The organism is Paraburkholderia lacunae (genome assembly GCF_003353175.1).
Lineage (GTDB): Bacteria > Pseudomonadota > Gammaproteobacteria > Burkholderiales > Burkholderiaceae > Paraburkholderia > Paraburkholderia lacunae.
Genome location: NZ_QHKS01000004.1, coordinates 114,929 through 172,599 on the forward strand (window position 1 = coordinate 114,929; position 57,671 = coordinate 172,599).

Here is a 57,671-nt window from a genome sequence, read left to right on the forward strand (position 1 = left end):
ATGGCTCAAGCGCGATCTGGACAGCAGCGAGTCCGCATTGCACGCGAGAGTGGTCGCGATGGGCCAATGGGTGGGCCGCGAACTGGCGCACGATCCGGCGCTGCGCCAATCGCTGAACGACCATCTGGAAGAAGCGGCGCGTGCAATGGCGCCGGACTTCGCCCAGTTCCTCACGCGCCACATCAGCGACACGGTGAAGAACTGGGATGCACACGAGATGTCGCGGCAAATCGAGCTGAATATCGGCAAGGACTTGCAGTACATCCGCATCAACGGGACGATCGTCGGCGGCTTTATCGGCTTGCTGCTCTATGAGAGCTCGCAACTGCTCGAACTGTTGCGGATGCACATGGGGTAAGAATGGGGTAAAACCCGCGCCCATCAAAACGCCTACAATCCAGCCATACGAATTGCCGATGCGCTCCATCGGCCGCCGCCGGCTTATCCTCGCGCGCCGTCGATCAAGCGCCGGCGCAACTACATCGGAACGTTTTGCTCATGAAATTATCCTTACCGCCGCAGGAGCGGCCGAACCGCGTATACCCGCCAGGGACACCGGGTCTGCATGGTTTGGTCTCGGTGGTCACCGGCGTGGTGGTGGTTTGCGCGCTCTACTTCGGGCGCGAGGTGCTGATCCCGATCACGCTGTCGGTGCTGCTCAGCTTTCTGCTTGCGCCGCTGGTGCAGGCGTTGCGGCGGCTGCGCATGGGCCAGTTGCCGTCGATCTTCATCGCGGTGCTGTTCGCCCTCGCCACCTTGCTGGCCGTCGGCGGGCTGATCGGCGCGCAGCTGGTGCAGTTGGCCGGCGATCTGCCGCAGTATCAGGTGGCGATCGAACAGAAGATCGAGACGGTGCAGGAGAAGACCGTTGGGCGCGCCGATTCGCTGATGACCCGCGCCGCCGCCACGCTGCAACGCGTCGCGCCGACGCGGCCGCCCCCGCCGCGCCCAACCGGCCGCGCCGCCCGCAACGCGCCCGCCGTGCCGACACCGGTCGAAGTCCACGAGCCGTCGCCGACGCCGCTGCAACTCGCCCAACGCGCGTTGTCGCCGGCCATCGCGCCGATCGAGACCACTTTCATCGTGCTGGTGGTGACGATCTTCATCCTGCTGCAACGCGAAGATCTGCGCGACCGTTTGATCAGTCTATTCGGCTCGCGCGATCTGCATCGTACCACCACCGCGATCAACGATGCCGCCGGGCGTCTGAGCCGCTACTTCGTCGCGCAACTCGGCGTGAACCTGGGCGCCGGCGGGACCATCGCCATCGGTCTCGCGATTATCGGCGTGCCTGGCGCGCTGCTGTTCGGCGTGATCGCCGCGTTGCTGCGCTTCGTGCCGTACATCGGCATCTGGATCGCCGCGCTGCTGGCCGTGTTTCTTGCCGCCGCCATCCAGCCGCAATGGACGATGGCCGTCTACACGCTGATCCTGTTCATCGTTGTCGACGTGGTGGCCGGGCAGATCGCCGAGCCGTATCTGTACGGTCATCGCTCGGGCCTGTCGCCTCTGGCCGTGGTGGTAGCGGCCATTTTCTGGAGCTGGCTGTGGGGGCCGATCGGGCTCGTGCTGTCGACCCCGCTCACCTTGTGCGTCGTCACGCTGGGCCGTTACGCAGACCGGCTGAACTTCCTGACCGTACTGCTGGGCGATCAGCCGGCGCTCTCGCCCGCGCAGAATTTCTATCAGCGTCTGCTCGCGGACGATCCGCATGAAGCCATCGTGCAGGCCGAGCGGCTGCTGCGCGAGATGTCGCTGATCGATTACTACGACGAAGTCGCGCTGGAAGGGCTCAAGCTCGCCCGCAACGACGCGATGCGCGGCGTGCTGATGCCTGAGCAGTTGTCGCGGATCAACGACGCGCTGGTCGATATCGTCGAGAACCTGGAGGTTGTGGACGGCGTGCCGGATCGTCTGTCGCGCACGGAGCCGGCCGAATCCGCCGGGTCCGCATCGGCGTCGGCATCGGCTGATCTTTCCGAGCGGCATGACGGCCACACTTCGGCCCGCTTGCAGGCGCATCAGGAAACCGACAAAACGTCGGTGCTATGTGTGCCCGGACGCGGCGCGTTCGACGAAGTGACCACGGCGATCGCCGTGCAATTGCTGGCACGCCACGGCCTCGCGTCGATGATGGCCACCCATTCGGGGTATCGCAGCGCGCGTGCGGACGAACCGAACTTCAGGGACGCGCCGATCATCTGCATCGTCTCACTCGACGCGCCGGATTCGCCGCCATACCTGCGAAACATGCTGCGGCGCACGCGCGAATGGCGGCCTCGGGCGACGGTGATCGTGGCCGTCGGCGACGGCCCATCGGAACGCGGCGCCGAAACGGGAGCGACCGGCGCTTCACACTCGGTGCCGACGTTCCGCGCGATGATCGAAGAGTGCCGGACAGCGGCCTCGTTGCAGTACACGCGTCAGTCGGCGCATACGGCCGGGGCCGTAATCGGGGCCACTGGAACTGGAGCCGGAGCCGGAGCCGGAGCCGACTAAGCCTATTCGCCGGTCGGCGCTATTGGAGAAGGCCGTGACACACGCTCGTGTCTCACGGCCTTCTCCGTTTAGAAACGTCGTGACGATCTGGTCCGTCCCGCTTAGTGCGCGCGGGACGGCTCACCCTGCCGGTACGCTTTAACGCCCCGGATACAACCCCAGCGTGCTCGCATGCAAACGCGCGAGGCCGAGCAATGCGTCCGTATACGGCGTCGGTACGCCGGTCAGTTGTCCCAACTCACGCACCGCTGCCACCAGCGCGTCGAGTTCGACCGCCTTGCCTGCCTGCACGTCTTGCAGCATGGACGTCTTCATTGCGCCGAGTTTCAGCGTGACCTCGTGCCGATCCGCCGGCGCCTGCCCGATCGGAATACCGAAACGCGCGCCGATCTCCTTCGCCTCCAGCATGACGCTCGTGACGAAGCCGCGCACCAGTTCGTCGCTGAGAATCCGGTCCGTCGTCGCGCCGGTGATCGCGCTGATCGGATTCATCGTCATGTTGCCCCACAGCTTGTACCAGACGTCGCGCTGAATCTGCTCCGACATCGAGGCATCGAAACCCGCCGCGGCCAGCGTCGCCGTGAGCGCCTTCGCGCGCTCGCCCGGTTGTCCGGACGCCTCGCCGACGATCAGCCCGTTGCCCTGATGATGCCGGATGACGCCGGGCGCATCGACCAGACAGCTGGCATGCACGACGCAGCCCACCGTCTGCGTGGTCGGAATGGCGGCGGCAATCGCGCCGTCGGGGTCGATCGACTTGAGCCGCTTGCCGGCGAAGTCGCGGCCAAGCCCGTCGCAGAACCACCACGGTACGCCGTTCATCGCGGTGAGCACGGTCGTCTGCGCGCTCAGCAACGGCGCAATATGTGCGGCCACCGACGCCATCGCCGGCCCCTTGACCGCCACCACGACGAGATCCTGTGCGCCCAGTTCCGCCGGGTGCTCGCTCGCGTTCACCTGCACGGTATGCGTCTGGCCGCCTTCGATCAGGCGCAACCCATGTTGCCGCAACGCGGCAAGCGTCGCGCCGCGCGCCACCACGCTCACGCCGTGACCGGCCTGCGCGAGCTTCACGCCCATCCAGCCGCCGATCGCGCCCGCACCGTAGATAGCTACTTTCATTGTTTCAATCCTCGCTTTGATCCTGCGCCGATGCGCGGCTCAGACCTTCTGTTTCAATCCTTCCGTCCCGATCGTTATGCCTCAATCCTTATGCCTCAATCCTTATGCCTCAATCCTTATAGCTGGCGTCGATGCGGTCCACCCTGCGCACCAGGGCGTCGAACACGTCCTGCCCCTCACCGTGACGCGGATCGAACTGCAACGCGTCGCGCGAGCAGCGGATTGCAACCTCCTCGGGAACCGGCCGCGCGCGGCCCATCGAGAACGTCGCCATTTGAATCTCGCACGCGCGGTTGAGCGTCCACAGCACCGCGAAGGTTTGCGGCAGCGTGTGGCCCCATGCGAGCAGACCGTGGTTGCGCAGAATCACTGCCTGCTTGTTGCCGATGTGTTCGAGCAGCCGCGGCCCTTCTTCCGCATGCACGGTGATGCCTTCGAAGTCGTGATACGCCACGCGGTCGTGCAATTGCGCGCTATAGAAATTGGTTTGCTGCAAGCCGTCTTCGAGGCAGGCCACCGCGACACCGGCCGTGGTGTGCGTGTGCATCACGCAGTGTGCGTCAGGCAAGCCTTCGTGAATCGCCGCGTGCACCACGAACCCCGCCGGATTCACCGGATAGGGCGAGTTATCGAGCACACGGCCTTGCGCGTCGATCTTCACGAGATTGCTCGCTGTCACCTCGCTGTAGTGCAGGCCGAACGGGTTGATCAGAAAATGCCGTTCGCCGCCGCTGACGCTCGCCGGCACACGCAACGTGATGTGGTTGTAGATCATCTCGGTCCAGCCGAGCATATCGAAGACGCGGTAGCACGCAGCCAGTTGCACGCGTGCCTGCCATTCGTCGGGATGCATTGCGGCGTACTTCGGTGCGGTTGCCGGCGGCAATTCCAGGGTAGTCATCAGGGTCTCCATTTATGGCGTTTCATTCTGCTATGCGCCCGCCACGACCGCCGCTATCGACGACGCCACATAGTCCGCGTTGCGCGCATTCAAACCGGCAACGCACATGCGCCCGGAGCGCAGCACATACACCGCGTATTCGCTACGCAAGCGCTCGACTTGTGTTTCGCTCAGACCCGTATAGGTGAACATGCCGCGCTGCGCGACATACCGTGCGCGCATCACTTCATCGACGCGGCCCGCGAGGCCCGCGTGAATCGTCTCGCGCATCGCGAGAATCCGTTCGCGCATATCGCCGAGTTCCGCCTCCCAAGAGGCGCGCAACGACGTGTCCGACAACACATTGGCAACGAGGCGCGCGCCGTGCGTCGGCGGATTGCTGTAGTTCGCGCGCACCGTCGACATCAATTGACCGAGCACGCGACCGGCCTCTTCCGCGCTCCTGCAGACCACGCTCAACGCGCCGCAGCGTTCGCCGTACAGCGAAAAATTCTTCGAGAACGAATTGGCCGCGATCAACGGCACGCCGGCCGCGGCCAGCAAACGGACGCAGGCCGCGTCTTCTTCCAGACCTGCGCCGAAGCCCTGGTACGCCATGTCGACGAACGCAATCAGATTGCGCCGCAGCAATACCGGCACCAGTTCGTCCCACTGAGCCGGGTTCAGATCGACGCCGGTCGGGTTGTGACAACACGCGTGCAGCAACACGATGCTCTTTTCCGGCAAGCGGCCGATCGTGTCGAGCATGTCGGCGAAACGCAAGCCGCCGGTGCGTTCGTCGTAGTACGGATAGGTGTTGACCGTGAGCCCCGCGCCTTCGAACACCACGCGATGATTTTCCCAGCTCGGATCGCTGATCCAGATCTGCGAGGCCGGAAAATAGCGTTTCAGGAAATCGGCGCCGACTTTCAGCGCGCCCGAGCCGCCGATCGTCTGCAAGGTCGCGATCCGGCCGGCCGCGCGCGCTTCGTTGGCGGCGCCGAACACCAGCGCCTGAGCCGCGTCGCGATACTGTGGCAGGCCGGCCATCGGCAGATAGGAGCGCGGCCCGATCGCCTCGAGCAGCGCGCTTTCGGCGCGGCGCACGGCGTCCATCACCGGCAGCTTGCCGGCATCGTCGAAGTAGATGCCGATGCTCAGGTTGACCTTGTTCGGGCGCGGGTCGAGTTGGAAATCCTCGTTCAGGCTCAGGATCGGGTCGCCGGGGTAAGCGGGAATATGGTCGAACATGGTCATTCCTTGAGTATGGGCCGTTGCAGAAAGACGAAGTCTAATGCGGCGCTGGATTCGGATGTCGGGAAGAACGAGTGTCGGTTAGGCGGCTGCCGCGCACAATCAATGGTTTTTTCACGATTCGTAAGTTTTTCTTTAGAATCGCCTCATGCCTCTCACTCGCGTCACTATCCGGCAGTTCGAAGCGTTTCTCGCCATCGTCGATTTGCATAGTATCGGCGCGGCGGCGGAGCGGCTGGGGCTGACTTCGTCGGCCGTCAGCCAGTTGCTCGCGGAGCTGGAAACGGAACTGGGCTTTCGTCTCTTCGACCGTACTACGCGGCGAGTGAATCTGTCGAGCGCGGGACAGGATTTTCTGTCATCGGCCGAATCGGTGCTGCGCCATGTGCGCGCGGCCGCCCAATCCGCCGACGATATCCGCAACCGCGCCGCCGGCATCGTGCGGGTCGGCGCGCCGCTGGTGATCGCGGCGACCGCGCTGCCGGCGGCCATCGCCGAGTATGCGCGCGATAAACCCAAGGTGGTGGTGCGCATTTTCGACACCGTGGTCGAGCAACTGGTCGAGCGTGTGGAGAGCGGCGACGTGGATCTGGCGATCGGCCCCGACCGCCAGAGCGGCACGCGGGTCCGCCGCGATGCGGCGTTTGCGAGCCCGTGGGTGATGTGGTGCGCGCCGTCGCATCCGTTGAACGCGCGGCGCCGGATGGTGTGGCAGCATCTGCGCGATGTGCCGATCGTCGCCACCGGGCGCGATCACGAGCGCGCAGTCGAGCAGATGCTGGCCAATCTGCCGGCCGAGGCGCGCATCATTCCGGTGGACGTGGTGGACAACGTCACCACCGCGTTCGGCCTTGCCGCGCAAGGGCTCGCTGTGACGCTCGCGCCAGCCTACGTCGCGCCGCTCGCCAGGACATTCGGGTTGGTGATGAAGCGGATCGTCGATCCCGAAACGATCCGCGAGGTGTGCGTTTATCGCTCGACCGAACGTGCGCTGTCGCCGCCGGCGGATGGTTTCGCCGACTTCGTCACGCCGTGGCTCAAGCGCTGGGACCGCGCCACGCAGACCGAGGCGAAACCCAGGCGAGGGCGGCTTCCGGCTGACTTTTGACTCGAGGTCCGGTTCACGCCGGATCAGGACCGCTCTACTGCTGCGCCGTTTCGACCAGCACCGGCTTGTCACGATACAGAGCCGGGAACAGGCGCTTCAGGTTCGCGACCTTCGGCATGTCGTTGATCGCGATATACGCTGAATTGGGATGCAGCGTCAGGTAGTTCTGGTGATAAGACTCGGCCGGATAGAAGCCCTTGAACGGCTCCGTCTTCGTGACGATCGACGCGGAGAAAACATGCGCTTTGTCGAGTTGCGCGATATAGCTTTGCGCGACGCGCCGTTGCATGTCATTGAGCGGGAACACCGCCGAGCGGTATTGCGTGCCGCTGTCGGGCCCCTGGCGATTCAGCTCGGTCGGGTCGTGAATCACCGAGAAGTACACCTGCAGCAACTGGCCATAGCTCACCTTGGTCGGATCGAAAGTGACCTGAACGGACTCGGCATGACCGGTGCTGCCACCGCTGACGGTTTCGTACTGCGCGGTATCGCGCTGGCCGCCGGAATAGCCCGACACGGCCTTCGTCACGCCGCGCACGTGCTGGAAGACGCCCTGCACGCCCCAGAAGCAACCGCCCGCGAACACCGCAGTCTCCTCGTGCGACGTGGCCGCCGACACCGGTTCGTCGAGCGCGGGCGGTGCGATCACGACCGCGGCCTCGGACGAGAATGCCGCGCGCTGCGTCCCCAGCAACGCCACAGCGCACAGTCCAAGCGAAAGCATGATGGCCGCTACGCGCGAGCGGGCCGGTTTGCCAATGACGCGTTTTCCGATACTCATGATGTTCGTCCTGATTGGATAAGCTCGTTCCGTGCGACGCCTGCTCATGCCGCCGCCGGCGTAAAGACCAGCGCCAGGCCGTTCATGCAATAGCGCAGACCGGTCGGCTTGGGTCCATCGTCGAATACGTGGCCCAGGTGGCCGCCGCAACGCCGGCACAATACCTCCTCGCGCGTCATGCCGAAGGACTTGTCGGAGCGGGTAATGACCGCATGATCCAGAGGCTGCCAGAAACTTGGCCAGCCCGTGCCGCTGTCGAACTTGGTCTTCGAAGAAAACAGCGCCAGTTTGCAGCCGGCGCATGCAAACGTGCCCGCGCGGTGCTCGTCGTTTAGCGGGCTGGTGAAAGGCCGCTCCGTGCCCGCTTCGCGCAGAACTTTGTACTGCGCGTCGGTGAGCAGCTTGCGCCACTCGGCTTCGCTATGTGTGACCTCGTACGCCACCGCTGCGTTCGCACCCGCCGCGAAGGCCGCGCGCCAGGCCGATGTACCGCCGGCGAGCGAAGCCGCGCCGATTAATCTGAAGAATATCCGTCTGCCGCAAGTCATGATGATCGCCCCGGAAAATCCGTTCCATTCACCCCGTTCCAGCGCCTCTGGCGCCTCCCGCGGGTGGTCCCGATGCTTAGTCGGCCCCGTGCGGTTTTTATGACAGCATGCGCGCCTTTTCGCGTGAAAGCAGCATGTCAAAGCGGAAATCGGGTCGTGGACAGGATCTCCTTGAGGACCATGAACGAGCGGATCTGGCGCACGCCCGGCAGATACAGCAACTGCTCCGCGTGCAGGCGATTGAAGCTGTCGCTGTCACGCGTGCGGATCGTCATGAAGTAGTCGAACTCGCCGGTGACGACATGACACTCCATGCAACCCGGCACCTTCTGCGCGGCTTTCTCAAAGTCCGCGAACGACTCCGGCGTGGAGCGATCCAGCACCACGCCGATGATCACCAGCATGCCCGCGCCCGCCGCTTTCGGATCGATCAACGCGACGACTCCGCGAATCAAGCCGGACTCCTTTAACCGCTCCACGCGCCGCAAACACGCCGGCGCGCTCAGCTTCACTTTGGCCGCGAGCGCGACGTTCGAAATCGACGCATCGATTTGCAGCTGACGCAGGATCGCGCGGTCGATGCGATCGAGCGCCTCGCGCGGAGCGGCTTCAGCCGTCGATAGGCTACGAATTTTTGTTGCGTTCATGGGTTTCCCTACGACGTTTTATTAAGTCGTTTTAGATTATCCAGTCTTTAAAGTAGGTTCACTGGAATTTTTTTGCAAGCTCATTTCCAGCACTTTTGCCTACCATCTGTTTAACGCGAAAGCTTGCTGTTCGCGTCAAACCTACAACCGGAGCTGTTATGAACCTGCAACGATTCCCTCGCTATCCGCTGACTTTTGGGCCGACGCCGATCCAGCCGCTGAAGCGTCTGAGCGACCACCTTGGCGGCAAGGTGCATCTGTATGCGAAACGCGAGGACTGCAACAGCGGGTTTGCGTTTGGCGGCAACAAGACACGTAAGCTCGAGTACCTGATTCCCGAGGCCCTGGCGCAGGGCTGCGACACGCTGGTATCGATCGGCGGGATCCAGTCGAACCAGACCCGCCAGGTGGCGGCGGTTGCGGCGCATCTGGGGATGAAGTGCGTGCTGGTGCAGGAGAACTGGGTCAACTATTCGGACGCCGTGTACGACCGCGTCGGCAACATCCAGATGTCGCGCATTCTGGGCGCCGACGTGCGGCTGGTGGCGGATGGTTTCGACATTGGTTTTCGCAAGAGCTGGGAAGACGCATTGGAGAGCGTGCGGGCCGCCGGCGGCAAACCGTACGCAATTCCGGCGGGCTGCTCCGACCATCCGCTGGGCGGCCTCGGTTTTGTGGGCTTTGCGGAAGAGGTACGGCAGCAGGAAGCCGAACTCGGCTTCAAGTTCGACTACATCGTGGTGTGTTCGGTGACGGGGAGCACGCAAGCCGGCATGGTGGTCGGTTTTGCTGCGGATGGCCGGGCTGACCGCGTGATCGGCATCGACGCCTCCGCGAAACCTGCGCAGACGCGCGAGCAGATCACGCGAATCGCCAGACAGACGGCGGAAAAAGTCGGCCTCGGGCGCGACATCACCGGCAAGGACGTGGTGTTGGACGAACGCTATGGCGGTCCGGAGTATGGTTTGCCGAACGAAGGCACGCTCGAGGCAATCCGCTTGTGCGCGCGCCTCGAGGGTGTGCTGACCGATCCCGTGTACGAAGGCAAATCGATGCACGGCATGATCGACATGGTCCGCAAGGGCGAATTTCCGGAAGGTTCACGCGTGCTGTACGCCCACCTGGGCGGCGTGCCGGCGCTGAACGGCTACAGCTTCATTTTCCGGAACGGGTAAATCAGCGGGAAGCAGGAAGCTGCCAACGGCGGCGCAAAGCGAACGGCTTGCGCCGCCATGGGTGGGCAGACGGGAGCAGCCGAGCCGACCTGACCTGTGCGAAGTACCCTTCGGAGCGCGCAGCGCCGCCGGAATCAGGCAACCAGAACCTTCCCCAACTGCTCCCGCAAAAAAGCGACGAAAACCCGAATCGTCACCGAACTCTGCCGATGCTGCGGATACACAGCGTAAGCGGTCAACCCTCGAGGCTGGAACTCGTCCAGCACGGTCACCAACTGAGCGCGCCTGATAGCATCGGCCACGATAAAATCGGGAAGCCGAACGATCCCCAATCCGGCTACAGCCGCATCGCGAATCAGATCGCCGTTATTCGCCCGCAGCGGCCCCCGCACTTCAAAACTCCTGAGCGCCCCATCGACAACGAACTCCCAGCTCACCGCCCCACCTTGCCCATACAGCAAGCAGGAATGCCGCTCCAGATCGGCAGGCACTTTGGGCGCTCCGCGCCGACGCACATAAGCAGGACTGCAACAGGCGACCATCCGCACATCGGCGAGCTTCTGCGCGATCAGCGTCGAGTCCGGCAACGTGCCGATCCGGATCGCCATATCGAAGCCCTCGCCCACCACATCGACAGTGCGATCACTCAGTTCCATATCGAACCGCACATCCCCATGCTTGCGCAGAAACATTGCCACGAGCGGCGACAGATGCATCATGCCGAACGACATCGGCGCGCTGACCCGTAACAAACCGCGCGGCCCGGCGCGCCGCAGCGACATCGCCTGCTCGGCATCCTCCACTTCACCCAGGATGCGCCTCGCGCGCTCGTAAAACTCCTGACCCAGTTCGGTCACGGCGAGCTTGCGTGTATTGCGGATCAGCAGCCGCACGCCGAGCGCCTCTTCCAGCGCCATCACGCGCCGGCTGACGAACTGCTTCGATAGCGACAGCCGGTTGGCCGCCGCGGTGAAGTTATGGGCGTCGACCGTGGCGACGAAGATCCGCATGTCATCGAGTTGCATTGTATTGTCCACTCATACGTGACAGTGTTTCCTATATAGACATGATTATATACATCCTGATTGACCTACACTGTCGCTCATGGATCGCGGACAAACATCTGGCCGGATCGCACAAACCAAGGAGAAATACGATGCTCGAAATCAGACACGCCAATCAACGCGGCCGCGCGGAGCACGGCTGGCTCAGCTCACGTCATACGTTTTCCTTCGCGAACTACCACGACCCGAAGCAGAACGGCTTCTCCGACCTGCTCGTGATCAACGACGACCGCGTCGCGCCGGCGCAAGGCTTCGGCAAGCACCCGCATCGCGACATGGAAATTTTTTCGTACGTGCTGGAAGGCGCGCTGGAACACAAGGACACGATGGGCACCGGTTCGGTGATCGTGCCCGGCGACATCCAGTTGATGAGCGCGGGTACCGGCGTCGCGCATAGCGAATACAACCATTCGAAAAGCGACCCCGTGCATTTCCTGCAAATCTGGATTGCGCCGGCACAAAAAGGCACGCCGCCGCGTTACCAGCAACGCCGCTTCGGTGCGGATCAGAAGCGCGGCGTGCTGCGTCTGGTGTTGTCGCCGGACGGTGCGAACGAATCGCTGGCGCTGCAACAGGATGCGCGCGTCTATGCGGGCCTTTTCGACGGCGACGAAACCGCCCGCCTCGAACTCGCCAGCAACCGCTATGCCTATGTGCACGTGGCGCGCGGCAGCGTGACGGTGAACGGCGTCGAACTTGGCGAGGGCGATGGTGCGCGGGTCCGCGGCGAAGAAGCGCTGACCTTCACGCAAGGCAAAGATGCGGAAGTGCTGGTGTTCGATCTGCGTAACATCGAAATGTCGGAGCTTTGGTCTTAATCGGCTTCGCCGGGAAAAAGACTCATTCGACCGGCGGTGAGATCACGCTTCAATCTCCGCTGAAAAGACGCCGCCCGGCATCAACCGGGCGGCGTCTTTTTTTTTATTACCTGCGACTTCGCGCTACCCGGCAAGCTGCGCCAGCACACGCTCGCGAATCGCCGGCCGGATATTCGACTGCGCCATGTTGCCCTGGTAGTGTGCGACCACGCGCGGGTTCATCACGCGGAACCAGAGCGGCGGCACATACGCGACCATGATCATGGTCGCGTAACCGGAGGGCAATTGCGGCGCGCCGTCGAAATGGCGCAGCGCCTGATACGAGCGCGTCGGATTCGCATGATGATCGGCGTGACGCTGCAACTGGTACAGAAACAGGTTCGTCACGATGCGATTGCTGTTCCAGGAGTGCTGCGGCTGACAGCGCTCATAACGGCCGCTCGCACGCTGCTTGCGACCGAGCCCATAGTGCTCCAGATAGTTGACCACCTCGAGCAGCGACGCACCGTACGCCGCCTGAATCAGCAGGAACGGGATGACTGTCTTGCCGAACAACGCGATCATCGCGCCCCACAGCACGACTGTCATTGCCCACGAGTGCAGTACTTCATTACGCCACGTCCACGGCGATTGACCGAGGCGTTCGAGCCGGTGTCTTTCCAGGCGCCATGCCGATACGATGCTGCCGAACACCGTCCGTGGCAGAAAGGCCCAGAACGACTCGCCATAACGTGCACTGGCCGGATCGGGCGGCGTCGCCACGCGCACATGATGACCGCGATTGTGTTCGACGAAGAAATGCCCGTATGCGACCGGGGCGAGCGTGATCTTCGCGAGCCATCGTTCGAACCGGTCGGTCTTGTGACCGAGTTCATGCGCGGTATTGATCGACACGCCGGTCGCCGCGCCCAGCGAGAGTGCAAAGCCGAGATAGTCGTACCACCTCAGCGCATGCGTGCCGACGATCCACACCGCGCCGAAGAACGACACGTATTCGACGAAAGTGGCGAGATAGACGATGCGGCGGTAGTAGCGTTCCTTTTCGAGCGTCGCGACCACCTCCTCGGGCGGATTGCCCGGGTCGTCGCCGATCAGAAAGTCGAGTACCGGGATAATGCCGAACACGAAAATCGGCCCGAACCACCAGAAGATAGGCCAGCCGGTCTGCAACGCCAGATGGGCGGCGTGCAACGGCAAGGTGATGGTGAGCGCGCCGAGCAGCCATAAATAGCGCTTGCCGTCGACCCACCGCGCGGGGGCCGCTTGCGATGTTGCCATTGTCTCCCTCCTGGTTTTATGTCGCCGCGTGTCCGCGGGCTTCGGCTTTCCATTTCCAATAGCGTGCAGACTGGCAGGACTTTGTCCGACTCCAGATTTATATGGCGCGGCGGCCGGATTAGCCAGTGAATTGACCCAGGTGGGAGACTCCAAACGAAGGAGGCGCGGGCGGGGCGCGTGGAGTGTGCTTCGAGCGGGTGAATGAAACCGGTGTTTGACGGTTTGTTGCGGTGCACTTATAGCGACAAAAACGGCAACAAAAACGGCGGCCCGCAAAAGGCCGCCGTTCACTGTCTAAAACAAATCCATCAAGCCGTCAGCTCTGCGTCGGCCTCGCTGACCACTTCGGCTTCGTCACTGCTGCGGATCAGATGATCGAACGCGCTCAGCGATGCCTTCGCGCCCTCGCCCACGGCAATCACGATCTGCTTGAACGGCACGGTCGTGACGTCGCCGGCGGCGAACACACCCGGCACCGACGTCGCGCCGCGTGCGTCGACGACGATCTCGCCGTGCTTCGACAACTCCACCGTGCCCTTGAGCCACTCGGTGTTCGGCACGAGGCCGATCTGCACGAACACGCCTTCCAGTTCGACCTTTTTCGTTTCGCCGGAACGCAGATCCTTGTAGACCAGACCGTCGACCTTCTTGCCGTCGCCGGTGATTTCAGTGGTCTGCGCCTGGGTCACGATCGTCACGTTGGCGAGGCTGCGCAGCTTGCGTTGCAGCACTTCGTCGGCACGCAGTTGTGCGCCGAATTCGAGCAGCGTCACTTCACGGACGATACCCGCGAGATCGATCGCCGCCTCGACGCCCGAATTGCCGCCGCCGATCACCGCGACGCGCTTGCCCTTGAACAGCGGACCATCGCAATGCGGGCAGTACGCCACGCCATGATTGCGATACTCGCGCTCGCCCGGCACGTTGATTTCGCGCCAGCGCGCCCCGGTCGCCAGAATGACGGTCTTCGCCTTGAGCACCGCGCCGTTTGCCAGCCGCACTTCGTTGATGCGGCCCGGGATCAGCGCTTGCGCACGCTGCACGTCCATGATGTCGACTTCGTAGCTCTTCACGTGCTGTTCGAGTGCCGTCGCGAACTTCGGCCCTTCGGTTTCCGTCACGGAGACGAAGTTTTCGATCGCCAGCGTATCGAGCACCTGGCCGCCGAAGCGTTCCGCAACCACACCCGTCGCAATGCCCTTACGCGCCGAGTAAATCGCGGCCGCCGCACCCGCGGGGCCGCCGCCGACGATCAGCGTATCGAACACCGGCTTCTTTTCCAGTTCCTTCGCCGCACGCGCACCGGCGTTGGTATCGAGCTTCGCGAGGATTTCCTTCACGCCGCTGCGGCCTTGGCCGAACACTTCGCCGTTCATGAACATGGTCGGTACCGCCATGATCTGGCGCGCTTCGACTTCGTTCTGGAACAGCGCGCCGTCGATCGCCACGTGGCGGATGCGCGGGTTGATCAGCGCCATCACGTTCAGCGCCTGCACGACTTCCGGGCAGTTCTGGCACGACAGCGAAAAATACGTTTCGAATCGATAGTCGCCGTCGAGGTTGCGGATCTGTTCGATCACCGCATCGTCGAGTTTGACCGGATGGCCGCCGACCTGCAAAAGCGCGAGGACGAGCGAGGTGAATTCATGCCCCATCGGAATGCCGGCGAAACGGATGCCCGCATCCTTGCCCGGCTCGCCGATCGAAAACGACGGCTTGCGCTCGTCGTCGCCGCGCCGCTCGACCACCGAAACACGCTCCGACAGCGAAGCGATATCGTTCAGCAACGCCAGCAGCTCCTGCGATTTCGCGCTGTCGTCAAGCGAGGCGACGATCTCGATAGGCCTGCTAACCTTTTCGAGGTACGTTTTCAACTGAGTCTTGAGATTGGCGTCAAGCATGGTTATTCGATTCCGTGACGAGGGGTGTTAGGTCCCGAGCGCCGCACGCATCCGGATAGGAAGCGTGCGGCCCGGGAACGCGCGGACCGCTCCATCAAGCGATCCGCACGGAGATGCGCCGCAACGCGGCGCTTGCTGCGGCGGGACCTGGACCTTAGATCTTGCCGATCAGGTCGAGCGACGGGGTCAGCGTTTCAGCGCCCGGCGTCCACTTGGCGGGGCAAACTTCACCCGGGTGAGCCGCGATGTATTGCGCAGCTTGCACCTTGCGCAGCAGTTCGCCGGCGTCACGGCCGATACCGTTGTCGTGAATTTCGGCCAGCTTGATCTCGCCTTCCGGGTTGATCACGAACGTGCCGCGCAGTGCCAGGCCTTCTTCTTCGATCAGCACGTCGAAGTTGCGCGAGATCGCCAGCGTCGGGTCAGCGAGCATCGGGTACTTGATCTTCTGGATCGTGTCCGACGTGTCGTGCCATGCCTTGTGCGTGAAGTGCGTATCGGTCGACACGCTGTAGATTTCGACGCCGAGCTTCTTGAATTCGGCGTAACGATCGGCCAGGTCGCCCAGTTCGGTCGGGCAAACAAACGTGAAGTCAGCCGGATAGAAAACGAAAACCGACCACTTGCCCTTCAGGCTTTCTTCAGTGACGGTCTGGAAATCGCCGTTGTGATAAGCCTGGGCCTTGAACGGTTTGACTTGGCTGTTGATGATCGGCATTTACTGAGTCCTCTTTGCTGGTTGGTTGGAAAGTGGAGTCAGTATGTCAGACGTTACTTAATAGGTAAAGCGGATTGTTTTAATCATTGCGATAGTTTTACACTATTTATCGACCTACTGATGGCTATCGCGCCGGATCAGTCTTTCATAAGCCGCCACAGGGTCGTGCGGCCGATTCCCAGCGCCCGGCTCGCCGCGGCGCGGTTGCCGCCAGCCTCTTCGAGAGCGCGGATGGCGTCCTCGCGGGTTGGGGTGCTGCGGGCCGGAGCCTCATCGGCGAGGCGGTACGCTGGGGCTGGCGCCGCAGCCTGCTTCATCCGCCCGAATTCCGGAAACACCGCTTGCCGGTCCTGCCAGGCCTCGCCGGCCGGATCGCCCAGGTAGATCGCGGCGCGCGCCAGCAGGTTCTCGAGCTCCCGGACGTTGCCGGGCCACGCATAGTGTTCGAACAACGGCGAGAGGAACGCCAGCACACGCTCGAGCGCCGCATCCGGCAGCCCATATTGGAGCGCGCTGCGGCTTAGCAGGTGCCGCGCCAGTTGAGCGACGTCGCCGCGTCGTTCGCGCAGCGGCGGCAATTCTATCTGAAGCAGGTTCAGACGAAAATACAAATCCGCGCGGAACACACCCTGCTCGACCAGTGCATGCAGATCGCGATGCGTGGCGGCGATCACCCGCACGTCAATGGGCGTCGCGCGCCCCGAGCCGAGCTTCATCACTTCACGTTCCTGCAACACGCGCAGCAGGCGGCTTTGCAGCGCCGCCGGCATCTCGCCGATTTCGTCGAGGAAAATCGTGCCGGTGTGGGCGATCTCGAAGAGGCCCGGCTTGCCGCCGCGCCGTGCGCCGGTGAACGCGCCCTCCTCGTGGCCGAACAGTTCGCTCTCGATCAGCCCTTCGGGCAGCGCCGCGCAATTGAACGCGACAAACGGATTGCCGCGCCGCCGGCCGGCGTTGTGGATGCCCTGCGCGACCAGCTCCTTGCCGGTGCCGCTTTCGCCGCTCAACAATACGGTCGCGTCGTGCGCGGCGCCCGCGCGTGCGAGCCGCCGCACCCGTTCGAGCGCCGCCGAGCCGCCGACCAGATCGTCCAGACTGTGCCGCGCGACCAGTTGCTTCGGCCGCTGGCTGGTGCGCAGCGAGCGGTCGATCCGTTGCGCGACCCGCGCATCCTGCACCGTCACCACCGAACCGGAACGCAAACCCTGTTCGACGATCGGCACGCAGTTGACGATCAGCGCACGGCCGCCGATCTGCTCGATCCGTTCTTCGACCGGCGCGTCGTGCTCGAGCGTCTCGCGCAGCAGCGGTCCGACGGCCCGTGCCAGTTGCGCGGCGACGTCCTGTTCGCGGCCTCCCAAGGGGAGGTCCTTCGGGGCGTTGAGGCCGAGCAGATCGAGCATCGCCGGATTGACGGCTTCGAGCTGACCGGCGTCGTCGAAGGCGGCGACGCCGTCGCGCAGGTGAGCGACGATCGTGTTCAGACGCACGCGCTTCGATTCCTTCTGACGGCTCACGCGCGCCAGTTCGACCGAGCGCTCGAACGCTTCTTCGACCGCCCCGAGCGAGTAGAGAAAGACGCTCTCCAGACCGGCTTGCTGGGCGAAATCGCATGCCATACCCGGACCGATGATGACGCTGCAACCTTCAGCGGCCAGGTTGTCCACGGCGAGCCGCACTTCGTCGACCGAGCGGTACGCGCGCTGCCGCAGACCCACATTCAGCCACGCGCCGAGGTCGGCGAGTTCGTGCGAAATCGTTTCATGCAGCACGAGGCCGATCTGCGCGCCGGGCCATGTGGTGGTGGCGCGGGTGATCGCGCTCAGCACGTCGAAGCCGTTCACCTTGACCATCACGACCGGCACGCTCAGGTGGTCGCGCAAATAGGCGCCGTTCGATCCCGCCGCGAGGACGACGTCCACCGCCCCGGCATCGACATAAGCCTGCAACGCGGCGACGGCGGCGCCGTAACCCTCGCGGACCGTGAAAAACCTGGCGCGCCCGGTGTAGCGCGGCGCAACCGTTTCGCACAGCGTCTGCAGACGGCTGATACTGACGAGAGCAACGCCGGGGCGGCCCGGATTCGGGTTGGCAAGGGGCGGCGTGAAAGTGGACACTGCGGCACTCCGTTCTTGGCTGAAACGTTCCATGAAACGTTTCGTGGAACACGCCGGCTATTCTGCCATGAACCACCGTGCCGCGCCCTACCGCCTAACCTACTGATTGTTCGACGCAAATCTACGCACCGGCGATTGGCATGCTTCCTGCGGTTCTTCCTGCACTTCACGCTGGCCTTTCTATCCCACTTCAGATTTTCCGGAGACAAACTGTCATGAGCACTTCTTCCGCCACCCGCCGCGCCGCCTTCCGCGCCAAAGTCAACGAACGCCAGGGCCTGCTCGTACCCGGCGCGTTCAACGCAATGAGCGCGCGCGTGATCGAAGACGCCGGCTTCGAAGCGCTCTACATCACGGGCGCCGGCGTCACCAACATGTCGCTCGGGTTGCCCGACCTCGGCTTCATCGGACTCGCCGAAGTCGCCGAACACACGGCGCGGATTCGCGATGCGGTCGCGCTGCCGCTGATCGTCGATGCGGACACCGGTTTCGGCAACGCGCTGAACGTGCGCCAGACCGTGCGCGTGCTCGAGCGCAGCGGCGCCGATATGATCCAGTTCGAAGACCAGATCATGCCGAAGAAATGCGGCCACTTCGCCGGCAAGGAAGTGGTCGGCACGAGCGAAATGGTCGGCAAGATTCGCGCGGCCGTCGACGCCCGCGAAGACGGCAATCTGCAGATCATGGCGCGCACCGACGCGGCCGCGGTGCACGGCATCGAAGATGCCATCGAGCGCGGCCATCGTTTCATCGAGGCCGGCGCGGACATTCTGTTTATCGAAGCGACTGAATCGCTCGCCGACATCGAACGTCTGCCGGCGCTGTTCGACGCGCCGCAACTGATCAACATCGTGATCGGCGGCAAGACGCCGGTGCAATCGCGCGAAGCGCTCGCGAAACTCGGCTACGGCATCGTGCTGTACGCGAACGCGGCGCTGCAAGGCGCGGTGCTAGGCATGCAACGCGCGCTCGGCACGCTCAGGAGCAACGGCCGCCTCGACGAAGACGCCACGCTGGTCGCACCGTTCAGCGAACGCCAGCGGCTCGTCAACAAGCCGCTGTACGACAGGCTCGATCGCGAATACGCGGCGAAGGACTGATCGGCGCGACGACCTCGCAGTGTTTCCGGAGCGCCTGCGCGCGTCGGCCTCCGGCTTGCCTCACGCCACTGTTACGTCCCTCCCGGGCGGTGTCGTGCGAGTTATTGCGTTAGGATTCGAGGCTGGCGGCACGGTGCGATCTTTCAGCGGTACTTCGCCGACACGTCACCGACACGTCGGCGCGGGCCGCGATCCCGCCGCTCGTCCACCTGCCGGGGATGCCGGAAACACGTTTTCGAAAGGTAGTCGCAAGAACATGAGGTCAACACAATCCCGCGGTACGCGCCGCCAGGGTGGCGACGGCGTCGAATTCACGCGCGGTGCGATGGGGCTGGCGCAATGACCCGCGCAAGCGCTCGCGATTCGCACGTCGGCTGGCTGCCCTATATCGTGGCGGCCACCTTCTTCATGGAGTACCTCGACACCACCGTGATCGCCACCGCGTTGCCGCAGATGGCGCACTCGTTCGGCGTCGGCCCGAACAGCCTGAGCCTCGGCATGACGACTTACATGCTGGCGCTGGCGATTTTCATACCGGCGAGCGGCTGGGTCGCCGACCGCTGCGGCTCGCGCACGGTGTTTTTCAGCGCAATCGGCGTTTTCACGGTGGCTTCGGTGTTGTGCGGCTTGTCGCAGAACGTGACCGAGTTCACCGCCGCACGGCTCCTGCAAGGCATCGGCGGAGCGATGATGGTGCCGGTGGGCCGGCTGATCGTGGTCCGCAGCACCGAGAAGAGCCGCATGATGCATGCGATCTCCACCATCACCTGGCCGGCGATTGCCGCGCCGGTGGTCGGACCGCCGATTGGCGGCTTCATCACGACCTATGCGTCGTGGCGCTGGATCTTTCTGCTCAACGTGCCGTTCGGACTCGCAGTGATGGCCATCGCGATCGTGCTCGTGCCTAACCTGCGCGGCAGCGAACGCAAGCCGCTCGACGCGGCCGGCCTGCTGCTGAGCGCCGTAACGCTGACCGCGATCCTGTACGGCGCCGAACTGGCGAGCCAGCCCGGCGAGAATCCGTGGATTGCCGCGGCATGCATCGTCGGCGGATTGCTGGTTGGCATGGTGGCGTTCCAGCATGCCAAGCGGCATCCGCATCCGCTGATCGACGTATCGACGCTGAAGATCCCCACCTTTTCGGTGACGGTGGTAACGGGTTCGCTGACGCGCATCGGCATAGGCGCGGCGCCGTACCTGATGCCGCTGCTGTTCCAGGTCGGCTTCGGCTTGTCCGCATTCAAGTCGGGCTTGCTGCTGCTCGCGAGCGCGCTCGGCAACCTCAGCATGAAGGCACTGACCACGCGCATCTTGCAGCGTTACGGCTTCCGGATGGTGTCGATCGTCGACGTGACGGTAGCCGGCATGTTCATCATCGCGTGCGGCCTGTTGACGCCGGATGTGCCGCTCGTGCTGGTGTTGTTCGTCGTGTTCGTTTACGGCGTGGCGCGCTCCATGCAATTTTCGACGCTGGCCACCCTTGCCTACGCCGACGTCGCCCAGCCGCAGATGAGCGCGGCCAGCACGCTATGGAGCGCGGCGGCGCAGATGACGATCGGCTTGGGCATCGCCTTTGGCGCCGTGTCGCTGCGCGCGGCTGCGTTCTTCAATGGCGAGACGACCGGCCGCGTATTCACGCTCGACGACTTCCGTCTCGCGTTTCTGTTTGCCGGCGTGCTGACGCTGATATCGGTGGTCGGCTACAAGGGCTTGGCGCACGACGCCGGCCAGAGCATCGGCGGCGGATCGCGCGGCGCCGAAGATCCGGCGAAAGGCTGAAAGGCTGAGCGCGAAGCGGGCAGGAAGCTGACAGGAAGCGAGTAAAAAGCGGGTAATAAGCGGCAGCGGCGCGAACGCTGCCGCCTCCTTTTGATTGGCTTTAGCGGAACAAGCGGAGACTTGCGATGCAAGCAAACGACCTGACGATATCGAGCAACAAGGACGACCTCGACATCGAGATGATCTACACGTTTTTGTCGCAGGAGACAGCGTGGGCGAAGGACATGCCACGCGTGACGCTCCAGCGGGCGATAGAGGGATCGCTGTGCTTCGGTGGATATATCGGGGGCAGGCAGGTCATGTTCGCGCGCTTGATAACGGATTGTGCGACTTTCGCCTATCTATGCGACGTCTTCGTCCTCCCGGCGTACCGTGGCAAGGGTTATGCGTCGAAGCTGATGAAACATATCTTCGCGTCGCCGTCGCTCACGGGACTACGCAGAATCGTCCTTGTGACGACGGACGCGCACCATGTCTATCAGCCCCACGGCTTCCACGAATTGGCGAATCCGGAGCGTTACATGGAACTCCATGATCCGGACGTCTACAAGACGGCGCCTCAGCCGTAAACCCTCTCCCGCATCCACTTGGTCATAATCCACTTGTCACCACGGAGCACCGGCGCGCCCCCATGCAAGGTCAACGGATCGAGTTGCCGCTGCCCATTCATGTACCGGAAATACACCGCTCCGCCTTGCCTCGCCGCGACTGACATACCCGCCTCGGGAAAAATCGTCTCCCCGCCGTCAGCGACATCGTTCAAATAGACAATCAGCGTAGCCACACGCTGGCCCCCTTGAGCGGTATGCACGGCACTACCCGCCTGATCCGGCGGAAAATAATCGAAATGCGGCCGATATTCACCGCTAGTGCCGTAATGCAGAATCTGCAGCCCCTCGCCGTTTTCGACCGGCCAGTTCATCAAACTCGAGATGCGCCGGTCCATCTGCTCGATGAACGCATCTTCGCCGCGCTGAAACCAGATGCCTTCGCTGCTGCGATGGCGAATCACATCTTCCTTGCCGGTTTCGGGATTGACAATGGTCGAGCGTTTGAGCCGGTGCCGCGAGCGTTCGATCAGCTCGCCGCACTCGTCGGCCGAGAGCACGTCGGCAAACACGATCAGTTGGGGCCGTTCGCAGCGCATCAGCACCCTGACGTCGCGATCGTACGCGTGGATCAGATTGCCGCTCGCGACGGGCGCTTCGTCGTACTGGTACGCGTGCGGCACGGCTTGCGTCCGCGCCGCCTCAGTCGCACCCCCAGTCGCCCTGTGAGCCAGGCTGGCCACTTCAGCAGGAGTCGTGCCAAACGCCCTGTGCACCGCCGCGCGGGCGGCATCGGTTGCGAAACCGGCCTGCACCATCGAATCGATCATCGACTCCATGCTGCAACCGCGATCCACATTGGTACTCAGCCACTGTTCCCAGGCTGCATCCACTACAGGCATGGCATTCCCCATTCGTCGGTGTGACGAAATACTGCATCATCCGGCCGGATCAAGGCAAGCGCGAGACCCGGCGTGCGCCGCCGCGCTCGCCGCTCACGCCCGACGTTGCCTGCGTCGATAGAGTTCGAGGCCTTTTTTCGCCTGTGCCCTGATCGCGCGTTGCACGAACGGCGTCCAGCCGAGCACCGCACCTTTGACGCCCAGCGCCTGACGCGCCCAGCGCCACAGGTCGAAACTGTCGCGATGTTCGACAATACGGCCGTCGCGAAACACGAAACGAGCATCGATCCGGTTGACCACCATGCGGCCCGTCTGGCTGAACGTGTAGCGGGCCACCCAGTGAGCGCGGCCTTCACGCTCGTCCGCTTGAACGCCGTCGAAGGTCAGAGAAAAATCCTGCGCGCGCGAAACCAGCATGCGCCACATATCGCGCGCTTCTTCACCGCGCAGCTCGCCAAACGCGGGATCGCTGAAAACCACGTCGTCGGCATAACAGGCGGCCATTGCCTCGGCGTCGCGCTGTTGGAACGCGGTGTAAAAACGCTCGATCAATTCGGTGTTGGGATGGCTCATTTTTCTCTGTTATAGGTTGCCCGCTCCCGAAACAGCCAGGCGGGAAAGCGCGCGCGCAGCTTCACGCGCACGCAGCACACAATATCGGAAAATGAACCAGCCGGGGCGCTGCCTGACGGATCGCCACTTATCCGTTCGAGTTCGAACGGGTGTCGGCGAGTTTGCCCGCAATGTGTGACGGCGCACGGTGTCCGTGTAACATTCGCACCGCCATTCGTTATATTCTATCGTATATCACGGTAGGCTTCGTGGCGGGCGGCGGCTAACCCGTCGTCACGGCATGACGAAGCGGAACAAGCAAGCGGGAGCCAGCAGCAGTGCGTAGTCGATCCACATTGTCCGAACTGGCGGGGCGCCTCGAGCGTGTCCCGCATGAGCTTTCGTCGACCATCGTCGCGGTGAAGCCGGCGGCCGACCGTGGCCGTGCCGACCTGATCCGCGACGTCGTCGATGCATTCCGGCGCCTATACGGCAGTGTGTCGCGCTTCGTGCTGATGCTGACCGACGACCAGGCACGTTTCGCCTCGGTCGGCACCTCGGGTTCGCATTCGTTGAACCAGTTGCTATCCATCCTCGCCGAACAGGCCAATGAAGTGGCGTTCGTGCGTCTGCGCGAATTGAAGGCGGCGATCGAGGAAGCGCGTTCAGCCGAGCAGCTTCGCGATGCGATCTTTTCCGATGCATTCAGCAACGATCACGCTGCGTTACGCAAGGTCGCCGCGGAACTGGAGCGGCTCGATACCGCCTTTATCGGCCTCTGCGTCGGGCATGTCCTGGAGCAGCACGAGCGTTTGGCCGGCGCAACAAGCGCAGCGGTCACGAGGCGCGGCACCCCGGCACGCCAACCGTGTACGGAACCCATCTTCGTCAGTTCAAACGACTGACCTGCCAAGGCCGCCTATGAACGCTTGTTTCTTCCTATCGCTATATTCTCCCGGATACATCGATAGGAGCCATTGCGTCTCAAACATGCCAACAACACCCGGCCAGCCAGCCTGACACCGGAACCGGACTCGAGGTCGACATGCACATGCCTCCGTTTCGTCTCGCCCAGACTCCTCGCCTCGAACTCTCCAGCGACGCGCCTGACGGCAATCGCTTGCGCGCGGAGGATTCATGCTGCTCGCCGGCCAAGGCCTTGCTCCCGAACACCAGACGGCGCGCGCGACTCGCCGAACTCGACAGCCATCTGCATTGCTCGATCATCGGCACGTGTCTCAGCACGCTTGAGCTGCGCAAGCTGGTGCCCAGATTCACCGCACTCGATCGTCAGCACGCGAGCGATCTCGAGATTCATCACGCGGCAGTCGAGCTCGCAATCGATGGCGGCGCGGGCGCCAAGGCGCTGCACAAGTTGCTGGACGAGCACTATGCGGCGGCGCTTCGCCGTTTCGACAAAGCCGCCGACGACGAGGCCTTGCTGAACCTGTGGGACGAAGCACGGAAAAGCGGCGACATTCCACCGGCTTATTGGGCCTTGATGACGCATCCCTACGCAACCGTGCAGGTGCGCCAGAAAGCGTTCGGTGAATTGCACATGCTGTCGCATCTCGTTGGAGCGGCCAATCGCGCGGACATTCGCCGGCTAGTCGCCCTCGAAGCAGAAAACGCCGCGCTGAAAGAGAAAATCGAGCAGCAGCAGAGCCGCTTGCAGGAACTCGGCACGCAGCATTACGTGTCGATCAATACACTGAACGAGCAGATCGTCCAGCTGACGGCGTTGGCCACCCGCCAGAGGCCGACCGACGCCGCCGATTTCGCAGCCGACTTGCAAAGGCTGCGCGAGAAGCTGGTCGAAGCCGATCGACGGGTAGCGTTGCATACCAGCCGTCGCGAAGCCGCGGAACAGCGACTGCTCCAGGAGCAAGGTGCCTCGGAAGCTTTGCGCAAAAGCCGCGATCAGGCGCTGGCGCATCTGACGCTGGTGCAGAACGAATGCGATGCGCTGGAACGCGCGACCGTCGACGCGGCGCACGGCGTACACGGAGGGGCCGCCCGCCACGCCAGCCTCGATAGCGTGCGTGGCAAACGGATCGTGTATGTCGGCGGCAGGCTGGGTTCGAATGCCGCGCTCAAGCGGCTGGTGGAAGCAGCCGGCGGTGATTTCGTGGTGCACGACGGCGGCGTGGAAGATCGCAAAGGCCTGCTCGCCGCCGCGCTGCCGGGCGCCGATATCGTCGTGTTTCCGGTCGACTGCATCGACCACGATTCGATGCATACGCTCAAACGCATTTGCGAGCGCCATCAGATCGGCTATCACCCGTTGCGCACGGCTAGTGTGGCGAGTTTCGTCGAGTTGATGACGCGCCTGCACCCCGAGCATCTTGCCCAGCTCGGCAATCCGCCGCCTTCAGTGTTCTGCCTGCGCCACGGTTGAGCCCCGCACGGGAGTTGGCCGCTCAGCAGCGGATCAGCCTGGTCAGTTCGGCAATCTGTTTGGCGCAGCTTCGTTGCGCCTGTACTTCGACGTCGCGGTAAAGACGAATGATGTTTTCGCCGACTGCGGTAAGCGTGCAGCCGCCGCCGCTTTGACCGCCCTGCTCCGATTGCGTGGCGGGCGCCTTGAGCGAGCGGTTCAGCTCGTCGATCAGCAGCCATGCGCGCCGGTACGACATGTCGAGGCTGCGCGCCGCAGCCGAAATCGAACCGTACTCGCGTATGGCTTCGAGCAGTTCGACTTTGCCCGGCCCGAGCGCGACGGCGTCGCCGCTGCGGATGCGCATTCTGAAGCGCACTTCGGGGCGCGTTTTCGCAGGTCTTGATCTGGTTTTCGCGGTATCAGCCATGCGCGAAAGCATACACGAACAGCCCATCGCTGCCATCCTGGCTGGACGGATGTTATCGGCGCTCGCCGAAGCAATATCCGTAGTCTTCACACCCCGGGCAACCGGGCGCGGGACCACGCGGCTGGCCGAGCGAAAGCGCACGCTGCTGCGCGAGGAATTTCTTCCAGCGCAGATTGGCGGTGTTCAACACGACCAGGGTGGGGAAATAACGCGTCAGCATCCACGTGACTTCTTCGCGGCCGGTCAGGCCGAGATCGCGCCAGAGGTGGTCCGGCCGCAAGCAGGCATGGGCAATGATCGAGGCGAGACAGTGGGCGTCGTCTGCATGGACTGCGGCGCTGACATGCGTGAGCAGCAGCGCGCGCAGCGTGTCCACAAAGTACGCGTGCTCGCCGCTATTGACGGCAAGCGGTAGCCGCGGCGCGGCAAGGTGCGCAAAATGCCGCTCGAGTAGCGCGCGCCACGCCGGCGCCGGCAATCCGAGCAGCGCGAGTTCGTTACGCACATCGCGCGCGGCAATCAGTTTGGCGAACAGATGCGTGTCGGGCGAAGCGGCGTCCGTGGCCGCCGCCAGCCACTCGCGTGTGCGCACCGCAACCTGCGCATCGGGCGGCGCAAGAGGGTCTGCGCCGAATGCAGGCGCGGTTGCAAAGCGTGAAAGCGGATCGTCAGACATGGCGGCAACGCGAGTAGCACCGCGAGGATGAGCAGCGGATCATATTACGCCTGCCGCCCGGATTGCTTACGCCGAAGCCAGCAGCACGTGCGCCTCGATCCGCGCGAGACGTTTGACATGGCGCGGTGCAGGCAAGATATCCGCGCCGGAAAACAGGATCGGTGCGCCGTCTTCGACATCGAGCGCACGGCCGCCACATTCGTAAGCGACCAGCACGTGTTCGCCGACTGGCGTGTTGAACAGCTCATGCCACGAGAACGTCACGACATAGCCATCGTGTCCCACCGCCATGAACACGGTGCGCTTGAACTCGCCAGGCACGTCGTTCGGCAGGCCCGCTGCCGTTATCAAGGTCGTCAAACGCACGCCGCGATATGGCTCGACGCGGCGGATAAAACGATTCGTCGTGTAGCAACGCAAATCGAACGGTCTGGCCAACACGCTTTCATAGCGCTCGAGTTGCCCCAGGTCCAGCGACTGCTCGCGTTGAAACCGCCCGTTCAGAACGAGCGTACCTTCGACGGCAGGCGGGGTAATCACATTGACGCTATGCATAGGCGGCTACCTCCAGCATCGATACCTGACCGGTTTGGTCATTCGTTATGTTCGTGCGTATATTACGCCGCAATGGACCCCTGCTGCACGAAACGGCATCGATACGCAATATATTGCCGGACATATCGGCGATTCCAACGCCACCGGCGCGATCGGCAGCCGACAGCGACAGCGACAGCGACAGCGACAAAAATACACGGCGCGAGTAGGCGCGCCGCCTTACAACCCGTTTGCAATCAGGCCACCCTAAAGCTCAGATGCGCGTCTCGCCCTGCCTGCGCGCAATGCGACGTCGTCGTAATATAGCGCTCTTAATAACGAGTCGGGGTTATCGCATGATCCGCAAGCTGTTCGCATCTATCGTGGCAATCGTGGCTATTGCTGGAGTGGTGATGGCGGCGCCCGTCGTCGCACAAGACAACACAGTCAACGTGCTATACGCCGGTTCGCTCGTCAATCTGATGGAGCGCAGCGTCGGCCCGGCATTCGAGAAAGCCACCGGCCAGCAATTCCGCGGCTATGCAGCGGGCTCGAACAAGATCGCCAACGAGATCAAGGGCAAGCTGCGGCGCGGCGACGTGTTCATCAGCGCGAGCCCGAAGGTGAACGGCAGCCTGATGGGTGAAGCGAACGGCGATCACGTCACGTGGTATGTGAACTTCGCCGAATCGCCGTTGATGATCGGCTATAACCCGCGAAGCAGATTCGCCGCGGATTTCGGGAGCAAGCGCTGGGATCAGGTGTTGCAGGAACCGGGCATCCGCATCGGCCGCACCGATCCGAAGCTCGATCCGAAGGGCGCGTTCACCGTCGAGATGATGACCAGAGCGGCGGAGCTCTACCATCAACCCGACCTCGTCGAGAAGACGCTCGGCGCGGCGGATAATCCCGCGCAGGTCTTGCCCGAGGAAACCCTGGTTGGCCGCCTGCAATCCGGCCAGCTCGACGCCGGTTTCTTCTACTCGACCGAGACCGCCGACCTGAAGATTCCGGCGATCCGCCCAGCGCCCGAATTGCAGGCGAAGGCCAGCTACACGCTGACGATTCTCAGCGACGCGCCGAACCATGCCGGCGCGAGCCGCTTCGTCGACTTTCTGCTGAGCGCGCAGGGTCGCGCGCTGTTGAAGCAACACGGCGTAGACGTCGTCAAACCCACCGTGAGCGGCAACGTGCAAGCGATGCCGCCTTCGGTACAGGCCGTGATCGACGCGGCGCAGTAACGCGGTGACACGTACCGCCGCGCAACCGCTGCTGTGGGTGGCGGCGCTCCTTGCCGTCTACCTGTGCGCGCCGTTTATCGCGAGCGTGCCGCAGCTCGGCGCCGCTGATTGGGCGAATGTCGACTGGCGCGCGACGTGGTCGGCGGTCGGCGTCTCGGCAGCGAGCGCAAGTGCGGCGTCGCTCGCGATTCTGCTAGGCGGCGTGCCGCTCGGCTATTTTCTGGCGCGTTCGAAGTCGCGCAAGGTGGCGCTGCTCGGCTTCATCGTGCAGTTGCCGCTCGCGCTGCCGCCGCTCACGAGCGGCGTGCTGCTGCTGTTTCTGGTCGGACCGTACAGCTGGGTCGGCCGGTTCACAGGCGGCAGGCTGACGGATTCGTTCGCCGGTATCGTGCTCGCGGAAATTTTCGTGGCCGCACCGTTTCTCATCATCGCCGCGAAATCGGCGTTCGCGGCTGTCGACCCGGTACTCGACGACGTCGCCGCGACGCTCGGCCATCATGCCGGCAGCCGCTTCTTCCGGGTCATGCTGCCGGTAGCGTGGCCGGCGATTCGCGCGGGACTCGCGCTCGCCTGGCTGCGTGCGTTCGGCGAATTCGGCGCGACCGTGATGGTTGCCTATCACCCCTATTCGCTGCCGGTGTACACCTATGTGGTATTCGGAGGCCAGGGCTTGCCGGCGATGATGCCCTTGCTTCTGCCGACGCTCGCGATCGCCATCGTCTGCGCGGCGCTATCGATTTACAGCGGCAGATCCGCCGCCGCGATCGAGCAAACCGAAAACGGCGACGACACGTTGGAACCCCGCGCGGATCTCGCCGCGAGCCGTGCCGAGACACCCGATCTGCGCCTTGCCTTTCACTTGCGACGGCAGTTAGGCGCATTCGCGCTCGACATAGCGTGGGCGCCCGCCACCCGGCGCCTTGCGATCATCGGGCCATCCGGCTCCGGCAAATCGCTGGCATTGCGTCTGATTGCCGGACTCGAACCCAACGCGTCGAGCTCCGTGCAACTTGGTGCGACCGATTTGAGCACGCTGCCGCCCGAGCGTCGCCAGATCGGCTACATGCCTCAGGACTACGGCTTGTTTCCGCACATGACGGTGGCGCAGCAGCTGGCGTTTCCCGTCGACGCCGACATGGCCAGCGCGCGTTACTGGCTCGACCATCTGGGCCTCACGCAGCTGGTTGCGCGCTTGCCGCATCAATTGTCGTTCGGCCAGCGGCAGCGGGTGGCGCTCGCGCGGGCGCTGACGCGTCATAGCGAATTGCTGCTCTTCGACGAACCGTTCGCCGCGCTCGATACGCCGCGGCGGCGGCGTTTGCAGCAGTCGCTGCGGCGCTTGCAGCGCGAAATTGCGGCAGTGACCATTATCGTCACGCATGATCCCGATGAGGCTGCGCTGCTGGCGGATGAGGTTCTGGTGGTTGAACAGGGGCACGTGCTGCAGGCGGGTTTTATCGATTCGGTTTTTGAGCGGCCGGCTTCGATGCGAGTCGCCGAATTGCTCGGTTTGCACAATGTGGGCGAAGGCGTGGTGACGGCGCCGGGGCAGGTCGAGATCGGCAATGGTTTGGTGCTCGAGACTGGCGATCGCGGGTTTGCTGCCGGGCAGCGGGTGATGTGGCGGGTCTCCTCTCACGCGGTCGTTATCTCGCCCGATGGGGCTTATTCCGGTGTGGTCGAGGGTGTCGAACTGCGGCGCGGCGAGCGATATGTTCGCGTGGATATCGCCGGGGTGAGGTTCGATATTCCTAGTGAAGATGCCCGCTTGCGCGAGGGGACCGAATGTCGGGTTGGGATTTTTGCTTCTGGCGTTCTGATTTGGGATAGGGGGGTTTAGGTGTTTTGCCTCTGGGGGCAACGCTCTTCAGAGCCTACTTTTCCTACCGTCGTTTCACGGGTGTTGCCGATTTCTCGCGCTGCGCACTACGTCGGGTATCGATCTCTCGACCATCATGGAGCCAGCGCCAGAAATCGGCGAACGGCGCCTGCCCGTGATGAAACGTTGCAGGCGATCCCAGGCGGCAAGGTAGCGATGCTCCGGCACTTCACTGCAATACGCGTTGTCCGTAGATCCATTCGATACTTCCGTACGGAGCAAGCTGGTTAAGGTTGGTGAGGGTCATCTTCGCCCCGGCCGCTTTATCCTTGACGAACTTGAGATACGCCGCGGTGTAGAACAGTACCTCGCCCCGCGCCTCCTGCCGGTCGACACCGGACATGCGAGCAAGAATGCCCGCCACTTCCAGGACAGTCTCTTCTCCTCGCCACATCCGCAACAGCGCACCGTAATGACCGCTGTCATGCTCCGCGTAATACGCGGCATCATGTTCGAGCGACGCATTGGCCAGCGACGGATTCTGTGTCCTCGCCATGATGTACCGGTAGATCAACCCTCGGTATGCAAGGAAGCTCGGCCCTTCGAGCGGCGACTGCGCATCCGCGAGCGTACCGACCGCGTCCTGCCACTGCTGCAGTTGCATATGTGCGAACGTTGCAGTGACGAAGCCCTCCGTATAGGTGCCGAGCATTGCGGCCCGCTGCACGGGAGGCTGGCTCGCGGCCTGCTTGCGAATGCTCTCGATTTCCGGCGCGAGCAGCGTCAGCGCGGCTTGTGGATCGTTCAGACTGAAAAGAATGCCCGCCTTCGTCGCGATCAGCGCCCTGCGCTCCGACACGCCGGCCATCGCCAATGCACGGTCGACCGTCGCGAGCGCCTCTTTCGATTGACCGAGAGAATCCAGCGCAGCGGCCTCCTTCTTTATCGCCGACACCTTGTCCGCATTGGACGTCGCGGCCGCCTCTTCCTGCTGCGCTTCGCTGAGATCCTTCTCGTGATCGGCTTTCAGGTAGTTCTTCGCGTCGTTGTCAACAGCCGCATAGTCATTCACCTTCGGACACGCAACAGCGTGACCCGCGGGAACCGGATGGTCCGAGTCCGTGACATCCATCAAGCTTTGCGAGCAGCTCGACTTACCTTGAAATGCGAAGTTGACGTGGTATTTGTGTCCCGGCTCAGGTGTGAACGCCGCGACAAGCGGCCCGCATGAATCGTAACGGCGATCCGGCACCTCGGAACCAAAAACACCCTTCACCTGAATCGGCACGCCGGGCTGCACATGTTGCTCGCGCACGGTCTCGGTACGCAGCAATCCCTTGTTGCCCAACTCCGTCAGGTGGGCAATCCAAGGAAGCAGGACCTCCCTGCCGCTGTGGAAAACCCGACCGACAGGCTTAAAGTCGCTGCTGCTGCAAATGCGTGGCGACTGACTCATCGAGTACGCGACGATCATCGGCATCCCGCTGGATGTGAACGTCAGCGTTGCCGCGTTCGGATCAGCGACATTTTCCGCTTCGGGCTTTTCCACACGAGCCCGCTCCTGCTGCGCGGACGTATTGTCCGTCGGCATACGCTTGTGGGCGCAGCCGGCTAAGGCAAATATTGATGTTACGGCGGTCGCGACGGTCAGTGCGGTTAGTGTTCTTTTTGACATTTCGCTTTGTTGATTTATGTTAGTTTTTGCGATCGATCCTTGTCGTTCGCTCTGGTGTAACTGCCGGTTGAGCCGATAGATAGTCATCGACACAGCTTAATGGTGTCTCCACCGTATTTCATTGAGAAACCGTAGACTCCTCTCGATTGACCGCGAGAACTATCTACATCCGAGACGAGGCCAATTGTGGCAAGCACGCCCGCCTCGCAGTGAACCGATTACGGTTCAGCGAAACCCGACGGCCCGTCCGCGCCGTTCATGCCCTGAGTGCAGATCGCCGATGTATGGCTCAGACAGGCCAGCTTCTCGTCCGGCCAACGCATGCGCATCGCTCTCGATTGCCGCAACGCCTCCCTCACCACCTCGCCTGATTTCGGATAGGACCACACAAACAACAAACCCGGATCAATGGCTGGGTTTGCTGCTTTAAGGTCCGCCTTCGCTTCGAAGTTCCAAACCTCTGAGGAGCGTCTCAAACTGCATGAGCCTTTCCGTTAGCGTATAAAAACATGTTCGAAGAAGGGAAGCTTTGGCTAGAAATCACCTCGCTTTAAGGTCAGTCTCCTGCGAGCGGCCAACCTTCAAGCAGAAGTTCAAACTGTGCCAGTCGGTGCGATATGCTCCTGAACGCTTGAATCTCAGATTCCATTTCCCATCTCGCTAATCCAAGATCGCGAGGCTGACCGATTCGGCCGGCACGAGCATCTTTAATCGCTTCGAGCAATGGTTGATACTGCGCCAGCCAGTCCACATCCTTGCTCTTGCCGAGATTCGCCCGAATCTCGGCTTCCAGCAATTCCGCATATTTCTTCAATTTAATCGCGTCCATTAGCGGAGCCCCTTAATCTCACCAATCTTGTTTGCGTTTGGATCTGTCCACTGGCTGCGGTTAGGTACCAATATCTGCTGTGCACCACCCGGTGCCGTATATGCCCCCTGTTGCACAGGCGCAACCTGACTCGCAAACGCCGTGGGTGTCGTTCTCGGTTGGGGACTCATTGCGTATACATCGAACCCGAGTTGCGAACCCCGAACGGCCTGCTCCGCAGGTAATCCAAGTTTGGCCGCAATCTGATCTGCCGGCAGCTTAGAGAGCGAATCATATTCTGCTCGCGTCATGAAGTATGGAGAGTAGCCGCTTACTGAGTCGCCTCCGAATGTGCCCTTCGGCACGACCTTAATCAACTCCGTATCAGAGTTAACGGCAAACGTCGTCGGCAGTGTCGAACCCGAATTAATTAAGTTTCTGGCATATCGTGTTGCATCGTCCTGCGCAAGGCCCATCGACACGTACGCGTCTACAACCGCTTGCGCTTGCGGTGTCTGCATCACAGCAACCGTCGGCTGTAAACCCTGCGTACCGAACTTCTCGGTTGTGTAGGTCGATCTGGCCGCATCATTAAACGCCGCCGCCTGCTTGCCCGCCTGATTTTCCAATGCCGCGCCCGTTGCAGTTCCGCTCACGCTCAATGCAGCATACGCTATGGCCGCCGCTTGCGGGCTCAATCCCAAGCTTTGCAATGCCTGTTCTCCATAAGTCGATGCAGGATTGCCGTTGACGAACTGAGTGAAGCCCGCCTTTGAGTAGTCCAGGCTCGTGCCAGCCACCGCTACCCCAGCTGCGCACGCGACCACGCTCGCACAACCCGCACCAATCGCCGCCGCCGCAGCCGCCGCGCCCGTCACGCCTTGCACCGCCCCCGCCGCGCGAGTTGTCAAATGGTTACGATCATTCAAATCGACCAACCAATCGGCCGCGCCGTAGCCGTCGAACGCTCCCGCCCTCGTCAGCAGCCCCTGCTCATACGTGTAGTTCTGGCCTTCATTCTGCAAAGCTTGGAGCGCGGATTTTGCGGGGTCATTGTTTGATACACCATCTGCACAATGCACGAGCGCACATTCCGCGGCGGCCAGCTTATGCTGTTCCTCTGGGCTTTGGCCCTTCTGCAGTTGCTTCAGCTTCTCCTCTTCGCTCTTATGCAGTTGCCGGTTGTACAGGTCCGCCCCCAGCGCCCCATTGGCGCCGCTCATTGCCCCTGCGGAGCCGCCCAGTGCGCCCCCCGCCACCGCCCCCGCCAGCCCCGACGCCACATTCGACAGCAGCTTCCCGCCAGCCGTATCGCCCAGCGCGTCGCCGACCGCGTTCCCTGCGAGATCTCCCGCCACCGTCCCGCCCACCGCGCCAGCAACACTGCCTCCACCGAGCGCCGCGCCAAGCCCAGCCCAGCCACGACCGCGTGCGCGCCGATCCGCGCCGCCCCGTCGTTACCCCACAGCGCGGCCTCCCGGTTCGCCGCGTCCAGATTCGCCTGGGCCTGTGCTTCATCCTGCGGATCATTCGCTGCATCCCGGGCAGCCCTCGCCTTGTCGGCGTTCCGGTTCGCCTGGTCCTCCAGCTTCGTCGCGATGTCCCCGACCACCTGCATCCCGACCTGCACCGTCCCCTGCTGCACGGCCATGTCGTCCTGCACCTTCTGCGCATCGAACCCGTTCGTCACCGCGCCGGCGTTCGCGCCCGTCACGTCACGACTCAGCCCCGCCGTACTGTCATGCCCGGTACCCGCATCGCCGCGCACCGTGATCGTCGCCGGACTCACCGCCGCATACGTCGTCCCCGAGGCACTGTTGCTCACGCCCGCCACCCCAAGGCCCGACGGCCCGAACTGGTTCTGGTACGGGCTATCCTTCGACGGACTGAAGCTCACCCCGTTGGGCGAACTCTCACCCGCCGAGCCGCTCAGGCTCGCGCCCAGCGTCGAACCCGAGGAGTCGGCCGTGTTCTGCAGATTGGTATAGCCGAACGTCTGCGTCGACAGCGTGTTTTTATCCTGCGTCGCCGTACTCGCGATCACGCCGCCGTCCAGTTGCGTGTGATTGCCCACCTGGATGTTGAATCCACCGTCGCCCGCGCGGATTCCGCTTTGCACGTTCACCGACTGGAAGCGGTTGCTGATGCTCTCGTCGCTGGCACTTGCGCTGCCGCTCACCGTCGAGCCATAGCAGATCGGCGGCACGCAGATGCTCACGTTGAAGCCGCCGCTCACCTGCTGGCTGTCGTAGCTGTTCGTGTCCTGCACGCTCTGGATGTTCAGGTCTCGGCCCACGTTCGCATCGACCGTGTTACCGGACACCTCCGCGCCGCGCAGGTTCGTGTCCCGACCGCTGGTGATCGACAGGCTGTTCGCGGCGGTAATCTGCGTGTCGCGGTTGGTAACACTGTCGCCATTCGCATGGCCCTTCGCAGCGCTCGCGGCCAGCTCGATCGTGAAGCCGTTCTGCTGTCCGCCAAGCCCGAAACCTACACCGATGCTCCCGCTGCTGCTGTTGCTGCTCGTCTGCTGCGCCAGGTCCTGCGCGCTTTGCAGGTTGATGTCGCGTGCGGCGTTGAGCACCACGTCGTTGCCGGAAATCAGCGTGCCCCGGGAATTGATGTCGCCGTCGGTAGCAACGCCGCTCGCGTCTTTCGCGCCGCTGCCGGTCGCCACCAGCGTCACGGTGCCGCCTGCGCCCAGCGTGCTGCCGCCGTTGACCGTCGCACTCTGCTGCGACTCGCTGTGGCTGCTGCCGCCACCCACGCTGACGGTCACCTTGACCAGCGCCTGACTGCTCCCCTCGGGACTGGCAAGCTGCCCGGCCGTCTTGACCACGTCGTAGACGGCCAGCGCCGCCTTGGCGCTGTCGAGCGCCGCCAGCCGCGGATCGCTCGCGCGGTGCGAGCCCGCCGCCTGGTTGATCGCCGCCGCGGCGTTGCCTGCCGCGCCGCCCAGCGCCAGCGTCACACCGTACTGGCTCGCGCTCTGGCTCATGCTGCTCTGCTGCGCGTCCGTCCCCGGATCGAGATTCAGGTTCTTCCCGATCAGCGTCAGGTCCTTGCCCGCGGACAGGTCCGCACCCTGTACGGTGATGTCCTGTTTCGCATCCAGCGTCACGCTGCCTTTGCCGCTCACGATCTGACTGCGGATCGTGCTCTGCGTCTGTCCGGCCGTGTCCTGCACCGAATGGCTGTTCGCCACGCCGACGGTGAAGCCCGTGCCGCTGCCGTTGCTGCCCAGGCTGCCGAACTGGTGGCCGCTGGACTCCTGGTGGCTCGTATTCGTATCCGTGCCGGCCAGCACATTGATCGCGCCGGCGCTCGCCACCAGATCGACGCCCTGCGTCCCGCTGATGCCCGAACCGATCACATCGATGTCGCCCGTGTGGCTCTTCACGATCACGCTGTTGCCGGTCACGACTGTCGCCGTCTGCTGCGTCGAGGACGAGTTGCCGTCCTGACTGCTCCTGCCCGCGTTATACGGCGACGAACTCACACCACCCGTGTTCGGGCCGCCCTGAATCCAGCGCGACAGGTCGCCCAGGCTCGGGCTCGCCAACTGGAAGTTCGAACTCGAACTGCTCGACTGCGTGCTCTGCTGCATCTGGTCGGTCGAGGCCTGGAAAGTCACATTGCGATTCGCGTCGAAGCTCGCCGTGCCTTTCGCGCTGATCGTCGAACCGGTCACGCTGATGTCGCCGTCGAGCGGATTGCCGCTCGCATCCTTCTGCGCGCCACCGGTTGCCGTCAGCGAAACGTTGCCACCACCGCGCACCGTGCTGCCCGCGTTGGACAGGCTCGACTGGGTGGTCGTGCTGGAACTGCTGCTGTGCCCGTACGAGAGCGACACCGAAGGCGTATCCAGCGTACTCGCGGTGATCTCATTCGCGATGCCGGTGCCCCGCTGGTAAGCATTGCCCGACGACCCTGCCGCCTTGAGGTTGCGCACGGTGTCGAGCGGGGTGCCGGTCACGGCCATCGTCACGCCGCTCGAACGCATCGATTGCGCATCGCGCGATTGCGCCGTGTCCTGACCCGGATCGATCGTGATGTTCTGCGCCTTGATGCCGATGTTGCCGGTCTTGCCCGTCACATCGTTCGCCGCCTGGTTCGCGATGACGTCGCTGCCGCCGATGTGAACGTCCTTGCCGGCCGTGATCGCCACGTTGTCCTGTACGGCGCTGACCGTGCTGCGCGCCTGGCTTTGCGTGACGGAGCTCGCATGTTTTGATACTTCTGCTCGCTCGCGCCAACGCTGAAGCCGATGCCGCCGCTTCCCGACAATCATCTACCGCGCAACGCGGCAAAGGCCAAAGTCAAATCTTCCGATGACTCCACTGACATGGTCGGATCTTCATAACCCTCCATGCTCTCGCTAAGCCATTGTTTTGTTGGACGCTTCGCGTGGAATTTAACGACCACGCTAAATTCGTCAACGCTAACAATGAAGATCAATATCAAGGTTGGTGTCAATGCGCGCCAAGCGGAAAAAACGCGCAGAACAAATTGGATGGCAAGGCTCAAAAGGGCCTTGTCATCGCAGTCCTCGATATGGGCTGAGTTAACGAAGCATTCGTCCCGTGCAATCTTGAAAATGTTCACATCGTCCTTGATCCACTAATCCTTGGCCCACGCGGATCTTGTTTGAATCATGTATCGCGCGAGGTTCAACGTTGAAATTGCCCTTCGTCCCTCACCGCTTTCACTATTCAACGTTGCACTAGTAGACGCACACTCCTGGTCACGCACTTGCTACGCTACATAACGATGCGCTCCAGCGTGGCTGGACTTCCAATCCCAATGAGTCCCACCTGGGGGTCATCAAAAAACCCGAATCGCTGAAACGCGATACCCCCAATAGCAGCAATTGCAGCAATCAACTGGGAGTCGTTGTTCCACTTTCCAGACCATCCGGCCGAAAGAGGAAATTCCCAAGGATTGCCTTTGGGTTTGGCCACAATGTACGTGCAGGCTCCTGGTGTCATTGTCAGGGGCACTGTCGAAAATACGGAAACGTCAAGGCGTACGGCGCCGAAGAATTTAAGTTTTCCACCCTCCTCGATCATCGATTCAAATCGGTCCGATATCGCCTCGAAATCGATTCCTCGCATTTTGAGTGAATTGAACCGTTTCCTATAGCGCACGATTCTTGTATCCGCTTGCCAGACCGAGTCTCCTGTAAGCAGCCAGATGTCATAGTTACCGAGACGGTCCATTACTTGCCTAAGCGCGAAATTCAACACAAGTAAAAACGCGTCATGGTGCCCCTGCCGCTCCGCAGACCACTCAGCAGCGCCAAGCTGAATATCAGCAGGAAACGCACTGCGTTCAAGTCGGACGATGTCATTCTCGAGGAACACATCTGCGCTCGATAATAGCTTGATGTCAGTAGTCATAGTGATTTCCTGCAGGGTCGTTGAAGTGAGGACCTCGATTTTGCGAGTTTCCTTCACCAAAGAAGTGACCGCCAGCGTCGTCACGAATAGTGATCGTTTCTGTGCCGCCACCAGGTTTAGGGACAGTGAATTCGTACTGATAGCCTGGCTGAGGATCACCTCGCTTGTCTGTGTTCGGATAGACGGCACTTGGCTGCTGGCTGGTCGGAATACCTGCCGCCTGTTTGGCCGCGTTAAATGCTCCACCGCGTCCCGCACCAGGCGGGGTTAAATTAGGCGGAGGCGCTCCTGCCGAATCGGATGTAAGTATATGATCGACGAGGTCCTTGACCTGATCCGGAATGATAGCCGTAATCCAGTCATTCACCGTCTTGGCGTCCGGCATCGGGTAGATCAATGAGCCCGGCTTGATCGTCGGATCGAGTTCCGTCGCCGGATCAGCAATGATGCCATCGCCCTTGCTGGCCGTCTCGCCCTTGTACCCCGGCAACTTGAGGAGTCCCGCCAGCCAGGGCGGCGGCGGCGACGATGATGAATTTGACAGCGAAACCTGATTATTCTCGACCTCAATCTTGCCAGCACCAGTCGCCGTCGCGGCATTCAGGCCTGACGTTGCCGCAATACCCGCGATCAGGCTCGTCACCAGATTGTCGCGCGCTTCGCGTTCCGATGACGACAGATTGCCTGCTGGCGCCAGCAGGCTCCCGATCACCGAACTGGTTGCCGCACCCATTGCGCCCGCACCGCAGCTCTGGCTGCTGGCTGCCGCGCCTGCACAGCCGACAATCGCATGGAGCGCAGCGCGTGCCCCTTCGCTTCCGAGGCTGTCGGCAATCTGCTTCACTTGGTTTGTGGCAAGTTCCTGCAGATACGCCACCGTCGCACTCTGCACGAACTGGCCCATTCCTCCCGTCACATTGCCACCAGCAGCAACTGTGAGAGCCGTCAGCACCTGACGATACGATCCGCTTGGCCCCCATTCCGCCGAAAGCTGATCGGCCTGCTGTTGTGCCGCCGCGCGCTGGTCTGTCGTCAGGTTTGGATCATTGGCAGCTTTCTTCGCCGCATCCGCTTCCTTCGCACGATTGCTGACGAACGTGCCAACCTGATTGACGAACTGGCTGGTGATATCGAACCCGGCCTGGATTTTGTCCTTATCAAAGATCGGTGCGATCGTATTGGTCGTGCCCGTCGTATCGCGGCTGATGCCCGCGACGGCTTCCGCCGCCGTCTGTCCGGACAGTTGCTGCTGTTTCACGCCATCGGTAATGGTGATGGACCCGCCGCTGATTGCGCTGTGCGTAGTCGAGCCGGCATCACCGGACGCGCCCAGCACCACCGGCGGCGCTGCCGAGAGGCCACCGGCGCTGGGCAATGCACTCCCTGGCACCGGATTGGTATTGTTCGCCACACCTTTCTGGTCCTTGCCGATCGTGCCGCCATAGCCGCCGGAAACCCCAACCGACGACGCGTCGTAGGCCGCATGGTTTTCGATATCGCTATGCGTGAGCGTCGCGGTCGTCAGGCTGTTCACGCCGTCCTGCACCGCCTTGTCGCTGCTCGCGATCACCGCGCCCTTGAGGTCCGTGTTGCCCTGCACGTTGATCTGGAAACCGCCGTCACCCGCCTTGATGCCCGACTGTTCGCCCACGCTCGCGTAGTCGCTGTGCATCTTCTGCTGGTTGAAGTTCGCCGACACACTGGACGTTCCGTAGCAGATCGGCGGCACGCATACGCTGATCGACACGCCGCCGCTGGTCTGCTTCGAGTCGTAATGGCTGACGTCCTGCAAGCTCTCGATGTTGAGATCGCCGCCGACGTTCGCAATGACCTGTTGGCCGTCCGCCACCGCCCCCTTGAGATTTGTATCGCCTCCCGATTGCAGCGTGAGCGTATTGCCCGCATTGACGTGTGTATTGGTCCAGGTGGTGTCACTGCCGTTACCGTTACCCTTGGTGCCCGACACTCCCAACTGGAACGAAATGCCGTTCTGTGACCCGACGCCAAACGTCACGCCGATACTCGCGCTCGATCCGCTGTTCGTACTCGTCTGGCTATCGGAATTCCGTGCCGCCTGAAGGTTGATGTTGCCCTCGGCGTTCAACGTGGCGTTGTTACCGGCAGAGATGTCGCTGCCGATGACGTTGATGTTGCTGTCCGTTCCTGCACCGGCAGCGGCGATGGTCAGGTTGCGCCCCGCGGAGACCGTGCTGCCAGCCCGGTGGTGGCTGCAGCGAGCGCCTCAAGCCGCGCGTCGCCCTTGGTCTTTTTCGCATCCTGCCGCATCTGGTTCGCGGTCTGCACTGCCGCAAGGACCGGATTGCTGATGCCGCCCGTGATCGCTGTCTGGCTGAACGATTGCTGCTCGCTTTGCGTCGAGGTGTTCTGCGCCGCATCGATCGTCACCGTCCTGCCAGCAAGCCCGAGGTCGTTCGCGGCGTGCAGTATGCTGTCCGTCACGTGCAGGTCGTCGCCGGCGCTAACGGTGAGATTACCGTTCACCGAACCGACCATGCTGCGGTTGTTCGTCACCTGGGAAGTCTGCTGTGCGTCGGTCGTCTTGCGCGCGCCGAAGCTGTAGCCTTGCAGCCCACCGTCAAGCTGGTTCAGGACAGTCATTCCCGACAGGAAGCCATATTCACTCTTCCTGTAGTCGGTCTGCGTTGCCTGCGTATCCTGCGAGCTCGTGATGTTGACGTCGTGCGCCGCCTTCAGGGTAACGTCGTTCGTGCCGACGATGTTGCTGCCCGTGACGTTGATGTCCTTCCCGCTAACGATGTTCACGCCATCGGCGGAAATCGTGCTGCCCTGACTCAGCGTCATCGTCTGATCGATGCTGCTTGCGATTTTAGAACCGCTCACGACTTCGCCGTGGCTGTGCGTTTCGTGCGAGTTCAGCTCATGCGTTTCGCTCGCCGCGCCGATATTCACATTGCCCTTGGCCAGCAGATTCGCGTTCCCCTTGTCGAGGCTGATCGTGCTGCCGCTGACCGTGATGTCCTTGCCCGACACGATATTCACCGTGTCGCCGCCTTTGAGCGTCGTACCGGTCAGCGCCTGGTCCGATGTGTGCAGCGTTTCCGCATAGCTGCGGCTGGTGTCGCTGCCCGAGCTGTTGCTGTTCACGGTCGACGTCGCGCTCGCCGTGCCGAGCGACACGTTGCCCTTCGCCGCGATCGTGCCGCCCTGGCCGAGATCGATCTGCGCGCCCAGCGCCGTCAGATCTCCGCTGATGGCGACATTCGACTGCCCACCGACCTTCACCGAACTGCCGACCGCCTGATTGATATTCGTATCCGACACGCCGTTAGCACGCTCGACGACCTTATGCTCGCCGGTCTGCTGCACCCCGAGATTCCAGTTGCCCCCGATGCTCATGTCCAGCGCACCGCCGACATTCAGCGCCGCCGCGTCCTGCTCGAAGTTGCCGCCCGTCACCATCGCTGCGTTACCCGCCACGTTGATGCTGGCCACGGGGCCAAGCGTCGTCGTGACCCGTGTCGCACCGGTGTCGCTAACCTGGGTGAGCGTCTTTGCCGTCGTGTTCAGAACTAGTGCGATAGATCACTCGCTCCTAACGCCGGCCAATCTTTTGTTATCATTGCGCTTCCCCATTGCTGGCCACCATGGATTCGAGATTAATATCCATCGAATCTCACCCCTTCCTTTCTCGGATTTCAGAAGATCAATTGGCTTCCTTCGCTTCAATGCCGGCACCTTATAATCCAGCCATGTAACGGACTCCTCCTTCAGACATCCCCAAATAACAATTGCAAGATCTGAATCAGGAACAAGACGAGAAAGCTCTCTCGTTACATCGCTGTCAATCCATTCCTTTTTCATGAACTCTACAACCCCATCCCATCCTTTTGGAAAATTTTCCATATTACTTTCCACCCAAGGACTTGAATGAAATCAAATTAACACCACCACGCGCCTGCGCGGAGGGCGCAAGAATAGCTTGCCACACGCGATCTCTCGCCCACGCACTGATAGCTTCCGCTTTGCACGTTCAGCGACTGGAAGCGGTTGCTGATGCTCTGGTCTTATAGGTTGACCAGGGTTTGGCCTTGCGCCTTTAAAATCGCATCGAGCTTCGCTTCAAGGCGAAGGTTTGTGCACCCGACGAGATAAGCAAGACAGTAGAAATTCACAATCGGAATGATACAAAGGATGGTCCAGCGGATGACCGGGCGCCCCTTGTCCTTCGCAAGATAGTGACCAGCAAAGGCGATCCCAACGCACGCGAGTAGCAGCGGAATTAAAGAAATGAACGCATTGGATTCTGCTACCGGTTGCATTGTCAGTGTCTCCTTGGTTGCAGCGAATCCGTCGTATTAACTATCTTGGGCCCGCTCGGCCGGCTTTCCCTTCAGACTGGCGCAGCCACCGACTGTAAAGATCAACACCCAAGGCACTCGCCAGTGCCACTGATTGTGAAAGCAGCTGACTAATTTCGAATCTACCAGTGGAAGACGTTTTTCAACACCACGTAGGCAATGAATCCCATTCCTACCGCAAAGCAGATCCACCAAATAGTTTTCTGCGCACGTGTCCTGGGAGATGATGCTGGAAATGCCATGTTTACCACCCAATGCCCGTCTTGCCTTGATCAATGGAATAGCCGCCACCAACCGCGACCGGATTTTTCGTCTTTCCCAGTGTCTCGCCAGCGCCAAACCCAACCACAGTAGCAGTTCCATTTCCGGGAGAATACGCGACGCCCGCACCAACACCTGCATACGCTCCCGTCGATTGACCTGAATAACCAGAGGCAAAGTTATTGGTTTGTCCTGGGGCAACATTAGCACTATTCAGCCATCCAAACTGCACACTAGCTGCTGCACTCACCGGGTTCGGTAGATTCATGTTGAGTCCACCTCCAACGAACGCATTGCCGTCACGGGTGAACGTGCCCCACACACTCCCAACATAGTAATCCAACTGGAAATTCACAAAGTCCGGCGCTCTCACCCGCCCCGGATTCGAACCGGTTGTCGTGGCCTGGTAGGTCAAGCCATTTGCCGCGCTGGTCCCGTTCGTGTTTTTGACGATATATGCCTGAAGATCCGGATCGCCACTCGGCAGACTTTGTGCCCATACCTGCTGCCCGGCCTGATTGACGCCGTAAGGCTGCCAGTCCGTTCCATCCTGTGGCTGGGCACCGACAACAACGCGAACACTACCGTATTCGGTTTGCCCGCCCTCCGTCAAGTTCATCTGGGCCATCTGGTTTTCGATCTGCGCCTGCGTGTATTTACCACCACTCGCATCAGCCAGTTCTTCCGCCGCCGATACTTCGTCTGGGTGCAACTTCCGGTTGTAAAGGTCCGCCGCCAGCGTGCCGTTCGCGCCACTCATCGCGCCCGCCGAACCGCCCAACGCTCCGCCGGCCGCAGCGCCTGCCAGGCCAGCCGCCACGTTCGAAAGCAAGGCTCCGCCCGGCGTGTCGCGTAGCGCATTGCTGACCTGGTTGCTCGCAATATCGCCCGCGACGGTGCCTCCCACCGCACCCGCCACACTGCCGCCACCCATTGCCGCGCCCAGTCCCGCCACCACCGCATGCGAAGCGATACGCGCTGCTCCATCATCGGCCCACAGCGCGGACTGCTGACTGGCCGCGGTGTAGTCGGCCTGCGCCTGCGCCATACCGGCTTCGTCGCCGGTGGCCATCGCGTTTTTATAATCCTGAGCGGCCTGCTTCATCGCATTGTCCGCACCCTGCCGCAACTTCGTGCCAATGTCGCCCACGACCTGCATGCCGACCTGACCCGCCGCCTGCTGGATCGCCATGTCTGTCTGCATCTTCTGCGCATCGAAGGTGTCCTGCACAAAGCCGTTCGCGCTCGCCGTATCCCGGCTCAGACCGGCCGTACTGTCGTGCCCCGTTCCCGCGTCGCTCCGAACCGTGATCGTGCCCGGACTCACCGCTGCATAGGTTGTTCCAGAGGCGCTGTCACCCGTGCCGGCCACCCCGAAGCCTGTCGGGCCCATGCCCGGCACACTCAGCGACCCTTGCGTACCCTGGCCAGACGCAGTACTCGCGCTCAGACTGATCGTCGAACCCGAATACTCAGCCGTGTTCTGCAGATTGGTATAGCCGAACGTCTGCGTCGACAGCGAGTTTTTGTCCGGCGTCGCCGTGCTGGCGATTACTCCGCCGTCCAGCTCGGTGTGGTTTCCGACGTTGATGTTGTAACCGCCGCTGCCCGCCTGGATACCGCTTTGCCGGTTCACCGACTGGAAACGGTCCTTGATGGTCTGATCACTGGCGTTCGCGCTGCCGCTGACGGTCTGCCCGTAGCAGAACGGCGGCACGCAGATGCTCGCCTGGAAGCCCGCGCTCGTCTGCTGGCTGTTGTAGGTGTTCGTGTCCTGCTGGCTCGCAATGTTCAGGTCGCGCCCGACATTCGCGTCAACCGTATTGCCAGACACTTCGGCGCCGCGCAGATTCGTGTCTCGTCCGCTCGTAATCGACACGGTGTTGCCCGCGCTGATCTGCGTATCGCGGTTCGTCACGCTATTGCCGTTGGCGTTGCCCTTCGCGGCGCTTGCCGCCAGTTCGAGCGTGAAGCCGTTCTGCGTCCCGCCGAGCCCGAACCCCACCCCGATGCTCGCATTGGTGCTGCTGTTGCTGCTGTTCTGCTTCGTCGTGTCATGTGCACTTTGCAGGTTGACGTCGCGCGCCGCGTTCAGCGTCACGTCCTGCGCGGTGATCTGCGTGCCGCGCGCATTTATGTCGCCATCGGTTGCAACCCCGTTCGCGTCTTTCGCGCCGCTGCCGGTCGCCACCAGCGTCACGGTGCCGCCGGCGGTCAGCTTGCTGCCATCCGTCGTCGTCGAACCGCTCTGTGCTTCGCTGTGGCTGCTGCCGCCACCGACACTGACGGTTACCTTGACGAGAGCAGGTGCCTGGCCGCTGGCTGCCGCTGCCGGCGCGCTATACACCGCCAGCGCAGCCTGAGCCTTGTCCAGCGCAGCGAGCCGTGGATCGTTTGCGTGGCTCGCCTGCGTCATGCTCCGGTTAACGGCGGCCACCGTGTCGCCTGCCACACCGCCCAGCGCCAGCGTCACACCGTACTGGCTCGCGCTCTGGCTCATGCTGCTCTGCTGCGCGTCCGTCCCCGGATCGAGATTCAGGTTCTTCCCGATCAGCGTCAGGTCCTTGCCCGCGGACAGGTCCGCACCCTGTACGGTAATGTCCTGTTTCGCATCCAGCGTCACGCTGCCTTTGCCGCTCACGATCTGGCTGCGGATCGTGCTCTGCGTCTGTCCAGCCGTGTCCTGCACCGAATGGCTGTTCGCCACGCCCACGGTGAAACCCATGCCGCTGCCGTTGCTGCCCAGGCTGCCGAACTGGTGGCCGCTGGACTCCTGGTGGCTCGTGTTCGTATTCGTGCCGGCCAGCACATTGATCGCGCCGGCGCTTGCCACCAGATCGACGCCCTGCGTCCCACTGATGCCCGAACCGGTCACATCGATGTCGCCCGTGTGACTCTTCACGATCACGCTGTTGCCGGACACGACTGTCGCCGTCTGCTGCGTCGAGGACAAGTTGCCGTCCTGACTGCTCCTGCCCGCGTTATACGGCGACGAACTCACACCGCCTGTGTTCGGGCCACCCTGAATCCAGCGCGACAGGTCGCCCAGGCTCGGGCTCGCCAACTGGAAGTTCGAACTCGAACTGCTCGACTGCGAGCTCTGCCGCATCTGGTCGGTCGAGGCCTGGAACGTGACGTTGCGATTCGCGTCGAAGCTCGCCGTGCCTTTCGCGCTGATCGTCGAACCGGTCACGCTGATGTCGCCGTCGAGCGGCTGGCCATTCGCGTCGGTCAGCGCGCCACCGGTTGCCGTCAGCGAAACGTTTCCACCACCGCGCACCGTGCTGCCCGCATTGGACAGGCTCGACTGGGTGGTCGTGCTGGAACTGCTGCTGTGCCCGTACGAGAGCGACACCGAAGGCGTATCGAGCGTACTCGCGGTGATCTCATTCGCGATGCCGGTGCCCCGCTGGTAAGCATTGCCCGACGACCCTGCCGCCTTGAGGTTGCGCACGGTATCGAGCGGGGTGCCGGTCACGGCCATCGTCACGCCGCTCGAACGCATCGATTGCGCATCGCGCGATTGCGCCGTGTCCTGCCCCGGATCGATCGTGATGTTCTGCGCCTTGATGCCGATGTTGCCGGTCTTGCCCGCCACGTCGTCCGCTGCCTGGTTCGCGATGACGTCGCTGCCGCCAATATGGACGTCCTTGCCCGCCGTGATCGTCACGTTGCCCTGTACGGCCCCGACCGTGCTGCGCGACTGGCTCTGCGTGACGGAACTGGCATCGTACTGATCCTTCTGCTCGCTCGAACCGACGCTGAAGCCGATACCGCCGCTTCCCGACAGTCCCGAGTGCTTGACGTCGTGAAATTCGGAATCCTGCCAGGTATCGGTCGCAGCAAGGATATTCACGCTGCCCTTCGCAGCGAGCGCAACAGCATTCGTTCCGACGATGCTGCTGCCGGTCACGTTGATGTCCTTGCCACTGGAGATCGACACGCTGTCTGCCGAAATGGTGCTGCCATCGGCCTGGGTCGTCGTCTGATCGACGCGATTGACCGCACTCGTGTGGCTCGCGACGCCGCTATGGCTGTGCGTCTCGTGGGAGTTGTCGACATGCGTTTCCGTTGCCGCACCGACATTGACGCTCCCTGACGCCATCAGCAGCGCGTTGCCCTTGTCGAGCGCGACCGTGCTACCCGTGATGTTGAGGTCCTTGCCCGACACGATCGCGAGACTGTCGCCGCTCCTGAGCGTCGTGCCCGTCACCGTGTCGTCGGACGTATGCAGCGTCTCCGCGTAGCTGCCGTGATGGTCACTGCCGGAACTGTTGCTGTCCACCCTCGACGTCGCGGTCGCGGCCTGCAGCGTCACGTTGCCGCCGGCCGCGACGGTTCCGCCGCGGCCCAGGCTGATGTTCGCACCGGTCGCCGTCAGGTCCCCGCCCACGGCGATCAGGGACACGCCGCCGACCTTCACGCTGCTGCCCACGTCGCTCACGATGTGCGTATCGGATATGCCGTTCGCGCGAGCCACCACCTTCGTCTCGCCGGTCTGCTGTACGCCAAGCGTCCAGTTGCCGCCGATGCTCATGCCCAACGCGCCGCCGACATTCAGCGCTGCCGCGTCCTGCTCGAAATTCCCGCCCGTCACGATCGCCGCATTGCCCGCCACGTTGATGCTGGCCACGGGACCGAGCGTCGTCGTAATGCGCGTCGCGCCACTGTCGCTGACCTGGTTGAGCCTCTTCACCGCCGTATCCAGCACCAGGTTCCCACCCGCCTGCAGCGCCAGGCTACCCGCGTTAAGGGTCGCAGACGTCAGATTCACGTCGCCCGCCGTCACAAGCGACATCTGCCCGCCGCTTTGCAGCGTGCCGAACGAGCTGTCGATGCTCTGCCCGCTGATCGCGAAGCTGTTCACCGCCTTGATCGTGCCGCTATTGGTGACTGTCTGCGCATTCTGCAGATCGATGTTCGTCGCCGCGATAACCGGACCGTTACCCATGTTCTCCTGGCTCGCCTTCGCCAGATAGACCACCGGCACGAGCACGGATTGCCCGGCGACGACCTGCGTCTGCATGATGACGACGTTGCTCGTCAGTTGCGCCACCTGCTCAGGCGACAAGCCCGTGCCGGGCGCCAGATCGAGCGACTTCGCGAGTTGGGCGCCCGACGTCATCAGTGCCTTGAACTCGTCCTGCGTGCCCGCATAATTTGTCAGCACCGACTTCCCGGTCAGCGACAGGATCTGGTCCTGCACGAGCTTCTGCTCATAAAACCCGTCGCCCAGCCGCCTCTGGATCTGGCCGGGGTTCATGCCCGTTTGCTGGAAGTAGTAATCACTCGAGAGCCACTGCTGCTGGCTCGTGAAGGCCGGGTTCGTCTCGATCAGGTACGGTGCGTTCGGCGCGGTATTCGCGCTGAAGAGCCCGCCTTTGGGCACCGTGATGTTGTTGAGCACATTGACCGCTGCTGCCGCGGCGATGATCGGATTGTTAAAGTTCGCGAGGCCGCTGTTGGCGATGTGGCCGCCGTGGATCGCCACCGGGGTCGGACGCACGCCACCGCCCGTTCCGACCAACCCGCTCACCACACCCGCGCCAATTGCCCTCACGCCGTACGTGCCAATCGTTCCGCTCACGGAACCGGCGCCGGCGCCGGACACCGTCTGTCCCGGCAGGAGCCCGAGGGGCGTGACGCCCGCGTTGCCCGCCGTGTTGTTGATCGTCACGCCCGTGCCGCTCAACGCACCGCCCGCCGTGAACGAGGATTCGTACGCTGGCAGCGCATACGTGCGGACGTCGGCCGGCGCCGCCTGCGTGTAGCCGCCCGGATGGGACGTCACAAACCCGGCATTGCCGAACGGGAGCTGCCAGTTGTATTCGCTGTTGTCGTAGTTGTCGTAGTGATATTGGCCCGAGTAGGTCACCTGCACCTGGGGCGCGCTCTGGCCTTGCCAGCTGTTCTGGTCGAGTGTGGTGGGCGCCGCAATGTTTCCCGTAGCGGCCACCTGGCTCCAGTAATTCTGGAGCGTCCCGACCGACGCCGTGTTCAGGTTGCCGCCGGCGATGATCTGCGATTCCGGGCTGATGGACGTGACCGTATTGGCGATTGCAACGCCCGTATAGGTCGTGTACTGGTAAGTGCTGTTCCACTGGCCGCCGTGCGGCGGATCGGTCGGCACGCCACCGATCAGCGTCGGGGCGCCTCTCGAACCCAGGACCTGCGGATTGCCCGGCCCACACGCGGCCATGTACGTGGCGTCACACCCGGACAGGCTGATGCCGAGGCTTTGCAGCAGGGCCGGGTCGACCGTCGACGTGAAGCCGCCCGTGGTCAACATGCGCCGGGTGTTCGTCACCTGATTGGCGTGAATCTCCATGTCGCCGCCCGACTGGATCAGCGCGGACTGGTTCCGGACCAGATTCGCGTTGATGTAATTGCCGCTCCCATCCTTGCCGCCGGCCAGCACGACCTTGCCGAGACCGTAGATTGCGGTCATCGCCTGCGTGTCGGCCGCGGTCGTGTCGTCGCGGTTCTCGATGTCCGGCGCAAGCAGCTCGAGCGTGCCGGCGCTGTCCGTCGCACCGATCAGCGCGGTGGTGCCCAGATTCGACAGGGTTTGCGTCGCATTCAGCGACACGCTGCCGCCCACGATCGCGCCCGTATTGGTCAGCGTGTTCGAGTGCGTGGTCAGCAGGCCACCAGCCCCCAGCACCCCCGAGTTCTCGATGTCGCTCGCATTGATGTTGAGTCCGTTCACGGCCGACAAGGCGCCGCTGTTGCTGAACGTGCCGGGCAGCGTGAAGGTCAGATTGTGGCCTGCACTGAAGCGATAGTTCGGCGAGGTGGTGAAGTTCCCCTGCAGGTTCAACGAAAGATCGTTGACCGCACTGTATGTGCCGCCGCCTGCCAGCGTATTGGCGGTGACCGACAGATTCCGGGATGCATTGATCTGGCCGCTCGTGGCGGTCAGCATACCCGTCGCAATCCCGACGTCGCCCGTCGTATTGGCAACATTGCCGATTTCCCCGCCGGTGTTGTCCAGATTGCCAGTGTTGATCTGCAGGTTCGCGCCGCTCAGCTGCCCGCCCTGCGTGTTGGAGACCGACGTCGCGTTCAGCGTCACGTTGCCGTTGCCGCTGATCGAGCCCATGCCGGACGCGCCGCCCGCATTGCTGTTGGTGATCTGGCTGCCGCCGTTGATGGTCGTCGCGCCATTCCCGAGGTTGGTGATGGCCCCGCCCGAGTTGTCGATCGAAGATGCGTTCACACTCAGCGTACTGCCACTCACTGCGCCGCCCGCGCCGATCACGCCTCCAGCATTGAGCAGCTGACCACCGCTGCTAGCGCTCAACCCTGTGCCCGACGACAGCCGTCCATTCGTGTTGTTCAGCGTCCCCTGAACGGTCGCGGTCATGACGCCCTGCGAAGCCAGCTTGCCCCCGGTATTGTCGAGACTGCCGACCGACACCGATGCCTGTCCATTAGTCACGATCTTGCCGCCGACGTTCGTCAGCGACCCGGTGCCATTGCCCGGATTGATCGTGAGCGTGCCGGTGCCGGCGTGCGTGATCGTGCCGCTGTTGTTGTTCACGGACGCGGAAGCAAGCGTCAGGTCCGTGCTATTGGTCTGGATCACACCGCCGTTCGAGTTGTCGAGCGTGCCGCTCACGCCGAGATCCATCGTGCTGGTCCCGAGCTGCGTGATCGATCCACCTTCGTTCGTCAGGTTCGTCACGGTGACACCAAGCTGGTTCGTGGTGATCCGGCCATTGCTGTTGTCGAGCTGCGAAATCGACATCGATACCGCGTTGCCGCTCACGACGCCGCTCGCGTTTTTGAATGATGCGGCGTTTGCCGTGATCGCCTGCGCGCTCAAGGTTCCGTTGCCGTTGTCGAGCATTCCGCTGACGGTGGTGTTGAGATTCTGTCCGGCCGTGATGCTGCCGCCGTTCGTCAGCGACGCGGCCTGCACCGTGTTATTGCCGGACGCAGCGATCGTGCCGCTGGTGTTCGTGATGCCCGCACCGCTTGTGACGCTCAGGTTCCCGTTGGATTCGAGTTGTCCCCTGGTGTTGTTCAGGGCGCCGGCGACAGTCGCGCTCAGCCCGGACTGCCCCCCGATGCTCCCGCCCGTGTCATCCAGGCTGCCCGCATTCAGCGCGACCTGTCCGTTGCTGATAATCGAGCCACCGACGTTGGTGACCGCGCCCGTGCCATTGGCTGCATCGATCGACAGCGTGCCGGTCCCGGCATGCGTAATGGTTCCGCCGTTGTTATCCAATGTCGCCGGGGCAAGCGTCAGATCAGTGCTTTTTGTCTGGATCACGCCGCCGTTGGAGTTGTCGAGCGCGCCGCTCACGCCGAGCCCCATTGCGCCAGTCCCGAGCTGCGTGATCGAGCCATGCCCGTTCGTCAGGTTCGTCGCGGCGAGATTGAGCTGGTTCGTCGTGATCTTCCCGCCGCTGTTGTCGAGCTGCGGGGCGGTGACCGACACGGTATTGGCGCTGATCGTGCCGTTCGCGTTCTTCAGCGATGCGGCACTCGCCGTGACCGTCTGTGCGCTCAGCGTCCCGCCGCTGTTGTCCAGCGTGCCGGTGACAGTGGTGTTGAGATTCTGACCCGCTGTCACGCTGCCGCTGTTCGTCAGCGAAGCGGACTGCACGGACCCGTTATTCGCTGCAGCGATCGTCCCATTGGCGTTCGTAATGGCCGCGCCGCTCGTGACGCTCAGGTCCGCGTTCGATTCAAGCTGTCCGTTCGTATTGTTCAATGCGCCAGCAACCGTCGCATTCAGTCCGGTCTGTGCGGAGATCGTGCCGCCCGTGTCGTCCATGCTGCCGGCCGACAGGTTCGCCAGACCGTTCGTCACGATCTTGCCACCGACGTTCGTCAACGCCCCCGTGCCTTGGCCCGCATTGACCGTCAGCGTGCCGGTGCCGGCATGGGTGATCGTGCCGCCATTGTTGTTCAAGGTCGACGGTGCAAGCGTCAGGTCCGTGCTGTTGGTCTGAATCACGCCGCCGCTCGAATTGTCGAGCGTGCCGCTGACATTCACGCCCATCGCCCCCGCGCCGAGCTGGGTGAGTGCGCCGTTCTGGTTCGTCAGGTTCGTGGCGCTTACGTTGAGCTGGTTCGCCGTGATCTTCCCGCCGCTGTTGTCGAACTGCGGCGCGTTGAGCGACACAGTACTGGCGCTGATCGTCCCATTCGCGTTCCTGAGCGACGCCGCATTCGCCTGGAGCGTCGCGCCGCTCATCGATCCGCCGCTGTCGTCGAGGGTTCCCGAAGTCGTCACGCCCAGGTTCTGCGCGGCCGTGACTGTGCCGCTGTTGGTGAGCGTTGCCGCGTTGATCGTCGCATTGCCGTTGCCGCCGATCACGCCGCCCGTCGTACCCTGCGCCGTGGTGCCCGCCGCGTTCGTGATCTGGCCGCTCGCCATCAACGTGAGGCCATCGCCGTTGCCCGACACGATTCGCCCGGCCGTGTTCTGCACGTTCGCGCCCGACACGTTCACCGCGCCGGCCGCTTCGAGCCGGCCCGCCGTATTGTCGATGTCGCCGCTCGACGCCACGTTGAGCGCCTGCGCCGACGTGATCGAACCGGAACCGTTGTGCAGGCTGCTGGCGGCAATCGTCGCTACGCCGTTCGTGCCGATACTGCCGTGACCGTTGTCGAGCGCACCGGTCTGGACCTTCAGCGCGCCCGCCCCCGCCTGGCTGATCGTCCCGCTCGCATTGGTCAGGCTGCCCGAGTGGATCGTGGTGTTTTGCGCGTTCGTCGTGACCGTGCCGCCGGTATTGTCGAAGGCGCCCGAGGCGGTCAGCATCGTGTCGCCCGCGCCGGTTTGCGACAGCGTACCGCCGCGATTCGAAATGCCGCCGGCCGTCACGCTCAGTTGCGCGGCGCCCATCTTCCCCTGATCGTTCGTGACGGTCCCTGCGGCATTGGCCGTCAGGCTGCCGCCCGCTTGCAGCGACGCGCCGGTATGGACGATGTTGCCGGTGCCGCCGCCGGCGGCGGTCGCCGTCAGGGACGCATTGCCCTTCGCCAGAGTTTGCCCGCCGGCCATGTTCAAACTGCTACCCGACAGCGCGAGATTGCCGCCCGCCATCTGCTGCCCCGTGGCGGTGACGCCATCCGTGCCCGTCACCGCGAGGCTGCCGGCTCCCGTGACGTTGCCGTTCGCATCGATTCCCGCACCGAGTGAGCCGGTCGAATTGACGCTCGCGCCCGTGACGACCGTGTTGCCGAGCGCAGCGATCGTGCCGCTGTTGGTCACCTGCCCCTAGCTGTTCAGTGTCGTATTTTGCGTCGCGTAGACCGAGCCGCTGTTCGTCACGTCGCTCGCCCCCGAGATCGCGACGTTACCGTTCGCGCTCATCGCGCCGGACAGGGTTACCTTGCCCTGGCTGCTGACCTGCACGTCGCCGGATTGCGCCGCGATCGTGCCGGCGCTGTTGACGCCAACGCCGGTCTCCGTGCCCACCAGCCGGATCTTCCCCGCGTACATGCCGCCGAGCTGCGCGACGTCGATCGCGACACCTGGGCTGTTGCCGTCCGCGCCGAGCGATTGCGCGTTAAGGTCGCTATAACGCACATCGTTATTGCCCGCCACGACATTGAGCGACTGACCCGTCCACACCTTGCCGTTGATGGCCAAGCTACGCGCGATCAGGTCGACCTGGTCGACGTTGCTGCCGTTGAGCCCCGCCGTGCCAATCTGGATCTGGCCGCCCGTCACATGAAACGCATCCAGACTGCCCGTGCCACCGAAGACCGGCGTGCCTGTGGTTAGAATGCCGCGGCTCGTGTTGATAAACCCGCAACCGTTACAGTAGATGCCGGCCGGGTTGGCGATGACCACCTCGGCCTTCTGGCCCGCCACCTCGGTATAGCCCAGCAACTGGCTCGCATTGCCACCCACGACCTGGTTCACGATGACGCGCGCGCTGCCGGCGCCAAGATTGGCGTTACCCGTCACGTACCCGCCAAGCTGGGTCTGCACGTTACTTGCCGAATTGTTCAGGATCAAACCTGACGATCCGACGTTGTACTGCGTGTAGGGGTTGTTTGAAACGCCGGCCGCATTCGGCGTGGCGATCTGAACGATGGGCAACCCGTTGGCCGTCACGCCGACGGCCGGCCTGCTGCCGGATGTGGGCGCTGCGACTACCTGAGCGTCGGCCCACTGCGGCTGCATGCCGAGCGCGCACAATGCCGCGAACGCGACGTGCCGCATTGACAGCATGTCGACGAAGCCCACACGTGCAGGTATCAAAGGCGCACGACGATGTGTACTACAAGGCGTGCCGGCCGAGCGCCCCTTTCCAGAACTCGTTGCGGTTTCCTGCACGGCCGTCCAGAGGCCGCGACACGCATTGAAAATGACGCGATGGATATTCTTGTTCATAGCAGGAAACTCACGCTGAAGCCCGCCACCGGCCAGCGGTTCGGGAAACGGTCCGGCTGGTACAACGGACCGCCGATGAAAACGTCGTAGCTAACGTGTTCGAATGCACTGCCGCGCAGGCCGACCACGGCCCCCGCCAGACGGCGGCCAAGCAGGTTGTTCGCTGCGGGACCGAAGACCTCGCCGCCGTCGATGCCGAGATAGAGCGCCTGGCCGAAACGGGGAAAGGGGATCTCCAGATCGTTGCGAATGAAGAAGCCTTTCTCCGCGGCCAGCATCGTGTTGCCATCGAAACCACGCACGGTGTAGCAACTGCCGATCGACAGATATTCGGTGGGATACAGCACGTTGGGCGTGTTCTGCGCACGCACCGTCGTCGTATAGCGCAGCGGAAAACCCGCGATGGCGAACGGCACGCTCAACGTCGCGTCGAGCGTTTCCATGTGGTAGTAGTACGTGGGCGCACCCGCAGCCACGCCCGGCAGATCGGCCTGCGCGCCGAACCACGGCACGCCCCACCGATAGGCGAGCGTGCTGTCGAGTTGCGCGGCGCCGAGGTAATGCTTGTGTTCCCAGCCGACTTCCGCGTAGCTGGTATCGCGGTGCTGAACGTCGATTTCCGTACCGTCGATAAACGCTTCGCTGAAGCGCTTGCCGACGCGGAACTCGATCATGTTCTTCTGCACCTGATTGCGATAGAACTGGTACTCCGTCTTCACGTCGAAGGTGCTGGACTTGCCGCTCGATACCAGCGTCGAAAACGCGCCCGCGATCTGCTGGTGGTAGTCGTACTGGCTGGCCGTGGCGGTGAATGTCCAGTTACCCCAGGGGATCGCGTAATACGCGCTGCTGCCGTGCGTGCCGTATTGGCTCGTATGGCCGTTGATGTCGTGGTTGTAGCCGATGTTGAGGAGGTCGGACAGGCCGAGCGGATTGTCGAGCGTCAGGTTCACGCTGCCTTGCAGCTGGCCGGTCGACTTGAGCCCGCTGTCGTCGGCGCTCACAGCCAGCGACCACGGCTTTGTGCGCTTGACTGCGATCACGACGTCGCTTTCGCCAGTCGACGGTCCCGGCACGATCTGCATGTCGACGTCCTGATTCGGCACGCGCTTCATCTGCTCGAGACCTTGCTCGAGATTGCGCAGATTCAGCAGATCGCCCGCTCTCGTCGGAAACGCGTTGCGCCACGTGCCGTACGTCGACGGATCAGCGAAGCGGATCGCACTGATGACGCCCGGGATCAGTTGGAGCTTCAGCTTGCCAGTCGACAGATCCTGCTGCTCGATGACCACACGTGTCGTCGAGTATCCCCTCTCGATGATGCGCGCCATGACACGATGCACGATCAGGTTGAGCCCTTCCCTGCCGACACACTGTCCTCGATAGCGCTGCAGATAGTCGTTGGCGAACATCAGTTCGCCCGGGAACAGAGGATTGGGCAGCAACGCGCGTGCGCCGGCCGACTCCACGGAATCGCTCAGGCCGGGCGGCACTTCAAGCGTCAATTCGTCAACCTTGAAGCACGGCGTTTCGACGGGAACCTTGCCGTCGTCTTCTGTCGGACGCTCGGTGGGTTGAAGCGCAACGTTCGGCGCGTTGATCGCACGTTCGCGCTCGGTCGCCTGCTCTTGTGCCCGGCGACGCTGCTCCTGTTCGCCCAGCGGATCGGCAGCCTGCGCGTGCGTGACGTCTACGTGCGAGCCTGCCGACAGTGCGGCACATAACGACACGAGCCGAACTAACGTTCGCCCTCGCGTGTAACCTCTGCCCACGAGTTCGCGTGTCACTTTCCGCGATCGCCCGACCCCGCCGGATTTGTTCTTCTTCATTGCGTCGATGTTGTTATGGCGCCGGAATCGACGCTGGTGTTCTGGACGTCAAACTGTGAGCAGGTCCTGGCCCACACGTCCGCACTGGACGCCCGGCAATCTTCGCCTGCGGCTGGCGCCTACATTGAAACTGCTATAGGCGTTATTTGAAACGCCAGCGAAAACCGGCGCGATATTGACCGCTTGATGGCCATTTGCAGCAGTTGAAACCAAGGTGACTGTTCCGCCGTCGACAGATATGCCAACCGCATATGGAGTGCATGGCACGGTGGCGAGCGCGGCGACAATAAGCCTGGAATGAAATTGATGCAGACGCCCGCTCCCATGGCGTGCGCTGCTTCCCCGTGCGCTACTGGACATTTTTTTGTGTCCCGCAACTGTTCGTTGCGGGTTCTGTTGATGTATTCAATCAGTACCATCGACCTTCGCGGTCGCATCATTTGTATGACGAATAACGACCTTTCCAGAAATTCCTTTAGGAATATTTGGAAAGATTTTTATTACATTTAGCCTTCAGGAATGGGAAGCCGACAGAGACACGTATCGGCCAGGCATATTGCCGGACTGAGGTCGGCTAGAGCTGCTGCCTCTGAATGCGCAGCATTGTGAATCGGTAGCCCGAACGAGGTGCCGCATGCGTTCCATTGCCGCCCACGTGACGCACTCGCGTCAGCCGGTTTCCCGCTGCCGAAAAGGTTGCGAGGACTAATGTGTGTCACGTGTCCGTCATCGACTCATCGCCTTCGATGATCACGTTCGGTTTGAAGATTAGATCTCAACCCTCACCCGCGTGAGCCCGAGCCCTCACGTCGCTGAAGGCAACATCCACCAGCAACTTGCCGGAATCAAACACGGTAACGAGCGCCTCATCCCAGTCACCTTCGACGGTATGATCGTCCCATGCGACCGGCAGCGTCGTAGTCCGATACTCCCCTGTGTGACGATTTCGCAGCAGAGTAAGCCGCCCCTTCTTCGACCGCTTCCCGGCATCTGTAACAGGGTCCTTGCGCACGTCGTGCCACTCATCACCCAGCTTGATGGCCGAACACTTCATCGCGAACCGTTGCGTATCGCGATTGATCTGCTGCAACAGCGCGCCTCCCATGCCGAACACAATGTTATCCGTCGCGTACCCGGCATCATCCATCGCGGCGAGGATGGCTTCAATCGAATCCGGATTCACGCCGTCGCCCTGAATCACCCTCACATTGTTGAGCACACGGCGGCCCTTGCTGTTCACCTTCGAACCAAACGACGTCTCAAGCGCCCGCAGGGTCTGCAGCACAATCGTCTGCGGATCGCCAGAGTCGGGACGCACTACCAGCGTGCCGCCCGAATCGAGCACCGCCTGCTTCAGCTCCGTGCCCCACACTTCGAGCGCGGCGAACAGGTCGTATGAATCGGACACCACCGAAACAATCGCCCCCGGCTTGCCGAACTGCGCAATCATGTTGCGATACGCATCGGTCTCGCGCTCGCGGCCCCAAGCCGTGATCGTGCTGTGCTCGGCCGCCGGCACCGAAAACGCCGCCATCGTTTCGTTGTAGTAGTGGTTAGCCGCCACCACGCCGAGCACCGTATCCGAACCCATGAAACTGACGAGATGCGCCGAGCCGCCGATCGCTGCCGACTCCGCGCTCGACACGCCGCGCGCGCCGAAGTCGTGCAGCTTGAACGGCAGTTGCGTGAGGTCGTCACTGCTCTTCTCGAGATACCCGCGGATCGTCTTGCGCAAATGCCAGCTCTGCGTGGCAACCGTAATCGGATACCACACGCGCATCAGCATCGTCTCCAGATACGAGGCCAGCCAGAATACCTGCGGGTCGTCGCATTCGACCGTGAGCAGCACGTTGTGCGTCGGCACCACCGAACCTTCCGGCACCGCGCGGATCCGCACCGGCATGTAACCGCCATGGCGCTCGACGATATAACGCCAGCCGGCTTCGTTAAACGGTTCGCCGTGGCCCGTGAAAAATGCCTTGGCCTGATCGATCATCGCCGGGGTGACAGGCCTGCACAGATACTCCTTGATCAGCATCTGCAAGCCGAAGAACAGCGTGCGGTCATAGCGGCCGCCGCGCGACTCGATGTACGAGAACATCGCCGATGCGCCGGGCGGATATTGCAGG

The 57,671-nt window shown here is 62.7% G+C and carries 41 protein-coding genes and 1 pseudogene (2 of these 42 running past the window's edge); 12 read left to right on the forward strand and 30 right to left on the reverse strand.

What is annotated here, in order from left to right; all coding sequences use genetic code 11:
- Together DLM46_RS07275 and DLM46_RS07280 are read left to right on the forward strand one after the other, a co-directional pair.
- Positions 1-358 carry the final stretch of a DUF445 domain-containing protein gene (locus DLM46_RS07275; protein WP_115100092.1) on the forward strand. The gene continues 923 nt to the left of window position 1, outside the view, so only the last 358 of its 1,281 coding nucleotides appear in the window; the start codon falls outside the window, past its left edge; it ends in the stop codon at positions 356-358.
- 140 nt (positions 359-498) lie between these two features.
- The gene (locus tag DLM46_RS07280) at positions 499-2,499 is read left to right on the forward strand and encodes an AI-2E family transporter (protein ID WP_115100093.1); all 2,001 of its coding nucleotides are present in this window, start codon (positions 499-501) and stop codon (positions 2,497-2,499) included.
- A 138-nt stretch (positions 2,500-2,637) separates the two neighbouring features.
- Here DLM46_RS07280 and DLM46_RS07285 read toward each other — a convergent pair whose 3' ends face one another.
- From DLM46_RS07285 to DLM46_RS07295, 3 genes are all read right to left on the reverse strand, one after another.
- Positions 2,638-3,621 (reverse strand): 2-dehydropantoate 2-reductase, encoded by a 984-nt coding sequence (locus DLM46_RS07285; protein WP_115100094.1) that lies wholly within the window; start codon positions 3,619-3,621, stop codon positions 2,638-2,640.
- Positions 3,622-3,730: 109 nt separating this feature from the next.
- Positions 3,731-4,522, reverse strand: a complete 792-nt coding sequence (locus DLM46_RS07290) for a class II aldolase/adducin family protein (protein ID WP_115100313.1) — start codon at positions 4,520-4,522, stop codon at positions 3,731-3,733.
- 30 nt (positions 4,523-4,552) lie between these two features.
- Positions 4,553-5,752, reverse strand: a complete 1,200-nt coding sequence (locus DLM46_RS07295) for an amino acid aminotransferase (RefSeq protein ID WP_115100314.1) — start codon at positions 5,750-5,752, stop codon at positions 4,553-4,555.
- A gap of 151 nt (positions 5,753-5,903) precedes the next feature.
- On the opposite strand from DLM46_RS07295, the gene DLM46_RS07300 reads away from it, so the two are divergent.
- Positions 5,904-6,863: a LysR family transcriptional regulator gene (locus DLM46_RS07300; RefSeq protein ID WP_115100095.1), complete on the forward strand. Its 960-nt coding sequence runs from the start codon at positions 5,904-5,906 to the stop codon at positions 6,861-6,863.
- A gap of 34 nt (positions 6,864-6,897) precedes the next feature.
- On the opposite strand, the gene msrA is transcribed toward DLM46_RS07300, so the two are convergent.
- The 3 genes from msrA to DLM46_RS07315 all read right to left on the reverse strand — a co-directional run bounded on the left by msrA (position 6,898) and on the right by DLM46_RS07315 (position 8,839).
- Complete coding sequence (msrA, locus tag DLM46_RS07305; protein ID WP_115100096.1) at positions 6,898-7,644, reverse strand: peptide-methionine (S)-S-oxide reductase MsrA; 747 nt, start codon at positions 7,642-7,644, stop codon at positions 6,898-6,900.
- A gap of 44 nt (positions 7,645-7,688) precedes the next feature.
- A complete protein-coding gene (msrB, locus tag DLM46_RS07310) occupies positions 7,689-8,192 on the reverse strand; it encodes a peptide-methionine (R)-S-oxide reductase MsrB (protein WP_115100097.1) in 504 nt (167 codons plus the stop codon).
- A gap of 137 nt (positions 8,193-8,329) precedes the next feature.
- Positions 8,330-8,839 (reverse strand): Lrp/AsnC family transcriptional regulator, encoded by a 510-nt coding sequence (locus DLM46_RS07315; protein ID WP_115100098.1) that lies wholly within the window; start codon positions 8,837-8,839, stop codon positions 8,330-8,332.
- Between the two features lie 158 nt (positions 8,840-8,997).
- Between DLM46_RS07315 and DLM46_RS07320 the strand changes: the two genes are divergently transcribed.
- Positions 8,998-10,014 carry a 1-aminocyclopropane-1-carboxylate deaminase gene (locus DLM46_RS07320; protein ID WP_115100099.1) on the forward strand — a complete coding sequence of 339 codons (1,017 nt, stop codon included), beginning with the start codon at positions 8,998-9,000 and terminating at the stop codon, positions 10,012-10,014.
- Positions 10,015-10,148: 134 nt separating this feature from the next.
- On the opposite strand, the gene DLM46_RS07325 is transcribed toward DLM46_RS07320, so the two are convergent.
- Positions 10,149-11,039: a LysR family transcriptional regulator gene (locus DLM46_RS07325; protein WP_115100100.1), complete on the reverse strand. Its 891-nt coding sequence runs from the start codon at positions 11,037-11,039 to the stop codon at positions 10,149-10,151.
- 131 nt (positions 11,040-11,170) lie between these two features.
- On the opposite strand from DLM46_RS07325, the gene DLM46_RS07330 reads away from it, so the two are divergent.
- A complete protein-coding gene (locus tag DLM46_RS07330; protein WP_115100101.1) occupies positions 11,171-11,896 on the forward strand; it encodes a pirin family protein in 726 nt (241 codons plus the stop codon).
- Between the two features lie 123 nt (positions 11,897-12,019).
- On the opposite strand, the gene DLM46_RS07335 is transcribed toward DLM46_RS07330, so the two are convergent.
- The 4 genes from DLM46_RS07335 to prpR form a co-directional block, all read right to left on the reverse strand.
- A complete protein-coding gene (locus DLM46_RS07335; protein WP_115100102.1) occupies positions 12,020-13,174 on the reverse strand; it encodes an alkane 1-monooxygenase in 1,155 nt (384 codons plus the stop codon).
- Between the two features lie 308 nt (positions 13,175-13,482).
- A complete protein-coding gene (gene ahpF, locus DLM46_RS07340; RefSeq protein ID WP_115100103.1) occupies positions 13,483-15,075 on the reverse strand; it encodes an alkyl hydroperoxide reductase subunit F in 1,593 nt (530 codons plus the stop codon).
- A 154-nt stretch (positions 15,076-15,229) separates the two neighbouring features.
- Positions 15,230-15,793, reverse strand: a complete 564-nt coding sequence (gene ahpC, locus DLM46_RS07345; protein ID WP_063499251.1) for an alkyl hydroperoxide reductase subunit C — start codon at positions 15,791-15,793, stop codon at positions 15,230-15,232.
- Positions 15,794-15,930: 137 nt separating this feature from the next.
- Positions 15,931-17,910 (reverse strand): propionate catabolism operon regulatory protein PrpR, encoded by a 1,980-nt coding sequence (prpR, locus tag DLM46_RS07350; protein ID WP_115100315.1) that lies wholly within the window; start codon positions 17,908-17,910, stop codon positions 15,931-15,933.
- Positions 17,911-18,125: 215 nt separating this feature from the next.
- Here prpR and DLM46_RS07355 point away from each other — a divergent pair, with 215 nt between their 5' ends.
- From DLM46_RS07355 to DLM46_RS07365, 3 genes are all read left to right on the forward strand, one after another.
- Positions 18,126-19,010 (forward strand): isocitrate lyase/PEP mutase family protein, encoded by an 885-nt coding sequence (locus DLM46_RS07355; RefSeq protein WP_115100104.1) that lies wholly within the window; start codon positions 18,126-18,128, stop codon positions 19,008-19,010.
- 339 nt (positions 19,011-19,349) lie between these two features.
- On the forward strand, positions 19,350-20,789 hold the full coding sequence (locus tag DLM46_RS07360; RefSeq protein ID WP_115100105.1) for a DHA2 family efflux MFS transporter permease subunit: 1,440 nt from the start codon (positions 19,350-19,352) through the stop codon (positions 20,787-20,789).
- Between the two features lie 125 nt (positions 20,790-20,914).
- Positions 20,915-21,358 (forward strand): GNAT family N-acetyltransferase, encoded by a 444-nt coding sequence (locus DLM46_RS07365; RefSeq protein ID WP_115100106.1) that lies wholly within the window; start codon positions 20,915-20,917, stop codon positions 21,356-21,358.
- On the opposite strand, the gene DLM46_RS07370 is transcribed toward DLM46_RS07365, so the two are convergent.
- Positions 21,349-22,239 (reverse strand): 2OG-Fe(II) oxygenase, encoded by an 891-nt coding sequence (locus DLM46_RS07370; protein ID WP_115100107.1) that lies wholly within the window; start codon positions 22,237-22,239, stop codon positions 21,349-21,351. The genes DLM46_RS07365 and DLM46_RS07370 overlap by 10 nt on opposite strands.
- A gap of 93 nt (positions 22,240-22,332) precedes the next feature.
- A complete protein-coding gene (locus tag DLM46_RS07375) occupies positions 22,333-22,812 on the reverse strand; it encodes a nuclear transport factor 2 family protein (protein WP_115100108.1) in 480 nt (159 codons plus the stop codon).
- A gap of 317 nt (positions 22,813-23,129) precedes the next feature.
- On the opposite strand from DLM46_RS07375, the gene DLM46_RS07380 reads away from it, so the two are divergent.
- Positions 23,130-23,696 (forward strand): hypothetical protein, encoded by a 567-nt coding sequence (locus DLM46_RS07380; RefSeq protein ID WP_244305939.1) that lies wholly within the window; start codon positions 23,130-23,132, stop codon positions 23,694-23,696.
- Between the two features lie 140 nt (positions 23,697-23,836).
- A complete protein-coding gene (locus DLM46_RS07385; protein ID WP_115100109.1) occupies positions 23,837-25,189 on the forward strand; it encodes a DUF2325 domain-containing protein in 1,353 nt (450 codons plus the stop codon).
- 22 nt (positions 25,190-25,211) lie between these two features.
- Here the strand turns inward: DLM46_RS07385 and DLM46_RS07390 are convergent, their stop codons facing one another.
- From DLM46_RS07390 to DLM46_RS07400, 3 genes are all read right to left on the reverse strand, one after another.
- Positions 25,212-25,535, reverse strand: a complete 324-nt coding sequence (locus DLM46_RS07390; protein ID WP_115100110.1) for a winged helix-turn-helix domain-containing protein — start codon at positions 25,533-25,535, stop codon at positions 25,212-25,214.
- 115 nt (positions 25,536-25,650) lie between these two features.
- Positions 25,651-26,274, reverse strand: coding sequence for a nitrogen fixation protein NifQ (locus tag DLM46_RS07395; protein ID WP_115100111.1), 624 nt, complete (start codon positions 26,272-26,274; stop codon positions 25,651-25,653).
- Positions 26,275-26,340: 66 nt separating this feature from the next.
- Positions 26,341-26,829, reverse strand: a complete 489-nt coding sequence (locus DLM46_RS07400) for a molybdopterin-dependent oxidoreductase (RefSeq protein WP_115100112.1) — start codon at positions 26,827-26,829, stop codon at positions 26,341-26,343.
- 335 nt (positions 26,830-27,164) lie between these two features.
- Here DLM46_RS07400 and DLM46_RS07405 point away from each other — a divergent pair, with 335 nt between their 5' ends.
- Together DLM46_RS07405 and DLM46_RS07410 are read left to right on the forward strand one after the other, a co-directional pair.
- A complete protein-coding gene (locus tag DLM46_RS07405) occupies positions 27,165-28,049 on the forward strand; it encodes an extracellular solute-binding protein (protein WP_115100113.1) in 885 nt (294 codons plus the stop codon).
- Between the two features lie 4 nt (positions 28,050-28,053).
- Positions 28,054-29,889, forward strand: coding sequence for an ABC transporter ATP-binding protein/permease (locus DLM46_RS07410; RefSeq protein WP_115100114.1), 1,836 nt, complete (start codon positions 28,054-28,056; stop codon positions 29,887-29,889).
- Between the two features lie 208 nt (positions 29,890-30,097).
- Here the strand turns inward: DLM46_RS07410 and DLM46_RS07420 are convergent, their stop codons facing one another.
- The 14 genes and pseudogenes from DLM46_RS07420 to DLM46_RS07465 form a co-directional block, all read right to left on the reverse strand.
- Positions 30,098-31,630, reverse strand: a complete 1,533-nt coding sequence (locus DLM46_RS07420) for a tetratricopeptide repeat protein (protein WP_133300304.1) — start codon at positions 31,628-31,630, stop codon at positions 30,098-30,100.
- A gap of 469 nt (positions 31,631-32,099) precedes the next feature.
- Positions 32,100-32,372 carry a hypothetical protein gene (locus DLM46_RS07425; protein ID WP_115100117.1) on the reverse strand — a complete coding sequence of 91 codons (273 nt, stop codon included), beginning with the start codon at positions 32,370-32,372 and terminating at the stop codon, positions 32,100-32,102.
- On the reverse strand, positions 32,372-33,574 hold the full coding sequence (locus tag DLM46_RS40070; RefSeq protein WP_244305944.1) for a hypothetical protein: 1,203 nt from the start codon (positions 33,572-33,574) through the stop codon (positions 32,372-32,374). Before DLM46_RS40070 ends, DLM46_RS07425 begins: the two co-directional genes overlap by 1 nt.
- The gene (locus DLM46_RS07430; protein WP_244305946.1) at positions 33,571-36,519 is read right to left on the reverse strand and encodes a hemagglutinin repeat-containing protein; all 2,949 of its coding nucleotides are present in this window, start codon (positions 36,517-36,519) and stop codon (positions 33,571-33,573) included. Before DLM46_RS07430 ends, DLM46_RS40070 begins: the two co-directional genes overlap by 4 nt.
- Positions 36,520-36,638: 119 nt before the next feature.
- Complete coding sequence (locus DLM46_RS07435) at positions 36,639-36,956, reverse strand: hypothetical protein (RefSeq protein WP_115100118.1); 318 nt, start codon at positions 36,954-36,956, stop codon at positions 36,639-36,641.
- Between the two features lie 155 nt (positions 36,957-37,111).
- Entirely contained in the window at positions 37,112-37,750 is a 639-nt protein-coding gene (locus DLM46_RS07440; RefSeq protein ID WP_115100119.1) for a hypothetical protein, read from the reverse strand.
- Positions 37,740-37,961, reverse strand: a complete 222-nt coding sequence (locus tag DLM46_RS41200) for an HNH/endonuclease VII fold putative polymorphic toxin (RefSeq protein ID WP_425273969.1) — start codon at positions 37,959-37,961, stop codon at positions 37,740-37,742. Before DLM46_RS41200 ends, DLM46_RS07440 begins: the two co-directional genes overlap by 11 nt.
- 24 nt (positions 37,962-37,985) lie before the next feature.
- Positions 37,986-41,305, reverse strand: a pseudogene (locus tag DLM46_RS41205) (hemagglutinin repeat-containing protein); the annotation flags it as partial.
- A gap of 9 nt (positions 41,306-41,314) precedes the next feature.
- Positions 41,315-41,635 carry a hypothetical protein gene (locus DLM46_RS38955; RefSeq protein WP_133300305.1) on the reverse strand — a complete coding sequence of 107 codons (321 nt, stop codon included), beginning with the start codon at positions 41,633-41,635 and terminating at the stop codon, positions 41,315-41,317.
- Positions 41,636-41,796: 161 nt separating this feature from the next.
- Positions 41,797-42,051, reverse strand: coding sequence for a hypothetical protein (locus DLM46_RS07450; RefSeq protein ID WP_115100120.1), 255 nt, complete (start codon positions 42,049-42,051; stop codon positions 41,797-41,799).
- Positions 42,052-42,334: 283 nt separating this feature from the next.
- Positions 42,335-52,582 (reverse strand): hemagglutinin repeat-containing protein, encoded by a 10,248-nt coding sequence (locus DLM46_RS07455; RefSeq protein ID WP_244305951.1) that lies wholly within the window; start codon positions 52,580-52,582, stop codon positions 42,335-42,337.
- 6 nt (positions 52,583-52,588) lie between these two features.
- Positions 52,589-53,713: a two-partner secretion domain-containing protein gene (locus DLM46_RS40085; RefSeq protein WP_244305954.1), complete on the reverse strand. Its 1,125-nt coding sequence runs from the start codon at positions 53,711-53,713 to the stop codon at positions 52,589-52,591.
- Complete coding sequence (locus DLM46_RS07460; RefSeq protein ID WP_244305957.1) at positions 53,710-55,443, reverse strand: ShlB/FhaC/HecB family hemolysin secretion/activation protein; 1,734 nt, start codon at positions 55,441-55,443, stop codon at positions 53,710-53,712. The genes DLM46_RS40085 and DLM46_RS07460 overlap by 4 nt, the downstream gene beginning before the upstream one ends.
- A gap of 874 nt (positions 55,444-56,317) precedes the next feature.
- On the reverse strand, positions 56,318-57,671 hold the 3' portion of the coding sequence (locus DLM46_RS07465; RefSeq protein WP_115100122.1) for a nicotinate phosphoribosyltransferase. It continues 89 nt past the right edge of the window; 1,354 of the gene's 1,443 nt are visible here — the last part of the coding sequence; its start codon lies beyond the right edge, outside the window — the gene reads right to left on this strand; its stop codon occupies positions 56,318-56,320.

Bases quoted from the DNA above. Each gene is read 5' to 3' on its own strand.
- DLM46_RS07385 (WP_115100109.1), top strand. From the start codon at position 23,837: ATGCACATGCCTCCGTTTCGTCTCGCCCAGACTCCTCGCCTCGAACTC.
- DLM46_RS07375 (WP_115100108.1), bottom strand. From the start codon at position 22,812: ATGAGCCATCCCAACACCGAATTGATCGAGCGTTTTTACACCGCGTTC.
- DLM46_RS07370 (WP_115100107.1), bottom strand. From the start codon at position 22,239: ATGCCTGTAGTGGATGCAGCCTGGGAACAGTGGCTGAGTACCAATGTG.
- DLM46_RS07425 (WP_115100117.1), bottom strand. From the start codon at position 32,372: ATGGACGCGATTAAATTGAAGAAATATGCGGAATTGCTGGAAGCCGAG.
- DLM46_RS07355 (WP_115100104.1), top strand. From the start codon at position 18,126: ATGAGCACTTCTTCCGCCACCCGCCGCGCCGCCTTCCGCGCCAAAGTC.
- DLM46_RS07360 (WP_115100105.1), top strand. From the start codon at position 19,350: ATGACCCGCGCAAGCGCTCGCGATTCGCACGTCGGCTGGCTGCCCTAT.
- DLM46_RS07420 (WP_133300304.1), bottom strand. From the start codon at position 31,630: ATGACTATCTATCGGCTCAACCGGCAGTTACACCAGAGCGAACGACAA.
- DLM46_RS07315 (WP_115100098.1), bottom strand. From the start codon at position 8,839: ATGAACGCAACAAAAATTCGTAGCCTATCGACGGCTGAAGCCGCTCCG.
- DLM46_RS07325 (WP_115100100.1), bottom strand. From the start codon at position 11,039: ATGCAACTCGATGACATGCGGATCTTCGTCGCCACGGTCGACGCCCAT.
- DLM46_RS07300 (WP_115100095.1), top strand. From the start codon at position 5,904: ATGCCTCTCACTCGCGTCACTATCCGGCAGTTCGAAGCGTTTCTCGCC.
- DLM46_RS07330 (WP_115100101.1), top strand. From the start codon at position 11,171: ATGCTCGAAATCAGACACGCCAATCAACGCGGCCGCGCGGAGCACGGC.
- DLM46_RS07320 (WP_115100099.1), top strand. From the start codon at position 8,998: ATGAACCTGCAACGATTCCCTCGCTATCCGCTGACTTTTGGGCCGACG.
- DLM46_RS07280 (WP_115100093.1), top strand. From the start codon at position 499: ATGAAATTATCCTTACCGCCGCAGGAGCGGCCGAACCGCGTATACCCG.
- DLM46_RS40070 (WP_244305944.1), bottom strand. From the start codon at position 33,574: ATGAGCGGCGCCAATGGGGCGCTGGGGGCGGACCTGTACAACCGGCAA.
- DLM46_RS07405 (WP_115100113.1), top strand. From the start codon at position 27,165: ATGATCCGCAAGCTGTTCGCATCTATCGTGGCAATCGTGGCTATTGCT.
- DLM46_RS07400 (WP_115100112.1), bottom strand. From the start codon at position 26,829: ATGCATAGCGTCAATGTGATTACCCCGCCTGCCGTCGAAGGTACGCTC.
- msrA (WP_115100096.1), bottom strand. From the start codon at position 7,644: ATGAGTATCGGAAAACGCGTCATTGGCAAACCGGCCCGCTCGCGCGTA.
- DLM46_RS07450 (WP_115100120.1), bottom strand. From the start codon at position 42,051: ATGCAACCGGTAGCAGAATCCAATGCGTTCATTTCTTTAATTCCGCTG.
- DLM46_RS38955 (WP_133300305.1), bottom strand. From the start codon at position 41,635: ATGGAAAATTTTCCAAAAGGATGGGATGGGGTTGTAGAGTTCATGAAA.
- DLM46_RS07285 (WP_115100094.1), bottom strand. From the start codon at position 3,621: ATGAAAGTAGCTATCTACGGTGCGGGCGCGATCGGCGGCTGGATGGGC.
- DLM46_RS40085 (WP_244305954.1), bottom strand. From the start codon at position 53,713: ATGAACAAGAATATCCATCGCGTCATTTTCAATGCGTGTCGCGGCCTC.
- DLM46_RS07390 (WP_115100110.1), bottom strand. From the start codon at position 25,535: ATGCGCATCCGCAGCGGCGACGCCGTCGCGCTCGGGCCGGGCAAAGTC.
- DLM46_RS07290 (WP_115100313.1), bottom strand. From the start codon at position 4,522: ATGACTACCCTGGAATTGCCGCCGGCAACCGCACCGAAGTACGCCGCA.
- msrB (WP_115100097.1), bottom strand. From the start codon at position 8,192: ATGACTTGCGGCAGACGGATATTCTTCAGATTAATCGGCGCGGCTTCG.
- DLM46_RS07365 (WP_115100106.1), top strand. From the start codon at position 20,915: ATGCAAGCAAACGACCTGACGATATCGAGCAACAAGGACGACCTCGAC.
- DLM46_RS07295 (WP_115100314.1), bottom strand. From the start codon at position 5,752: ATGTTCGACCATATTCCCGCTTACCCCGGCGACCCGATCCTGAGCCTG.
- DLM46_RS07335 (WP_115100102.1), bottom strand. From the start codon at position 13,174: ATGGCAACATCGCAAGCGGCCCCCGCGCGGTGGGTCGACGGCAAGCGC.
- DLM46_RS07395 (WP_115100111.1), bottom strand. From the start codon at position 26,274: ATGTCTGACGATCCGCTTTCACGCTTTGCAACCGCGCCTGCATTCGGC.
- ahpC (WP_063499251.1), bottom strand. From the start codon at position 15,793: ATGCCGATCATCAACAGCCAAGTCAAACCGTTCAAGGCCCAGGCTTAT.
- ahpF (WP_115100103.1), bottom strand. From the start codon at position 15,075: ATGCTTGACGCCAATCTCAAGACTCAGTTGAAAACGTACCTCGAAAAG.
- DLM46_RS07440 (WP_115100119.1), bottom strand. From the start codon at position 37,750: ATGACTACTGACATCAAGCTATTATCGAGCGCAGATGTGTTCCTCGAG.